At 63.1% G+C, this 42252-nt stretch carries 38 protein-coding genes, 14 tRNA genes and 2 rRNA genes (1 of these 54 cut by a window edge); 45 read left to right on the top strand and 9 right to left on the bottom strand.

Translation table 11 applies throughout. The annotated features are described in order from the left end of the window. From ACYQ0Z_RS12140 to ACYQ0Z_RS12070, 15 genes are all read left to right on the top strand, one after another. Positions 1-2954 (top strand): 23S ribosomal RNA (locus ACYQ0Z_RS12140); it begins 11 nt to the left of the window's first position. Positions 2955-3048: 94 nt separating this feature from the next. Beyond that, positions 3049-3165 (top strand): 5S ribosomal RNA (rrf, locus tag ACYQ0Z_RS12135). A 10-nt stretch (positions 3166-3175) separates the two neighbouring features. After that, positions 3176-3250, top strand: a tRNA-Asn gene (locus ACYQ0Z_RS12130). A 3-nt stretch (positions 3251-3253) separates the two neighbouring features. Further along, a tRNA-Ser gene (locus tag ACYQ0Z_RS12125) sits at positions 3254-3345 on the top strand. Between the two features lie 29 nt (positions 3346-3374). Then, positions 3375-3451: transfer RNA gene (locus ACYQ0Z_RS12120), tRNA-Met, on the top strand. 4 nt (positions 3452-3455) lie between these two features. Then, a tRNA-Asp gene (locus tag ACYQ0Z_RS12115) sits at positions 3456-3532 on the top strand. A gap of 73 nt (positions 3533-3605) precedes the next feature. After that, positions 3606-3681: transfer RNA gene (locus ACYQ0Z_RS12110), tRNA-Thr, on the top strand. Positions 3682-3736: 55 nt separating this feature from the next. Beyond that, positions 3737-3810 (top strand) — tRNA-Trp (locus ACYQ0Z_RS12105). 6 nt (positions 3811-3816) lie between these two features. Then, positions 3817-3892 (top strand) — tRNA-His (locus ACYQ0Z_RS12100). Between the two features lie 19 nt (positions 3893-3911). Continuing rightward, positions 3912-3986, top strand: a tRNA-Gln gene (locus tag ACYQ0Z_RS12095). 29 nt (positions 3987-4015) lie between these two features. Continuing rightward, positions 4016-4090 (top strand) — tRNA-Gly (locus ACYQ0Z_RS12090). A gap of 11 nt (positions 4091-4101) precedes the next feature. Continuing rightward, a tRNA-Cys gene (locus tag ACYQ0Z_RS12085) sits at positions 4102-4175 on the top strand. Positions 4176-4186: 11 nt separating this feature from the next. Next, positions 4187-4275, top strand: a tRNA-Leu gene (locus ACYQ0Z_RS12080). A 35-nt stretch (positions 4276-4310) separates the two neighbouring features. Further along, positions 4311-4387: transfer RNA gene (locus ACYQ0Z_RS12075), tRNA-Arg, on the top strand. A 9-nt stretch (positions 4388-4396) separates the two neighbouring features. After that, positions 4397-4483, top strand: a tRNA-Leu gene (locus ACYQ0Z_RS12070). Between the two features lie 124 nt (positions 4484-4607). Here ACYQ0Z_RS12070 and asnB read toward each other — a convergent pair. Further along, positions 4608-6452 (bottom strand): asparagine synthase (glutamine-hydrolyzing), encoded by a 1845-nt coding sequence (gene asnB / locus ACYQ0Z_RS12065; protein WP_459868612.1) that lies wholly within the window; start codon positions 6450-6452, stop codon positions 4608-4610. A gap of 155 nt (positions 6453-6607) precedes the next feature. Next, complete coding sequence (locus tag ACYQ0Z_RS12060) at positions 6608-6772, bottom strand: hypothetical protein (protein WP_459868609.1); 165 nt, start codon at positions 6770-6772, stop codon at positions 6608-6610. Between the two features lie 146 nt (positions 6773-6918). Between ACYQ0Z_RS12060 and ACYQ0Z_RS12055 the strand changes: the two genes are divergently transcribed. After that, positions 6919-6992 (top strand) — tRNA-Gly (locus tag ACYQ0Z_RS12055). Positions 6993-7090: 98 nt separating this feature from the next. Here the strand turns inward: ACYQ0Z_RS12055 and ACYQ0Z_RS12050 are convergent. Beyond that, entirely contained in the window at positions 7091-7477 is a 387-nt protein-coding gene (locus ACYQ0Z_RS12050; RefSeq protein WP_459868606.1) for a helix-turn-helix domain-containing protein, read from the bottom strand. 166 nt (positions 7478-7643) lie between these two features. Between ACYQ0Z_RS12050 and ACYQ0Z_RS12045 the strand changes: the two genes are divergently transcribed. Then, complete coding sequence (locus tag ACYQ0Z_RS12045) at positions 7644-7883, top strand: helix-turn-helix transcriptional regulator (protein ID WP_459868603.1); 240 nt, start codon at positions 7644-7646, stop codon at positions 7881-7883. Between the two features lie 52 nt (positions 7884-7935). Next, entirely contained in the window at positions 7936-8532 is a 597-nt protein-coding gene (locus tag ACYQ0Z_RS12040; protein ID WP_459868600.1) for a uracil-DNA glycosylase, read from the top strand. 35 nt (positions 8533-8567) lie between these two features. Here ACYQ0Z_RS12040 and ACYQ0Z_RS12035 read toward each other — a convergent pair whose 3' ends face one another. Next, on the bottom strand, positions 8568-9239 hold the full coding sequence (locus ACYQ0Z_RS12035; RefSeq protein ID WP_459868596.1) for a B3/B4 domain-containing protein: 672 nt from the start codon (positions 9237-9239) through the stop codon (positions 8568-8570). Positions 9240-9347: 108 nt separating this feature from the next. Between ACYQ0Z_RS12035 and ACYQ0Z_RS12030 the strand changes: the two genes are divergently transcribed. The 10 genes from ACYQ0Z_RS12030 (at position 9348) to ACYQ0Z_RS11985 (ending at position 20500) form a co-directional block, all read left to right on the top strand. Then, on the top strand, positions 9348-9836 hold the full coding sequence (locus ACYQ0Z_RS12030; RefSeq protein ID WP_459868593.1) for a dihydrofolate reductase: 489 nt from the start codon (positions 9348-9350) through the stop codon (positions 9834-9836). Between the two features lie 42 nt (positions 9837-9878). Continuing rightward, positions 9879-10193, top strand: a complete 315-nt coding sequence (locus ACYQ0Z_RS12025) for a hypothetical protein (protein ID WP_459868590.1) — start codon at positions 9879-9881, stop codon at positions 10191-10193. A 197-nt stretch (positions 10194-10390) separates the two neighbouring features. Continuing rightward, a complete protein-coding gene (locus ACYQ0Z_RS12020) occupies positions 10391-12124 on the top strand; it encodes an ABC-ATPase domain-containing protein (protein ID WP_459868587.1) in 1734 nt (577 codons plus the stop codon). A 73-nt stretch (positions 12125-12197) separates the two neighbouring features. Then, complete coding sequence (gene rnhA / locus ACYQ0Z_RS12015; RefSeq protein ID WP_459868584.1) at positions 12198-12635, top strand: ribonuclease HI; 438 nt, start codon at positions 12198-12200, stop codon at positions 12633-12635. A gap of 77 nt (positions 12636-12712) precedes the next feature. Further along, positions 12713-13939, top strand: a complete 1227-nt coding sequence (gene queG / locus ACYQ0Z_RS12010) for a tRNA epoxyqueuosine(34) reductase QueG (protein WP_459868581.1) — start codon at positions 12713-12715, stop codon at positions 13937-13939. Between the two features lie 26 nt (positions 13940-13965). Next, positions 13966-14499: a methylated-DNA--[protein]-cysteine S-methyltransferase gene (locus ACYQ0Z_RS12005; RefSeq protein ID WP_459868578.1), complete on the top strand. Its 534-nt coding sequence runs from the start codon at positions 13966-13968 to the stop codon at positions 14497-14499. Positions 14500-15039: 540 nt separating this feature from the next. Further along, positions 15040-18420, top strand: a complete 3381-nt coding sequence (locus ACYQ0Z_RS12000; RefSeq protein WP_459868575.1) for a hypothetical protein — start codon at positions 15040-15042, stop codon at positions 18418-18420. A 69-nt stretch (positions 18421-18489) separates the two neighbouring features. After that, complete coding sequence (locus ACYQ0Z_RS11995; protein ID WP_459868572.1) at positions 18490-18786, top strand: methylated-DNA--[protein]-cysteine S-methyltransferase; 297 nt, start codon at positions 18490-18492, stop codon at positions 18784-18786. 156 nt (positions 18787-18942) lie between these two features. Then, positions 18943-19377, top strand: a complete 435-nt coding sequence (locus tag ACYQ0Z_RS11990; protein WP_459868569.1) for an Hsp20/alpha crystallin family protein — start codon at positions 18943-18945, stop codon at positions 19375-19377. 139 nt (positions 19378-19516) lie between these two features. Then, positions 19517-20500 (top strand): amidase domain-containing protein, encoded by a 984-nt coding sequence (locus ACYQ0Z_RS11985; RefSeq protein ID WP_459868566.1) that lies wholly within the window; start codon positions 19517-19519, stop codon positions 20498-20500. Positions 20501-20611: 111 nt separating this feature from the next. Here the strand turns inward: ACYQ0Z_RS11985 and ACYQ0Z_RS11980 are convergent, their stop codons facing one another. From ACYQ0Z_RS11980 to ACYQ0Z_RS11965, 4 genes are read right to left on the bottom strand one after another with little or no spacing between them, the layout of a single operon-like run. After that, positions 20612-21271, bottom strand: coding sequence for a hypothetical protein (locus ACYQ0Z_RS11980; protein WP_459868563.1), 660 nt, complete (start codon positions 21269-21271; stop codon positions 20612-20614). Further along, positions 21268-22332 carry a hypothetical protein gene (locus ACYQ0Z_RS11975; RefSeq protein WP_459868560.1) on the bottom strand — a complete coding sequence of 355 codons (1065 nt, stop codon included), beginning with the start codon at positions 22330-22332 and terminating at the stop codon, positions 21268-21270. The genes ACYQ0Z_RS11980 and ACYQ0Z_RS11975 overlap by 4 nt, the downstream gene beginning before the upstream one ends. A 33-nt stretch (positions 22333-22365) precedes the next feature. Then, a complete protein-coding gene (locus tag ACYQ0Z_RS11970; protein WP_459868557.1) occupies positions 22366-22797 on the bottom strand; it encodes an anti-sigma factor family protein in 432 nt (143 codons plus the stop codon). Beyond that, positions 22791-23330: an RNA polymerase sigma factor gene (locus tag ACYQ0Z_RS11965; protein WP_459868945.1), complete on the bottom strand. Its 540-nt coding sequence runs from the start codon at positions 23328-23330 to the stop codon at positions 22791-22793. Before ACYQ0Z_RS11965 ends, ACYQ0Z_RS11970 begins: the two co-directional genes overlap by 7 nt. Positions 23331-23734: 404 nt before the next feature. On the opposite strand from ACYQ0Z_RS11965, the gene trmL reads away from it, so the two are divergent. Both trmL and ACYQ0Z_RS11955 read left to right on the top strand, forming a co-directional pair. After that, a complete protein-coding gene (trmL, locus tag ACYQ0Z_RS11960) occupies positions 23735-24199 on the top strand; it encodes a tRNA (uridine(34)/cytosine(34)/5-carboxymethylaminomethyluridine(34)-2'-O)-methyltransferase TrmL (RefSeq protein WP_459868554.1) in 465 nt (154 codons plus the stop codon). A gap of 81 nt (positions 24200-24280) precedes the next feature. Continuing rightward, positions 24281-25123: an MTAP family purine nucleoside phosphorylase gene (locus ACYQ0Z_RS11955; RefSeq protein WP_459868551.1), complete on the top strand. Its 843-nt coding sequence runs from the start codon at positions 24281-24283 to the stop codon at positions 25121-25123. Positions 25124-25349: 226 nt separating this feature from the next. Here ACYQ0Z_RS11955 and ACYQ0Z_RS11950 read toward each other — a convergent pair whose 3' ends face one another. Next, complete coding sequence (locus tag ACYQ0Z_RS11950; protein ID WP_459868548.1) at positions 25350-25943, bottom strand: DedA family protein; 594 nt, start codon at positions 25941-25943, stop codon at positions 25350-25352. Positions 25944-26244: 301 nt separating this feature from the next. On the opposite strand from ACYQ0Z_RS11950, the gene ACYQ0Z_RS11945 reads away from it, so the two are divergent. The 15 genes from ACYQ0Z_RS11945 to ACYQ0Z_RS11875 all read left to right on the top strand — a co-directional run bounded on the left by ACYQ0Z_RS11945 (position 26245) and on the right by ACYQ0Z_RS11875 (position 42181). After that, on the top strand, positions 26245-26934 hold the full coding sequence (locus ACYQ0Z_RS11945) for a GntR family transcriptional regulator (RefSeq protein WP_459868545.1): 690 nt from the start codon (positions 26245-26247) through the stop codon (positions 26932-26934). Positions 26935-27017: 83 nt separating this feature from the next. Continuing rightward, positions 27018-27914 carry a 2,4-dihydroxyhept-2-ene-1,7-dioic acid aldolase gene (gene hpaI, locus ACYQ0Z_RS11940; RefSeq protein ID WP_459868542.1) on the top strand — a complete coding sequence of 299 codons (897 nt, stop codon included), beginning with the start codon at positions 27018-27020 and terminating at the stop codon, positions 27912-27914. Between the two features lie 57 nt (positions 27915-27971). Beyond that, positions 27972-28739: a fumarylacetoacetate hydrolase family protein gene (locus ACYQ0Z_RS11935; RefSeq protein WP_459868539.1), complete on the top strand. Its 768-nt coding sequence runs from the start codon at positions 27972-27974 to the stop codon at positions 28737-28739. After that, the gene (gene hpaE, locus ACYQ0Z_RS11930) at positions 28736-30232 is read left to right on the top strand and encodes a 5-carboxymethyl-2-hydroxymuconate semialdehyde dehydrogenase (protein WP_459868536.1); all 1497 of its coding nucleotides are present in this window, start codon (positions 28736-28738) and stop codon (positions 30230-30232) included. The genes ACYQ0Z_RS11935 and hpaE overlap by 4 nt, the downstream gene beginning before the upstream one ends. A 14-nt stretch (positions 30233-30246) precedes the next feature. Continuing rightward, positions 30247-31722, top strand: coding sequence for a 4-hydroxyphenylacetate 3-monooxygenase, oxygenase component (gene hpaB / locus ACYQ0Z_RS11925; protein WP_459868533.1), 1476 nt, complete (start codon positions 30247-30249; stop codon positions 31720-31722). Positions 31723-31792: 70 nt separating this feature from the next. Continuing rightward, a complete protein-coding gene (hpaD, locus tag ACYQ0Z_RS11920) occupies positions 31793-32785 on the top strand; it encodes a 3,4-dihydroxyphenylacetate 2,3-dioxygenase (protein WP_459868530.1) in 993 nt (330 codons plus the stop codon). Then, positions 32764-33999, top strand: coding sequence for an ABC transporter substrate-binding protein (locus tag ACYQ0Z_RS11915; protein ID WP_459868527.1), 1236 nt, complete (start codon positions 32764-32766; stop codon positions 33997-33999). Before hpaD ends, ACYQ0Z_RS11915 begins: the two co-directional genes overlap by 22 nt. A 68-nt stretch (positions 34000-34067) precedes the next feature. Next, positions 34068-34949, top strand: a complete 882-nt coding sequence (locus ACYQ0Z_RS11910; RefSeq protein ID WP_459868524.1) for a branched-chain amino acid ABC transporter permease — start codon at positions 34068-34070, stop codon at positions 34947-34949. Between the two features lie 32 nt (positions 34950-34981). Further along, on the top strand, positions 34982-35971 hold the full coding sequence (locus ACYQ0Z_RS11905; RefSeq protein WP_459868521.1) for a branched-chain amino acid ABC transporter permease: 990 nt from the start codon (positions 34982-34984) through the stop codon (positions 35969-35971). After that, positions 35955-36722, top strand: a complete 768-nt coding sequence (locus tag ACYQ0Z_RS11900; protein ID WP_459868518.1) for an ABC transporter ATP-binding protein — start codon at positions 35955-35957, stop codon at positions 36720-36722. Before ACYQ0Z_RS11905 ends, ACYQ0Z_RS11900 begins: the two co-directional genes overlap by 17 nt. A 1-nt stretch (position 36723) precedes the next feature. Further along, positions 36724-37470, top strand: coding sequence for an ABC transporter ATP-binding protein (locus ACYQ0Z_RS11895; protein WP_459868515.1), 747 nt, complete (start codon positions 36724-36726; stop codon positions 37468-37470). A 185-nt stretch (positions 37471-37655) separates the two neighbouring features. Continuing rightward, complete coding sequence (locus ACYQ0Z_RS11890) at positions 37656-39590, top strand: DUF4350 domain-containing protein (RefSeq protein WP_459868512.1); 1935 nt, start codon at positions 37656-37658, stop codon at positions 39588-39590. Continuing rightward, entirely contained in the window at positions 39587-40513 is a 927-nt protein-coding gene (locus ACYQ0Z_RS11885) for an ABC transporter ATP-binding protein (protein ID WP_459868509.1), read from the top strand. Before ACYQ0Z_RS11890 ends, ACYQ0Z_RS11885 begins: the two co-directional genes overlap by 4 nt. Beyond that, positions 40510-41340, top strand: coding sequence for an ABC transporter permease (locus ACYQ0Z_RS11880; RefSeq protein WP_459868506.1), 831 nt, complete (start codon positions 40510-40512; stop codon positions 41338-41340). The genes ACYQ0Z_RS11885 and ACYQ0Z_RS11880 overlap by 4 nt, the downstream gene beginning before the upstream one ends. A gap of 169 nt (positions 41341-41509) precedes the next feature. Then, positions 41510-42181, top strand: coding sequence for a hypothetical protein (locus ACYQ0Z_RS11875; protein ID WP_459868503.1), 672 nt, complete (start codon positions 41510-41512; stop codon positions 42179-42181). Positions 42182-42252 lie beyond the last annotated feature (71 nt).

The raw sequence follows: 42252 nt of genomic DNA, 5'->3' as shown, positions 1-42252 counted from the left end.
AAAGGGCGCACGGTGGATGCCTCGGCGCCAGGAGCCGATGAAGGGCGCGGCAAACGGCGATACGCCCCGGGGAGCCGTAAGCAGGCGTCGATCCGGGGATTCCCGAATGGGGTAACCCACCGCCCGGAATGGGGCGGTATCCCGGAGGTGAATCCATAGCCTCCGGGAGGGCACACCGGGGGAACTGAAACATCTTAGTACCCCGAGGAAAAGAAAGCAACCGCGATTCCCTTAGTAGCGGCGAGCGAACGGGGAAGAGCCTAAACCGGAAGGCGTTGCCTTCCGGGGTCGTGGGGCGCCTCACATGGGAGTGACAAAAGGCGATGGTAGGTGAAGAGGTCTGGAAAGGCCCGCCAGAGAGCGTGACAGCCGCGTAACCGAAACCGTCGCCTCTCCCGAGGCGGACCCCGAGTACCACGGGACACGGGAAATCCCGTGGGAATCCGGGAGGACCACCTCCCAAGGCTAAATACTCCCTGGCGACCGATAGCGCACCAGTACCGTGAGGGAAAGGTGAAAAGCACCCCGGGAGGGGAGTGAAAGAGAACCTGAAACCGTGTGCCTACAAGCAGTCGGAGCGCTATGCCCGCAAGGGCAAGCGTGACGGCGTGCCTTTTGTAGAATGAACCGGCGAGTTACGGTCGCGTGCGAGGTTAAGGCTGGTGAGCCGGAGCCGTAGCGAAAGCGAGTCCGAACAGGGCGCTTCAGTACGCGGCCGTAGACCCGAAACCGGGTGATCTACCCATGCCCAGGGTGAAGTCGGGGTAATGCCCGACGGAGGCCCGAACCGGTTGGTGTTGAAAAACCATCGGATGAGGTGTGGGTAGGGGTGAAATGCCAATCGAACCCGGAGATAGCTGGTTCTCCCCGAAATAGCTTTAGGGCTAGCCTCGGGATGTGAGTGCCGGAGGTAGAGCACTGATTGGGCTAGGGGCCCTCACCGGGTTACCGAACTCAGTCAAACTCCGAATGCCGGCCACTCGAATCCCGGGAGTCAGACTACGAGCGCTAAGGTCCGTGGTCGAGAGGGGAACAGCCCAGACCGCCAGCTAAGGCCCCCAAGTGCGCGCTAAGTGGGAAAGGATGTGGCGTTGCGAAGACAACCAGGATGTTGGCTTAGAAGCAGCCATCATTTAAAGAGTGCGTAATAGCTCACTGGTCGAGTGACGCTGCGCCGAAAATGTACCGGGGCTAAGCGCGCCGCCGAAGCTGCGGGTGCCGCTCCGCACGGAGCGGCGCGGTAGGGGAGCGTTCCGCCCAGCGCCGAAGGCCGACCGTGAGGACGGCTGGAGCGGGCGGAAGTGAGAATGCCGGTGTGAGTAGCGATAAGACGGGTGAGAATCCCGTCCGCCGGAAGCCTAAGGATTCCTGAGGAAGGCTCGTCCGCTCAGGGTTAGTCGGGACCTAAGCCGAGGCCGAAAGGCGTAGGCGATGGACAACGGGTTGATATTCCCGTACCACCTCCGCTCCGCTTGAGCGATGGGGGGACGCAGGAGGGTAGGGGAGCGCGCGACTGGAAGTGCGCGTCCAAGCGGTTAGGCCGGCAGATAGGCAAATCCGTCTGCCACCAAGGCTGAGCCGTGACGGCGAGGGGAAATCCAGTACCCGAAGTCCCTGATCCCACACTGCCAAGAAAAGCCTCTAGCGATGGAGCGAGGTGCCCGTACCGCAAACCGACACAGGTAGGCAGGGAGAGAATCCTCAGGCGCGCGGAAGAACCCTCGCTAAGGAACTCGGCAAAATGGCCCCGTAACTTCGGGAGAAGGGGCGCCTCGGTAGGGTGATGAGCCCGAGGAGGCCGCAGTGAAAAGGCCCAAGCGACTGTTTATCACAAACACAGGTCTCTGCGAAGCCGTAAGGCGATGTATAGGGGCTGACGCCTGCCCGGTGCTGGAAGGTTAAGGGGAAGGGTGAGCGCCTTTCGGCGCGAAGCCCTGAACCGAAGCCCCAGTAAACGGCGGCCGTAACTATAACGGTCCTAAGGTAGCGAAATTCCTTGTCGGGTAAGTTCCGACCCGCACGAAAGGCGTAACGACTTGGGCACTGTCTCGGCGAGGGATCCGGTGAAATCGTAGTACCTGTGAAGATGCAGGTTACCCGCGACTAGACGGAAAGACCCCGTGGAGCTTTACTGCAGCCTGATATTGAATTTTGGTGCGGCCTGTACAGGATAGGTGGGAGCCTGCGAACCCAGGCCGCCAGGCCTGGCGGAGGCGCCGGTGGGATACCACCCTGGCCGTACCGAAATTCTAACCCGCGACCGTCACCCGGTCGGGGAACAGTGTCAGGCGGGCAGTTTGACTGGGGCGGTCGCCTCCTAAACGGTAACGGAGGCGCCCAAAGGTTCCCTCAGCGCGGTCGGAAATCGCGCGTCGAGTGCAAAGGCAGAAGGGAGCCTGACTGCAAGACCGACAGGTCGAGCAGGGACGAAAGTCGGGCTTAGTGATCCGGTGGTCCCGCGTGGAAGGGCCATCGCTCAACGGATAAAAGCTACCCCGGGGATAACAGGCTGATCTCCCCCAAGAGTCCACATCGACGGGGAGGTTTGGCACCTCGATGTCGGCTCGTCGCATCCTGGGGCTGAAGTCGGTCCCAAGGGTTGGGCTGTTCGCCCATTAAAGCGGCACGTGAGCTGGGTTCAGAACGTCGTGAGACAGTTCGGTCCCTATCTGTCGCGGGCGCAGGAAATCTGAGAGGAGCTGCCCCTAGTACGAGAGGACCGGGGTGGACGCACCGCTGGTGTACCAGTTGTCCCGCCAGGGGCACCGCTGGGTAGCCATGTGCGGCCGGGATAAGCGCTGAAAGCATCTAAGCGCGAAGCCCCCCTCAAGATCAGATTTCCCACCGGGTTAACCGGGTAAGACCCCTCGGAGATGACGAGGTCGATCGGCCCGAGGTGTAAGCGCGGCAACGCGTTCAGCCGACGGGTCCGAATCGGTCGAGGGCTTAACCCACTCCCCATCACCCCCGCGGTCCGGTTTTCAGGGTGCAACCGCACCCCAAACCCCTTGCGTTTCCTACCAACCTTGTGCTACAATCCATCCCGTGTCTGGTGACGATAGCGGAGGGGACACACCCGTTCCCATCCCGAACACGGAAGTTAAGCTCTCCAGCGCCGATGGTACTTGGGGCGCGAGCCCCTGGGAGAGTAGGTCGTTGCCAGGCACGGAATCATTCCGCAGTAGCTCAACGGTAGAGCGGCCGGCTGTTAACCGGTAGGTTGCAGGTTCGAATCCTGCCTGCGGAGCCACGCGGAGAGGTGGCCGAGAGGTCGAAGGCGCACGCCTGGAGAGCGTGTAGGCGGGATCACTCGCCTCGTGGGTTCGAATCCCACCCTCTCCGCCATTTTGCTCCTGCTTCTTGAGGGGAAACGACGCGGGGTGGAGCAGCCAGGTAGCTCGTCGGGCTCATAACCCGAAGGTCGCAGGTTCAAATCCTGCCCCCGCAACCAATGCGGAGCCGTGGTGAAGCTGGAGTTCACGCCGGTCTGTCACACCGGAGGTCGCGGGTTCGAGTCCCGTCGGCTCCGCCACTTCTTCCTTGTTTTCAACCTGAAATCTTGACAAATTCACGTTGGTGTGTTAAAATAATCGACGTCATCGGATGCCGGTGTAGCTCAATTGGTAGAGCAACTGACTTGTAATCAGGAGGTTGGAGGTTCGAGTCCTCTCGCCGGCACCATGTGTAGACAACCCGGTTCGATACGAACCGGTTCTTTAAAGAGAAAGAGAGATACAGGGGCGTAGTTTAATGGTAGAACGGCGGTCTCCAAAACCGCTAGTGTGGGTTCGATTCCTGCCGCCCCTGCCAAACGTGGCGACTATGGCGAAGTGGTTAACGCACCGGATTGTGGCTCCGGCATTCGTGGGTTCGAGTCCCACTAGTCGCCCCATTCCTTCGTTTCTCTCCGTTGGGGTGTAGCCAAGCGGTAAGGCAACGGACTTTGACTCCGTGATGCGTAGGTTCGAATCCTACCACCCCAGCCATTCTCCACTTTTCCTTCTTCTCTCAACATGCGGAAGTAGCTCAGTGGTAGAGCACCGCCTTGCCAAGGCGGGGGTCGCGGGTTCGAGTCCCGTCTTCCGCTCCATATCCGAGTGAGGAGGCATAGCCAAGTGGTAAGGCAAGGGACTGCAAATCCCTGATCCCCAGTTCGAATCTGGGTGCCTCCTCCACTTTTTCTTATGCCGGGGTGGCGGAATTGGCAGACGCACAGGACTTAAAATCCTGGGGTTCACATGAACCGTGCCGGTTCAAGTCCGGCCCTCGGCACCATGCGGAACGCATGACGGATGTACAAGCTGGATTGTGTGCCCGTAGCTCAGCTGGATAGAGCGTCTGACTACGAATCAGAAGGTCGGGAGTTCGAGTCTCTCCGGGCACACCATTTGTTTGTGCCGGTGTGGCGGAATTGGCAGACGCGCGCGACTCAAAATCGCGTTCCCTTGCGGGAGTGGGGGTTCGAGTCCCTTCACCGGCACCACGCTACATAGCCGAAAACCCTTAGGATCCATCGGGAAGCGGATCCTAAGGGTTTTTTGCTTTTGTCCACGAGGGTGCCGTTCGGCTATGCGCCTACCAGCGGACCAACGGCGTGCCGTCCCCGCTTATACGACCCGGACGTTGTACGTGCGCATCCAGTGGTCCACCTGCACGAGGTAGGCGAAAAATTGCGGCCGTCCCATGAGCTGGCCGAACAAAGGCACCTCCGGTGCGGATGGATCTTGCTCGGCCCATTCCCGTATCGCCGTGGCGTTGACGAAGGGGCGCAGCGGCGACGTGGGATCCTCCAGGATGGAAAGGACCAGTCGCTTCACGGTTTCCCAGTAGAGCGGGTGGTACGTTTTCGGATACGGGCTTTTCTTGCGCCACAACACGTTGGCGGGCAACACGCCCGCTAAGGCATGGCGGAGGAGTCCCTTTTCCCGCTGCTGATAGAACTTCATCGCCCAGGGGACGTTCCACAGGTACTCCACAATGCGGTGGTCGCAGAAGGGCACGCGCAGCTCCAGCCCCGCCGCCATGCTCATGCGGTCTTTGCGGTCGAGGAGCGTAGGCATCCAGCGCGTGAGATTCAGGTAAAACAGTTCGCGCACCTTGGCGTCCTGCGGCGGTTCACCGGGGAGACGCGGGACTTCGTCGAGGGCTTCCTGATAGCGGCGGTCCAGGTAGGTTTCCGGTTGGACCAGATCGACCAGTTCCCTGGAAAAGAGACGGATGCGTGCGGGGAGATTCCGCATCCACGGGAAGGTTTTGGCGCGTTGCGTCTCCTCGCGATAGAACCACGGGTATCCGCCGAATACCTCGTCGGCGCATTCGCCGGAGAGCCCCACGGTGGCTTTCTCCTTGATTGCCCGGCTGAAAAGCAAGAGCGACGCGTCGACGTCGGCCATTCCGGGCAGATCGCGGGCGACGACAGCATCCCGCAGGGCGGCAACAAGGTCGGGAGTATCGATGAAGACCGTGTGGTGAACCGTGCCCAGCGCATTGGACACGCGCGTCACCCAGGGGGCGTCGGGATTGGGTTGGAACGCGGTGGGGCGGAAATAGCGGTCGTTGTCCACGTAGTCGATGGACCAGGTATGCAAAGGACCGCGGCCATCCCGCGTGAGGGCCCCTGCGGCAAAGGCAGTGATGGTGCTGGAGTCGAGGCCGCCCGACAGCAGCGTGCAGATTGGCACGTCGGAGATCAGCTGACGCTCAACCGCGTCCTGCACCAGTTCCCGGACGCGCGCGACGGTGGTCGGGAAATCGTCCGGGTGCGGCGCGCTCTCCAATTGCCAATACGGGCGCTCAAGGACGCGGTGGCGCGAGACGATCATCTGCCAGCCGGGTTTCAATTCCCGCACGTGGCGAAATACACCGTGGCCGGGCGTCCGGGACGGCCCCATGACAAAGATTTCGGCCAGTCCTTCGGCGTCAATTTCCGGTTCGACGGCGGGGTGGGCGAGCAGGCTTTTCAATTCGGAGGCAAAGAGGAACGCCGAACCGCGCTGGGCAAAGAAAAGGGGCTTAACCCCCAGCCGGTCGCGCGCCAGAAACAGTTCCTCCTTGGCAACATCCCAGATGGCGAAGGCGAACATGCCATTCAGCCGCTCCACGCACGCCGGTCCCCACTCCAGGTACGAGAGGAGCAACGCTTCGGTGTCCGAGCGGGTGAGAAACCGATGGCCGCGGGCGGTGAGTTCATGCTGCAGCTCGGCAGTGTTGTACAACTCGCCGTTATAGACGAGGACAAAGGCCTGTTTCCCTTTCGTGCGGACCATGGGTTGGACGCCGCCTTCCGGGTCGATCACAATCAGGCGGCGGTGAACCAGCCCCGCCCGCGCCGACACCCAGGTACCTTCCGCGTCAGGCCCACGGTGCGCCAGCGCGTCGGCCATCGCGCGGAGCACCTGCTGCTGATGGCGCAGGTCGCGTTCCCAATCCACCCATCCGGCAATCCCGCACATTGGCTTACAACCCCTTCCGAGTCAGAATGCCTTGCACCGGGCGTGAGCCCAATTCTGGGATACTCTATGCAGCCGAAGGGCGCGGGGTTCGCGGTCGGCACGACAAACGCCCCCGCCGCGACGGCGAGGGCGTTGCCTCGGGGATCGTATCGAACTTATAAATCCATGAAGATCAGGGCGGCCGAGACGGCACCGACCAGCAGGCCGAGCACGGCCAACGAGTACTGGGGTTTCATGTTGTGCGTGGGGCGCGGCAGCACGCCGACAACGATCAGGATGAACGCCACTAAGGCCAGCAAGCAGCCCAGGGTAAAGAGCATGACGCTTCCCTCCTTATATTGCACGATTACTTTCTTTATTCTACCATGGCCAACGGGTGGGGGCCAGAAAGCGAGCGTTGGCGAAAATCGGCGAAGATTGCCGTTGCATGTCCGGGGTGGACTCCGTATAATAAGAAGCAGCATAAGCGGGTGTAGTTCAGTGGTAGAACACCGGCCTTCCAAGCCGGACGCGAGGGTTCGATTCCCTTCACCCGCTCCATTGGTGCGCAGGCGCAACGCGGTCTTTCGCTCCGGAGGGACGAAGGACCGCGTTTTTTGTTTTTGGCTGCGGCGAACATCTTCCTCGGAGGACGGGGGTTACGGGTTTTCCTCCTCAAACTGCAGAAAGCGCCAGTACCGCATTACCTGGCGCCGCTTCGCGGGGGGTGCCTGTAGAAACTCGTACAAAAAGGCGGCCTCTTCATTGGGCAGCGACTCGCGCATGATGCCCCACAAGGTTTCCGGGACCACCCGGCTGTCCGTTTCGGTCCGGCCGAAGAAAGCGGGGTGGTCGGTGCGGCCGAGAAGGTAATCGGTGGAGACGCCGTACAGATCGGCAAAGCGGACCAGCAGATCAAGCGGAGGGGACCGGTGACCGTTTTCGTAACCCGAAACGGTCGATTCCGCGATTCCCAAGCGCCGGCCGACTTCCTTTGCGGTCCAGCCGTGTTTTTTGCGCAGGCGGCGCAAGCGTTCCCCAATCATTTCCTCCCCTCCTTTCTGCCTTCATCATAGTTTGCAGAATGCAAAGGGTCAACCGGCCGACGCGCCGGTTGTTGATTGATTCTTTGCAAATTGAATTGACACCATGCATAATGCAGGGTATGATGAGGGCAGAAATGAAGGGTGTTCCGGATTTGGAGGAGAGCGGATGAAGAGCTTGCTTCGTCAGGCGCGTGAAGCGCGGGGCCTTACAGTGGAGGAGGTTGCGGCGAAGCTGGGCATTCCGCCGGGGTACTATTCGCAAATTGAACGGGGTGAGCGCAGCGTCAGCGCCGAGCGGGCCAAGCAGATCGCCAGCGCGCTGGGCGTTTCCGTAGAGGCCGTGTTTACGCCGCTGCGGTATGCGCGTCGGGTTGGGACGTGCTCCCGGTCTGACTCTTTGGCCTAATGCCCAATGCCCGAGTTTCCGCTACAATGAGGAGCGGAAGGGAGGCATGGGCATGCAACTTCGGCCGGTTGCAACCCTCGACGAACTGCGCGCCCAGGTCCTGGACTGTACGGCGTGCCGCCTTTGTCAGAACCGCACGCAGGTGGTATTTGGGGAAGGCAACCCGCGTTCCCCCCTCATGATCGTTGGGGAAGGACCGGGGGCAACCGAAGACGAGATGGGGCGTCCCTTTGTCGGCAAGGCCGGGCAGCTTTTGAACCGCATTCTCGAAGCAGCCGGGATCCGGCGCGAGGCCATCTACATTACGAACATTGTCAAGTGCCGGCCGCCCGGCAACCGGACGCCTGAATACGACGAGATGATGACGTGCATCGCCATCTTGCGCGAGCAGTTCAAGCTGATCCGTCCTAAGATTCTGGTGCTCCTCGGCGCCGCGCCCACCCGCGCGATTTTGGACAAGAATGCGCGCATCACCCAGGTTCGTGGCCAGTGGTGGGAGCGCAAGGGCGTGCGCATCATGCCGACATACCACCCGGCCTACCTGCTTCGGAATCCGGCCAAGAAACGCGAAGCGTGGGAAGACTGGCAAAAGGTGCGCGATGCGTACCTGGCCCTGCTGGCGCAACAAGGAGAACCGGTCGGCTTGTGACGGTGGGGCCAACACGGTGACGGGCGGATCATCGGTCATGCGATAAAGTCTTGACGGACGGCGGCGGCTCCCGTCACCTTGGCAAACAGGTCGGCCGCCTCCTCGCGGGCGCGCGCGATGTCCGCTTCGGGAAAGCCGGGGGGAAGGTAGGCCACGTGGAGAAGATGGTGGGTGCCCTCCTGCACCTTGGTTCGCTCGGCATCCACGATGGGGCTGCCAAAGGGCCCGGCGGCATCGGCGAGGACGGGTTTGCCGGCGCAGCTGTTCTCGCGGCCATTGAGGCCGAGGTAGCGTTCCTCGGCGCGACCGAGGCGCAGGACCACGTCACCAACAATGGCGTCGCGGTTGTAGATGCCGCAGGGAAGGCCATACTGGATGGACAGGAAATTGTTCAGGTCGACGGCGGCGTTGATCCACCCGAGCGGCTTGCGCTGGAGGATGCGGCGCAACAGGGCTTCGGCCGACGGGCGGTAGCGAGCCGGGTCGATGCCCAGGGCCCGAAAGGCGTCGCGCCAAGCCCGCACGCCGGCATTGCGTTCCAGTCCGCCGGTGTTTTCATAGGTGAGGCGCAGGTGCTCGTGGAACAGCTCGATGCGCCCGCGAAGCGCCGGCGGCGTGGGCGTGATGTGGGCCTCGTCCACCCAGGTGACAAGCAGGCGCAGACCGGGCAAGCGGTTCTTCAGTTCGGCATCGATGACCAGCTGCAACGGGGTCCCTCCTTGTCCATCGTTTTTTTCTTTTTATACTTTTTTATACTATAGATCGCGGCAAACCCCAAGCGTCGCGGCGCGAGGATGGGATACGGAGAGGGGAGGGTGGATGTGATCGTTCTGGTAGCGGCCATGGGGAGAAACCGCGTCATTGGCAAAGCGGGCGGCCTGCCGTGGCATCTGCCGGCCGATCTCGCCCGTTTCCGCCGCCTGACGACGGGGAAGGTCGTGCTGATGGGGCGGAAAACCTTCGAGGCCATCGGGCGCCCCCTCCCCAACCGCGTGAACGTCGTCCTCACGCGTCGGCGCAGCTGGCGGCCCGAGGGGGTTCGAGTCGTCCACTCCGTAGACGAGGCGCTGGCGCGGTTCGGTGGGGATGACCTGTATGTGATCGGGGGAGCGACGGTGTTTCGCCAGTTCCTGCCGCTGGCGGAACGGATGCACCTGACCCACATCGAGATCGATGTGGACGGCGATGCCGTTTTTCCGCCCGTCGATGCGGCGGAGTGGGCGGTGGTCGCCAGGGAGAAGGGCCCGAAGGACGCGCAAAACCCCTACGATTACTGGTTCGTGGAGTACCGGCGGCGGCACTGAGCCACACTAAAGGGGACACCACCGGGTAAGGAGGTGGGGCGCTTGAACGCCCTGGCGAAACTGGTGCTGTTCCCGCTCATTCTCCGCCTATGGGGGTTGCGCGGCCCGTTCCAGGTGGGCATGTTCCTCGCCCTCGTCGGCGTGGTGGCCGATCGCCTCATTGTCCGGCGCTACGGGAACGGCCGGGGATTGGCCATGGGTCTTCCGTTCATGTATGCGACCCTGCGCACGGCCGGACAGGGTTCCCCCCTGCGCGCGGGAGGTGCCACGTTGGTGATGGGACTGGTGGAAGGGCTGCTTCACGCCTGGTTGGTCACCGGGCGCCGCCCGTCTCGGAAGGGATCGCGGACGTGGTGAAGCGGATTCGGTGCCGGCGCGCCGGTTGAGAGCCGGTGCCGGGAGGAGCGGAATGCCGTCACGGCCACGGGCGATGTGTCCGTGGTTTTTTTGTTTCGTCGTGTCGGGCTTCGCGCCTTGATTTTGCGGGCGGCGGCATGGGAAAATAGCGGCATGGAACAAGAATCGAGAGCATCACACGCATGGAGGCGAAGGCGGTGGAACGGCTCAGGGCGATCCTAAAACGCATCGACGGACGCGGCTACAAAGCGTACAAGGAGCTGCAAGGCACCTACCGTGGCGACGGGTTCACCCTGTCTGTCGACCACGTTCAGGGGGATCCCTTCGCCCCACCGTCGCGGATCCGCGTGCGCATTCCCCTGGCGCGCACGGGGATTGCCCGCGAGACCTTCGCCACGCCGTGGCGGAAGACGGCGCTGGAAGATTTCCTGGCGCGCAGTGTGCACCGGGCCATCGGTCGCCTCGCCCAGCGGCGGGGAACGGGAAAGAGCGGCCTCATTGCCATCGATGCCCCGGGGCAGGAGGTGCTGCCGCGCACGGCGGTTGTGGTCACGGATGAGGCGGTGGAGTTGCGCCTCTCGGTGGGGCTGCCGGCCCGCGGGCGCACCGTGCTGGGGCGCGAGGCGCTGGAGATGTTTACCGAGGACATTCCGGCCCTCGTACGGCGGGGTGTGCTGGAACGGGACGAGGAGGCGCTGCGTCGCCACCTGGAGCTTTCGGACCAGCAGGCAGCCATTCGCCGGTTTTTGCGCGAACACGGCTATGTGGCCTTTGTCGCCGACGGCGCCATCCTGCCGCGGGAAAGCGGCGTCAGCGACAAGCCGATGAAAGGATCGGGAGTGATCCCCTTTGTCTCGCCGCCGTCCCTCGCCGTGGAGATTCCCGTGCCCCATCGGGACAAACCCTTGCGCGGCATGGCCATCCCCCGCGGGGTGACGCTCATCGTCGGGGGCGGTTACCACGGGAAAAGCACCCTCTTGCAGGCGCTGGAGCGCGGGGTGTACAACCACATCCCCGGTGACGGGCGGGAGTACGTCATCACCGATGAGACGGCGGTGAAGATCCGGGCCGAGGACGGCCGGAGCGTGGTCGGCGTCGACCTGTCGCCCTTCATTCACAATCTGCCCTTCGGCAAGGACACGACGAATTTCTGCACCGAGGACGCCTCGGGCAGCACTTCGCAGGCGGCGAACATCCTCGAGGCCCTAGAGGCGGGGGCGCGGGTGCTGCTCATCGACGAGGACACCAGCGCGACGAACTTCATGATCCGCGATGCGCGCATGCAGGCGCTGGTGGCCAAGGAGAAGGAGCCGATCACACCCTTTGTCGACACCGTTCGCCCGCTGTTCGACACCTGCGGGGTGTCGGCGATTTTGGTCGTCGGCGGGTCGGGCGACTACTTCGACGTGGCGGACACGGTCATTCGGATGGACGAGTACACCGCCCACGACGCGACGGAGGAGGCCAAGCGTATTGCCCGGGAAATGCGTACCGCCCGCCGCCCGGAAGGCGGCGAGCGCTTCGGCCCGCTCACGCCGCGTGTCGTCCTGCCGACGTCCTTCGACGCCCATCGCGGGAAAAAGGAAAAGGTGGAGGCCAAGGGCCTACATACGATTCTCTACGGAACGACAACGATCGACCTGTCCGCTGTCGAGCAGCTGGTCGACGCGAGCCAGACCCGCGCCATCGCCTACATTCTGCGCTGGATGGACAAGGTCGGCGCCGACGGGAGGAAAACCCTGGCCGAGCTCCTCGACGAGGTGTTTGCCCTCATCGCCGACAAGGGACTGGACGCCATCTCGCCATTCGTTGGCCAGCATCCTGGTGACCTCGCCCTGCCGCGGCGTTTCGAGGTGGCCGCCGCGGTGAATCGCTTGCGCACACTGAAGGTGAAGCAGGGGCGACCGGTGCCCTGTGGCGGAGGGCGATGACGCGACGGCCGCGCGGCGAGGAGGCCCGGCTGGGCGTTGGCCAACCGGTCGCGGGAAAGGAGACGGAGAACCGGTGAAAGAGGTGACGATCTACACCGACGGGGCCTGCTCGGGCAACCCCGGCCCGGGGGGATGGGCGGCCATTCTGCTTTATAAGGGACGGCGGAAGGAGCTGTGGGGATCCAGCGAGCACACCACCAACCAGCGTATGGAGCTGACGGCGGCCATCGAGGCGTTGCGTGTGCTCAAGGAACCGTGCAAGGTGACGCTGTACAGCGACAGCGCTTACCTGGTCAACTGCTTTCGGCAACGCTGGTTCGACCGCTGGCAGCAGAACGGGTGGAAGAACAGCAAGGGCGAGCCGGTGGAGAACCGGGACCTGTGGGAGGCCCTGCTGGCCCTTGCGCGCAAGCATGACGTCACCTTTGTGAAGGTGAAGGGCCACGCCGACGATCCGCTCAACAACCGCTGTGACGCGCTGGCTGTGGCGGCCATTCCGCGTAAGCGCTGAGGGGGTGATTTCGGCAGGCCCGCCGGCTCGCCGTCGTAACCGCGGCGGGACAAGCCCTGGCGAAAGGAGGGCGCACCATGGACTGGCAGGCGCTCAAAGCGGACGTGATCGCGTACGCCAAATCCATCGGCATCGACAAGATCGGCTTCGCGACGGCGGATCCCTTTGTCGAACTGAAGGCGCGCCTGGTCGAGCATCGGCGCAAGGGGTATGAGTCGGGCTTCGAGGAGCCCGATCTCGACAAGCGCACCGACCCGTCGCGGTCACTGCCGGGTGCCCGCTCCCTCATCGCCGTGGCCATGGCCTACCCGTCGCGGATGGAAAATCCGCCGAAATCGGCGCCGGGGGCCTACCGGGGTATCCTGTGCCGGGCGGCGTGGGGGGAGGATTACCACGTCGTGCTGCGCGAGCGGCTCGACCGGTTGGCCGGCTACATTCGCGCTCGCGTCCCCGACGCACAGTGCGTGGCCATGGTAGATACCGGGCCCCTGGTCGACCGCGCCGTTGCCGAGCGGGCAGGCCTTGGCTGGGTGGGCAAGAACACGGCCCTCATCACCCCGGAGTTCGGCTCGTGGGTGTACCTTGGCGAGTTGGTGACGAACCTGCCCTTCCCGCCTGATACGCCTGTCACCGAACAGTGCGGCGACTGCACTGCCTGCCTGGATGCCTGCCCGACCGGCGCGCTGGTGGGGCCCGGCCAGCTTAACAGCCAGGCATGCCTGGCGTATCTCACTCAGGTGAAGACGCCCATTCCCGAGGCCTTCCGCGACAAGCTGGGCAACCGCCTGTACGGCTGTGACACATGTCAGGTAGTGTGCCCGCACAACCGCAAGAAACACGCCGACCACCATCCCGAATTTCGCCCCGACCCGGAAGTGGCCAAACCGCTCTTGAAGCCGCTTCTCTCCATGGGCAAGAAGGCGTTCCAGCAGCGCTTCGGTCGCAGTTCCGCGGCCTGGCGCGGGAAGAAGCCCATCCAGCGCAACGCCATTTTGGCCCTGGCCCATTTTCGCGATGCCTCAGCCATTCCCGAGCTGCTGGCCTTGGCGGAGCGGGATGAGCGGCCGGTCATTCGTGGCGCGGCAGCATGGGCGTTGGGCAAGATCGGCGCGTCGGCCGGCGGGGTGACGCGGGATCGGTTGAAGGAAGCGCTGGCGGCGCTCGCAGCGCGGGAGCGGGACGAGGAGGTGCGCCTCGAGCTGCGACGTGCCCTTGAGCGACTGGGGGGTGTTGACTCGGGGAAAGGGCGCGGCGCCACCCGGGATGCCGCGGAAGATGGGGAACCGTGGGGAACCGCCCGGTGAGAGGATCGAAAGGGGAGGAGAAACCGATGAGCGTTCGGGTGTCTGTGGTGCAGTGGGAAAGCCCGCTCGGTCCCCTTACCGTGCTGGCCACAGCCGAGGGGGTGTGCTGGGTCGACTTTGCCGATCTCGAAACGGCAAAGGCGGCCTTTGTTCGCCATGCCAAACGGTGGATCGGCCAACCGGTGTGGACGGATGCGCCGTTTCATGCCGCGGCTATTGCACAGTTGCGCGAATATTTTGATGGATTGAGGCGGACATTTGACGTACCCCTCGTCCTGTACGGGACCACCTTTCAGCAGCGGGTGTGGCGTGAGCTGATGCGCATTCCGTACGGCCATGTCGTATCCTATCGTGAGGTCGCCTGCCGCCTGGGTCACCCGCGGGCGGTGCGGGCGGTCGGCCAAGCGGTGGGCGCAAACCCGCTCACCATTTTCGTGCCGTGCCACCGTGTGGTGGGGGCCGACGGGTCTCTGGTTGGCTATGCGTCGGGACTGGAGCGCAAGCAATGGCTCCTTGCGCGGGAAGGGGCATGGCCGCTCGACGCAGCGGCGCGGGTTTGAGGAGGGACGCACCGTCCACCCACCCTGGATAGGTGGCGCCTAACCAGACCTGGGTGCGGACGAGAGATGACCAGTTAGCTAGGGTTAAGTGTAGAATCTGTTACTCTAACTGGAGGGAGGGTAGTCATGAGTCGCTCCGGTTTGGCCACCCGAAAAGACTTACTCCTCTGGGCTGACACGGTTGAAGCCAGTTCCGAATTTCCCCGCCTGATTAGGCGGCTGATCTTGGAAACAGGTGCTGGAATCGCCCATATTATCTTTCCTGCGGGAGAGGGTGTTCGAACCGGTGGTTGGGACGGAATAGTTCGCGCTACCCGGGCCACGCCATTCATACCGGAAGGCTTGTCGTTATGGGAACTATCTGTTGAAAAGAAACCTCGGGCAAAGGCTGATCGTGATTACGAGAAACGGGTTAACACGCCAGATGGGACGCCCACTACCGAGTGCACGTATGTCGCTGTAACCCTTAGACAGTGGAACAGAAGGGAAGAGTGGGCAACCCAGCGCTCGAGCGAGGGTCGTTGGAAAGAGGTCAGGGCGTTGGATGTCAACGACATAGAAATGTGGCTTGAACAGGCGCCAGCTACCCACGTATGGCTATCAGAACATCTTGGCTTAAGACCTCACGGACTTCAGTCGGCGGAGGGGTGGTGGCAGAATTGGTCCACGGCTACGACTCCGGTTATCACTCCAGAATTCGTGCTCGCGGGCCGTGGCGATGCCGTTAAACAACTGAGAGCCCGGTTAGCCGCGAGTCCTCAGGTGACGACTATTTCTGGCGGGAGCCTTGAAGAGATCCTTGCGTTCGTTGCGGCCGTCTCACATGGCGACCCGATTTCTGGTGAGGGCTATGTGCTTCCACGTGTTCTGTTTGTTAAGGATGCGGTTGTGTGGAGGAGACTTATCGAACAACCTAACGCGTTGATCCTAGTCCCCCTCCTAGAAGAGTTGGTCCAAGAGATCCCTTCACGGAGTTTGCACCATTTCATCATTCCGGTGATCGGTGCGTCGAATGCTGACATTATCCTACCACCAATTGATCCCGACGAGGCGGCTGCAGCCCTACGTGCTGCGGGACTCCCAGAAAAGAAGGCCAACGAAGGAGGCCGTCTTGCCCGGCTCAGTCTTCTTGCCCTTCGGAGAACGTTGGCCAACAAGCGAGAGTTACTCACTCCTCCTTGGGCTCGGCCTCATGTGGATCGTATGATTCGAAGGGTTCTCCTCGCTGGCCGTTGGAGTGATTGCTCGAAAGGTGACCAAGCCGCCTTGGCAAAGCTGACAGGGCTCAACTATGAAGCCCTACGGGAAGAGTTGTTACGCCTCAAGTCCCAGGAAGATCCACTCCTAGCTCTAGTCCATGGAACTTGGTGCCTCGTTTCACCACATGACGCATGGCGGCTTCTCCGTACCCAGATTCAACCGGACGATCTTGAGCGTTTCAAAGAGGTTGTCCTTGAGGTACTCGGCGAACTGGACCCATCTCTCGAGTTTGCACCAAAGGATCGGTGGAAGGCGTCATTCCAAGGTAAGGTACGTACCTATTCGGCTGACCTCAGACAGGGTCTGGCCACATCTCTTGCGTTACTTGGTATCTACGGTGACCAGGTCGATGTCGGAGGAGGGAGTACTGGCACTGACGTGGCCTCTTTCCTCGTCAGTGAACTCCTCCACCGAGCCAACGGGGACCCTACTTGCCGGTACTGGTCCTCGTTGTCGGATGTCCTCCCGCTCTTAGCGGAGGCAGATCCAGACGCCTTTCTGGTCGAAGTCCGAGCCGGACTGCAAGGTGATCCTCCGTTGCTTGTAGGCCTTTTTTCGGATAGGGACGAGGGAGGACTGTTTGGTCCCAGTTCACCCCATACTGCTCTTCTCAGGGCTCTGGAGCGCGTCGCATGGTCACCTGATCACTTCGGGCAGGCGGTGGATCTTCTTGCACGGTTGGCCGAAATCGATCCCGGAGGGCGCCTGACCAACCGATCTATCCAAAGTCTGGTTGATATCTACTGTCCCTGGCATCCTGAGACCTCGGTAGGTTCGAAAACACGCCTCGTGGTCTTTGATGCACTACGTCAACGCCATCCCGAAATTGCTTGGCGCCTTGGTCTTGACATCCTTCCGGAAACTCACCAGTCTCATTTACCCACCGACGAACCCCGTTACCGTGACTGGAAGATGGTTGAAGCAAAAGTTACCAACCGAGAGTACTTCTCCTTCGTGTCCGAGGTAGTCTCTCGTCTAATCCAGGATGCAGGCACATCTCCAGTGAGATGGAGCGATCTTCTGGAACGGTCGGAGGACCTGCCGCCGAACGATTGGGTGCGTGTGCGTTCAGAGCTTGCCAAGCGTGTGGACACCGGCGAGCTGTCAGATCAACAACGAACTACACTTTGGGAAACGCTTAGAAGACTGATTGCACGACATCGCCGGTTCCCCGATGCCAATTGGGCACTGCCTTCTGAAGAACTTAACGAGCTTGAAAAAATTGAGCGAGCTTTGGCACCGAGGGACCCCTTCGCGCGGTATCTCTGGCTGTTCAAGGACCACTGTCCTGATCTCGGAATTCCCATCCGTAGAGATGACTACGCTTCATATGAAGCTACGGTGCAGGAACGACGGAAAGAAGCAATTGTCGAAATCGAGGCCTCCGGTGGTCTTCATGTCATTAGACGCTTAGCCGCGGAATCCGCAAATCCTTGGGTCGTTGGCGTCGCATTGGCCGAGGCTCTTAGTGAGAAGTACGAGCGCGAAGTGCTCCGAATGATTGGACCTGGTGATTCCAGCGATGTTGTCCTTGCCTTGGCTTTCGCGGCCACGCGGTTTCGAGAACACGGGTGGGCCTGGCTCGAAGGCGTGCTCAAATCCGAGTCAGATCTTAACTCCATTCAGCGTGGCCGCCTCCTTGAGGCAACCAGGGACTTCCCAAGAGCTTGGGTAGTAGCCGCCGAGCTAGGCGACGACGTAGCCCGCGCTTTCTGGCAGCACTTCAGGTACTTCGGGCTTGGTCTTCACTTCACAGAAGTCGACTACGCTGCAAACGCTCTCATGGCCGTGGGCCGTAACGCAGCTGCGCTGCAACTGATCCTGCCCTACATTGATGTTGAAGGTGACACGCACCGTTGGGGTGAGCTTATCATTCGTGTCCTCGAAGGTCTGCTCCGGGCAGGCGAAGCCGATCCCGAATTCCGGAGCTTGTCCGTTCATGATTTTCAGTATGCATTTGAGTACCTCGAGCGTCACAAGAGTGAGCTAGGTTGGGAGCGTATCGCTAGGCTGGAATGGGCATTTCTCTCGGTTCTTGGGCATAAGCCAAAGGTGGACACGCTACACCGGCTCTTGGCTACGGATCCGAGTTTCTTCGTTGAGGTGGTCTCTTTGGTATACCGTCCGAGGTCCAAGGACGAAGAAGGCCAACCCTCAGAAGAAAAGAAACGCATGGCGGAAAACGGTTACAGACTCCTCTCAAGCTGGTCAATCATGCCTGGTCTACGTAGCGATGGGCGAGTAGATGCGGAAGTACTTCGGAAATGGGTTTCGAAAGCCATTCAATTATTGACCGAAGTGGACAGGAGAGAAGTCGGTGAAGAGCACATTGGTCAGGTGTTGGCCTATGCGCCGCCGGACCCAGACGGGCACTGGCCGTGCATCGAAGTCCGAGACTTGCTCGAAATGTTGCAGAGCGAACATGTCGAACGCGGGTTGAGTATAGCAGTTCATAACAGTCGAGGTGTTACTTGGCGTACACCCGGAGAAGGAGGCAGGCAAGAACGCGAGCTTGCGAAGAAGTACAGGGAGCAAGCTGATGCTTACAAGGACCGATGGCCCCGCATTGCTGCCATCTTGCGTCAGCTTGCCGAGGATTATGAGCGTGAAGCTCGCTGGCACGATGAAGATGCGGAGCGGTTCCGAATCGGTCTCGATTAGGAAGACCTTGTTCAGCCTTGAGCCTGGACAATCAAACCATGTTGCCCTGGGAAGCGGCAAGCGTTTGATGTGCCTCTCGTGCTGCACGGGACCACCTTTCAGCAGCGGGTGTGGCGTGAGCTGATGCGCATTCCGTACGGCCATGTCGTATCCTATCGTGAGGTCGCCTGCCGCCTGGGTCACCCGCGGGCGGTGCGGACGGTCGGCCAAGCGGTGGGTGCAAACCCGCTCACCATTTTCGTACCGTGCCACCGTGTGGTGGGGGCCGACGGGTCTCTGGTCGGCTATGCGTCGGGACTGGAGCGCAAGCAATGGCTCCTCGCGCGGGAAGGGGCATGGCCGCTCGGCGCGGCGGCGCGGGCCTGAGGAGGGACGCGCTGTCCGGTGTGGCCCTTGCCTGCCGCGTGATTTCCCTCCGGATGGGATCAAGGGTCTTCCGAAGGTGTATGGACGTGGGACGCGGTGCGAAAACTAGACGTTGGCACCGGTTGCCCCAACATCACCATGCGGAGGGATCAAGCCATGGCGTTGTTGCCGTACGAACCGTTTCGGCAGATTGATGATTGGCGGCGTGGACTGGTTCGCTTGTTTGACGAAGGGTTTTGGCGGGAAATGTTTACCTCCGTTGGGCCGCGCGTCGACGTTTACGAGACGGCGGACGCGGTGGTGGTCCAGTGTGAACTCCCTGGCCTGGCGCAGCAGGACGATGTCTCCATCACGGTGGACAACAACCAGCTGACCATCGCCGGAGTGATCCGGCGCCACACCGAAACGGCCGAGGACCGCAACCTGTACCGCCAAGAGCGGTTTTACGGCCGGTTCAGCCGTACCCTCCCCTTGCCCGCGCCGGTGCAGGAGGAAAATATCCGCGCCACGTACAAGAACGGCATTTTGGAGATTCGCCTGCCCAAAGCCAAAACCGACCGCGGCCGGCGCATCCCGATTGAGTTCCAATAACCGGTTGCGTCCGGCTTTCGAGAAACGCCCGCAGCGAACCGGGCGCTTCCGCTGCCACACGGTTCCGGCGCCTCTCCCCTCTGCATAGGCTGATCCCGAGGGTCGCTGAACAGAGCGCTTGGGAAAAGGGAGGGCCGTTATGAGGCGGTGGGCAGAGGCGTGGAATGCCTATGTGCAGGCGCGCGCGGCGGCGTGGCAGACGGGTTCGGGCGCCGCGCTTGAGCCGCTGTACGCGGATCCGATCGTGTGGCAGCGCGAGCAGGCGCGATGGGAGCGGATCGCCGCCCAGCGACGGGAGCGGGATTTGGCGCCGGTTGCCGGTGGGGAATGGCCGGTACAGGTGCGCGTGCACCCTGGAGCCGGGCAAACGGTGGCGGTGACGGCGCGCCTGCTTCGCCGGCTGGTGTGGCGGGCTGGGCGAGAGGAATGGGTCGAGGAGGGTGTGGAGGAACGAGCGGTACGCCTGGCCCGCCTGGGCAGGCGGTGGGTTGTGGTTCGCGATGAGGCGGTGGACATCGAGGGACGCGGAAGGCCTACGATGCGGGCAGGAGCCCCTCCCGCGCCCGGTGCGGTGCATGCCGTGGACGACAGTGCCATGGCGGCACCTGTGGCGCTGGTGCGCCGTTCCGTGCCCACGTACGACCGCGCGGCGGCCGTGGCCTACGCCGAGCGGTGGTGGAACGGCTACAACCCGCGCTTTCGCCGTTTTGCCGACGATTGCACCAATTTCATCTCCCAGTGCCTTCTGGCCGGCGGCGCGCCGATGCACGACACGGGAAACCGCGCCACCGGCTGGTGGTACCGCTGGACCGGCGCGCACCTGTGGAGTTACAGCTGGGCCGTGTCCCACAGCTTGCGCTGGTATTTGCCCATCGGCCACCGCGGCCTGCGCGGCATCGCCGTGGAGACGCCGCGGGAGCTTTTGCCCGGCGACGTCATCTGTTACGACTTCGAGGGCGACGGGCGCTGGAACCACACGACGATCGTCGTGGCCAAAGATAGGCAGGGGATGCCCCTCGTCAATGCCCACACGACGAACAGCCGCCGTCGCTACTGGGATTATCGCGATTCCTACGCCTGGACGCCCCAATGCCAATATGCCTTCTTTCGCATTTCCGTTTGACCCGTTGGGGTGACAACGGCGCGAGCCCCCGGAGCGGTCCATGCCGGCAGCCGGGGGCTCTTTTCGTGCCGGCGAGGGTTTCCCGCCTCACCGGCGATTTTTGGTTTCGTTCTAGGTGCCGAGGGGGGGATCCACTTCCACGTTCACCTGCTGTGGAACCACAACGGTCATGCGCAAAAAGGAAGCGCGATGGACAATCCCCTGTTTTTCCGGAGGCCTTCGGATGGTGACGTACATCGTGTCGCCAACGGTTCGGACGGAGACGATTTCCTCTGCACGCACGGGGGCGGTCGCTTCCTCCGGCAACGTCTGCGTGGTGCAGGTTCCGAAGAGGTGCAGCTCGTTCGTTTTGCCTTTTTCCAGGCGGATGGCATTGTGTTCGGGATTGAGCAGGACGATCCGGGAAACGCGAGCGGGAATGTCTTTCTGTAAGGGTGTGACGTCTCGGCTGACCTCCACCAGGGTGACGGCTTGCCGGATTTCCTCCAACAATCCCGTGGAGGCGAAAAGCAGCAGGAGCGTGCCCGCGAAACCGATGATCCCCACCAGGAACAAGCTGAAGAGATCGTAGCGGATCACGGGCTGCCCGTGTTTGGAAAGAAACAGATACCCCAGGATCTCCAGCCCGAGCAAGACGAAGATGAGGGGCCACCAGAGTTGGAAGACCCGCACGATATCCTTTTCCGCAACCTGCGCAAACAGGATGAGGATGCCCACGGCCACGAACGAAAGGCCCAGGGAAAGGGTGCCGACGCGCCATCGTTCCCTCATGATGGTTCCCCCTTTTTCTGGCGAGATCCAATGAGCAACCGGATGCCGCCTCCGATCAGGAGCAAGGCGACGACCGTGATTTGGAAATGGTGTTCAAACCAATACGTCAGGTGAAGATCGGGATACCACTGCTCCAGAACAGGCAAGGCCACGCGATCAAACAGGTAAAACAGGCCGAGGGCCAGCAGGGTGATGCCGACCCATTTCTGATGGTGGGCCAGAACGTTCACGACCGGTACATCGTCCAGCACTTGCCGGCGGTATTTGCTGATTTGCTGCAGTGCGTCGAAAAAGCTGAAGAACCAAAGCAAGGGAATGAGGAACAGAAAGAGCGAGATCCGCAACGTGTCCAACAGGTAGAGGGAGCCCAAAAACGCCGCCATCAGCTGCAATCCGCGCCGCTGCTGCCCCAGGTACATGTGTCCGGCACCGGGAAACACGGCCAATAACGTGGCCACCATCCCACTTTTCCGTCCCTCTTCGCGAAACGCTTCGAGTTCCTCGAAAATGCTTTTGTCCGCCAGTGCCTCCCCGCGGCTTTTTTGGTCCAACAGCCGGACAGCGTCAAACAATCCGAACAGCCAGATCACCGTAAGCAAACACAGAAGCGCAAGAAAAACCGGATTTTTCGTCACGAGGACGAGGAAAACCACCATGGTGATCAGCCCGAAAAAACTGCCGAGCAAGGTCAGGCCGCGGTTCATCAGTCCCATCTGAAGATGGCCGAGACCGGGTATCAATGACAGGAGAAGGACGGTGCTCCGCTCTTCCGCGTCGAAAGAGCCAGGCCCTTGCTGTGCGTGTCCGTGCGCCGACGGCAGGCGGGTGAGGAGCGTGATGATCATGTCCAGCAGGTTGACGGCATACAGGACGAAAGCGGCGAGAACCCCCAGGAAGAAAAATTGGCCCATGTTGGTGGCCACGGCCAGCAAAAGGCCCGCTCCCAGCACCCCGAAAAACCCGATCCCATACAGCACGGCCCGTGCCTTCCGGTTCAGATACGCGTGGCCCACGCCGGGGATAAAGGCGAGCAAAAAGGCGATGAGACCGTTTTTCTTCAAATCCGGTAACCTCCCTTTCCGTTCGTTGCGCCGTTAGTTCACGTCCTGCACGCGGGAGAATGTCTCGAGCAGCGAGACGATTTTCGCCATCAGGGTGTCGGTCAGGGAAACCCCCGTTTCCGTCGCCGTCCATTGGGCTAACTGGGCCGAACCGTCCAACAGGTCCTGAAACACGCCGGAAGCGAGCAAAAGGAGCGTGAGGGAAGCCGCAACGGTATACCGGATGAGAACGTGGTCCCAAAACCGCGATCGGCACGGTGCAATCCGCTGCATCACGCGTTGTGTCAGTTGGTGGGGTGCAGGCAATCCGGGAAGTTCCGCTTCCCATTCTTCTACGCTGCAGATGAACTGCTCCAGACACTGTTCGCAACTATACAGGTGCCGTTCCATTTCGTCCCGCCTTGCGTCAGAAAGCTCGCCATGGACATATTCCCTCCATGCTGCAGCGGAGAAGTGCGTTACCAAAACTCTTCCTCCTTCCAATGCCGGCGTATCCACTGTTTCGCCCTGTACAAACGGGCTTCCACGCTCTTGACGGCCAGTCCCGTCTCCTCGGCGATTTCCTTGTAGGATTTCTCCTGGAAGTAGTACGCCTTGATCACATCCCGGTACGCCGCGGGGAGTTCCTCGACCCGTTTGCGGACCAGAGAGGCCTGTTCCCGCGTGGCCACGTTTTCCCCCACGGCATCCCGGACGGGCTCTCTCCCTTCCCCGAAACCGTCACGACCTTCCGCCGCGAGCTGCTCTTCCTTCCCTCGTGATCGTTTTCGCTTGTAATCCAGCGCTTTGTTTACGGCGATGCGAGCCATCCATGTTTTCAGCCCCCTGCCCTCGTAACGGGAAAGGGAGAGGAAAATTTGGACAAACGCTTCCTGCAGCACATCTTCCGCATCCTCGGGATGGCGGAGGATGGCATACACGAGTCGGTACAGTTCATCTCGGTACCGGTTGATCAACAGAGCGTACTTCTCCCGGTCGCCGTTGAGGATTGCTTGGATGAGCCGGTCCTCGCAAATGTTCTCCTCCCCCCCTCTCCACTAACCATAGACGATGGCGAATGCTGCCATCCCTGCACCGAGGCGGAAGGTTGACGCGAAATTTTTGGCCGTATCTGGGCGAAGGGATGGCTATTTATGGACGGGCTCGAACCACAATGAGCAACGATATGGCTTGATCGAAAAAACGGTGAGCGTACGCGATGCAGCATTCCTTCGCCCCTCCGAACTGAGCATGGGGATGGGGCCGGGATCCCCCCTCGTTGCCGATGCAACCGAGGGGGTTCTTTCTTGTGCACCGGTGGCCGGGACGCGCACGGGGGAGGGGAGCATTGCCCCCTGCGGTGCCGTGCTATAATGAGCAGAGGGACGTGCAACGACACTTGCATCCGGTGGAGCGAAGGACCATGCCGTTTCACATCGTGCTTGTCGAACCGGAAATCCCGTACAACACCGGCAACATTGCGCGCACCTGTGCGGTGACCGGTGCCACGCTGCACCTCGTTAAGCCGCTCGGGTTCTCTCTCGACGACCGGTACCTCCGACGTGCGGGGCTGGATTACTGGTCGGAGGTGGACGTGCACGTGCACGAATCGTTTGCCGCCCTGCAGGCCCAGTACCCGGGCGGGCGTTATTTCTTTGCCACCACCCGCGCGCGTTGCTGGTACACCGATGTCCGGTACCAACCGGGCGATTTTCTTGTCTTCGGGAAGGAGACGGCTGGTTTGCCGCAGGAGCTGCTGGACGCGAATCCCGAGTGGTGCATCCGCATTCCGATGCGTCCCTCCTTGCGTTCTCTCAACCTGTCCAATGCGGCGGCCATCGTCTTGTATGAGGCCCTGCGACAAACGGGGTTTTCCGGGCTGGTGTGACGCATGGCACCTTACCGATGCGGGCGCGTCGGGTTGGGGCGGTGAACCGCACACCGATCGGGGCGAAAGGAGGAAACGGTTATGGCACAGACGATCCCGCAGGTCCGATTTGCCATTATCGGGGGTTCGAGCACCTTTTCCATCCGCTTTCCGGAGGATCTGGGACGGGCGGATGTGGAGGTGCTGGCGGACAATCTGGTGTTTGACACGCCCTACGGGGAAAGCCCGCCGTTCAAACACGTCCGCTACCGGGATAAGGAGTTTCTGACGTGCAAGATGCACGGCTGGCGCCCGCCCCACGTGACACGCGCCGCCGCGTCCCAGCAGGTGTTTTGGGTCTTCCAGCAGGCGGGGGTGAAAAAGATCTTCGCCGAAGGCGGCGTTGGCTCGATCAACCATCTGCTGGAGCTGCGCGATTTGGTCATCCCTCACGACTACATCGACCAGTCCATGCGCAAGGACGTGGGCTTGGGCGGGCCCTACTTGCTCATCATGCGCCAGCCCATTTGCCCGACGCAGGCCGATGCCCTGTACGAGGCGGCCAAGGCGCGGGTGGCCCCGCTCGGCCGGCACGTGTTCAAGCGGGGCGTCTACGTCAACACCGACGGGCGCCATTTTGAAAGCCCCGCCGAGATTCAGGCCTTCCGCATGTGGGGGGCGGACATCGTCGGGCAAAGCATCTGCCCGGAAGTGTACCTGGCGCGGGAGATCGGGGCGTGCTATGCGGGGCTGTACATGGTGGTCAATTACGCCGAGGGGATCATCAAGGACTGGGAACACCGCGACCTAGCCGACATCTTCTACAACGAGGCCCACACCATCGGGCATATTCTGCTGGATGCCCTCGAGCGCATTGACGCCGAGCAGACGGGCTGTTCCTGTCCCGATCTGCGCAAGCCTACGTTGTTGGCGGAGGCCAAGTGAAGCGCCCAACAAAAAAGCCTTGAACGGCTTGTCCGTTCAAGGCTTTCGTTTCTTTTGCGGGTTACAGCCCCCAGGTTTTGTCTTCGTTGTAGCCTGCCGTGAAAATGGCCCACAGGAAGAGCCCCAAGACGACGATCGGGATGAGCGTCTTCATGCCGCTGTCCTCCTTTCCGCGTGAATGGCCCTGGCACCGTTTGTTCCGTTCCCATTATACCATCGGTCCGCCTCAGTCCGTACGCCGGAAGCGGAACACGGTCCAGACCAGCACTCCGACGGCCAAGAGGGCCGCGAGCACCCATGTCGTCGAGCGGTGAATCATCTCCAGCACCGCTTGCCAGTGATGGCCCAGCCAGCGTCCCAGCGTGACAAAAGTAAAGGCCCACAGAAAGGCTCCTGCATACGCGTAGAGGGCGAAGACACCGAACGGCAGGCGAGACAATCCGGCGGTGTACCCCAGTACCTGGCGGATACCGGGCAGGAAGTAGCCCAGGGGAAGCAGGAACTTGCCGAGCCGGTCAAACCAGCGTTCGGCATGGGCCAGCCGCTGCCGTGTCAGGCCGAGCTTGGCCCCAAAACGATCCAAGATGGCATATCCGGCGTAGCGGCCCAAGGTGTAGGTCAACGTCATGCCGGTGACGGTGCCCAAGAAGGCGGCAAAAACGGCCGGCCAATAGGCCAGATGGCCCTGGGAGACGAGAAATCCGGCAAAGGTGATCAGGGTTTCATCCGGCGCAGGCAGGGCAATCAGGCTGAGGGCGAGGACGAGAAACAGGGCAAGGTAACCGTAATGGCTGACCAATTCCAAGACGTTTTCCAGCATGGCCGTGCCTCGCTGTTTTTAGAATGCAGAAAAAAGCCCAACGTCATCATAGCGAAAAGTTGGACAGAAGAAAAGCCGACGGCACGAAGGGGTTCTGCATGTGGAGGAATCGCTTTGTAGACAACCCGTACGCGCACATCGGTGGTGCGGCGACGGTGTGCAGACCCTCGACGAGGATGGGGCGGACACGGACGGCGGACGCCGGCGGTGACGGGCACGTCACCACCGGAGGAGAAAAACCTATACGATTCCATATACGAATCTGGTTGACATCCTATATGAGGCCGTATATGATAAAGACATGAACGCCCAACACCCTCACTCGCACGGAAAACGCAGCAAAACCGATGCCGTATACGAAGCGTTGCGCCAGCGTATTCTGGAGCGCTCCTACGCGCCCGGTGAGCGGCTCGTCATCGACAAGATCGCCAAGGAGTTCGGTGTGAGTCCGATTCCCGTGCGCGAGGCGATTCGCCAGCTGGAGGCGGACGGCCTGATCCAGTACACGCCGAACGTTGGCGCCGTCGTGACGACGATCCGCCAGCGGGAGTACATCGAGGCCCTCACGTTGCTCGCTGTGCTGGAAGGGTATGCCACGGCTTGCGGCGTCGGGCGGTTTGCGCCGGAGGATTTTGCTCAAATGGAAGCGCTCAACGCGGCGATGGAAGAGGCGCTGGAGGCCCACGAGTATGTCCGGTTTAGCCAGCTCAACCGCCAGTTCCACGCCCTGCTGTGCCGGCACTGCGACAACGAGACCCTCCTCGACCGGATCGCGCGCGAACAGCAGCGCATCGACGCGTTCCGTCCCGTTGGATTGCCCTTTGTGGCCGGCCGCGGCTTGCGCTCGGTGGAGGAGCACCGGGCCATCGTCCGCGCCCTGGCGGAGGGACGCGACGCCGTGACGGTGGAGATGCTGGTCCGGCAGCACAAGTTGAACACCATCGAGGCCTTTCGCCGGTTGATGGAGCAGGCGGCGTTGGAACTGCGGTGAGGGCTTTTCCTTTCCGTTAAATAGTAAGAACATTTGGTCAAGAGAGAAAAATACTTCGATATAGGCAGAGGGAGGCATGGTCTATGCGTGTTGATGTCGAGCGCCTGCGCGGCTCCATCGTGCCGCTGGTGACACCCTTTGATGAACAGGGCAACATCGACGAGCCGACGTTGCGCGACCTGATCGAGTGGCAGATCGAAAGCGGAAGCCACGGCATCTCCGTTTCGGGGACGACCGGCGAGCCTGGATCGCTGTCGGTAGAGGAGCGCGAGTATCTGATTGAGGTGGCGGTGAAGGCGGCGCGCGGCCGCGTGCCGGTGGTCGTCGGGACGGGCTCCACCAACCACCAGGAGACCCTGCGCCTGACCCGTTTCGCCGAGAAGGTGGGCGCCGACGCTGCCCTCGTCATCGTTCCGTACTACATGCGGCCGAACCAGGAGGGACTGTACCGCCACTTTCGCGCCGTGGCCGAGGCGGTGTCGATTCCGATCATCATCTACAACATTCCCGGCCGCACGGCGGTCAACCTGAGCGTGTCGACGATGGCCCGCCTGCGACGGGAGTGCCCGAACATCATCGGGGTAAAGGAGGCGAACAAGGACTTCGAGCACGTCAATCTCGTGCTGCGCCACTGCGGTCGCGACTTCCTGCTCTACTCGGGCATCGAGATGCTCTGCTTCCCGATGCTGGCCATCGGCGGAGCGGGGTACATCAGCGCCACGGCCAACGTGTTGCCCAGGGAGTGTGCCGAACTGTACAACCTCGTGGCCCGCGGCGAGTGGAAAAAGGCACAGGACTTGCACTTCTACCTGCTCGATTTGAACGAGGCGCTTTTCTGGGAGACCAACCCGGGGCCGGTGAAAGCGGCGCTGGCGATGATGGGCAAGATCAAGCCGGTGATGCGCCTGCCGATGGCCCTGCCGAGCGAGGAGACGCAGCAGAGGTTGCGCGGCGTTCTGGAGCGATACGGAATCGTGTGAGGCGGCTATGGGCAGAGCGGCGACAAACGCACCACGCGAACGAAAGGGGCGAACGCATTGAAGCTGGCGCGCTTTTACAAGGACGGGCGCATCCATGTGGCCGAGGTGACGGCGGGGGGCTTGCGCGACGAAGCCGGCGCCCTCCACGCTGAAGAGACGATCGACACGTTCCTGCCGCCCGTTGTTCCGGGGAAGATCGTCGGCCTGGCCCTCAATTACGCCGATCATGCCGCGGAGCTGGGCCTGGCTTTTCCCCAGGAACCGGTCCTCTTCCTCAAGCCGGCAAGCAGCCTGATCGGCCACAAGGCGCCGGTGGTGTACCCCGACGGGGCCACCTACATGCACTACGAGAACGAGCTGGCTGTCGTGATTGGCCGCACCGGGCGGAAGATCCGGCGCGCCGAGGCCTTTGACTACGTTCTGGGCTACACCATCGCCAACGACGTGACGGTGCGCGACTTCGTCAACAACTTCTACCGTCCGCCGGTGCGGGCCAAGGGGCATGACACCTTCGGGCCCCTCGGGCCGTACCTCGTGACGAAGGACGAAATTGACGACCCCCACGCGCTCGCTGTGCGCACCTACGTCAACGGCGAGCTGCGGCAGGAAGGGAATACGCGGGATTTTCTGTTCAAAATAGACGAAATCATTGAATTTGTCAGTTCATTCATGACCCTCGAGCCGTACGACGTCATCCTTACCGGGACGCCGAAGGGCATCTCGCCAGTGGGGCCGGGCGACATCATGCGCCTGGAGATCGAAGGCCTGGGCGTCCTGGAAAACCCCATTGTCGATGGGCGAACGCAAGGAGGTCCTGACCGATGAGCGCAAACGGACGGGTAGAAGCGAAACCGGCGCTGCACTACATCGACGGCCGGTTTTGTGAAGGGGCGGAAGGGCGGCGTTTTGCCAACCTCAGCCCCTTTACCGGCGACGTGCTGAACGAGGTGGCCGAGGGAACGGCCGAGGACATCGACCGCGCGGTGCGGGCGGCGCGACGGGCCTTTGACGAGGGGCCATGGCGGACCTTCACGGTGGAGGAACGGCTCTCCTACGTCGAGCGGATCGCCGACGGCATTGCCTCGCGCGCCGAGGAGCTGGCCCGCCTGGAGTCCCTCGACACCGGGCTGCCCATCAGCCAGACGAAAAAGCAGGCCGCCCGCGCGGCGGACAACTTTCGCTTCTTTGCCGAGATGGTGCGCACGTCCCTCACCGGTGAGGCGTATCCCTTCCAAAACCGGTTTCTCAATTACACCGTGCGTCGCCCTGTCGGCGTGGCTGGCCTCATCACGCCGTGGAACGCGCCGCTCATGCTGGCGACGTGGAAGATCGCCCCGGCCCTGGCCTGCGGCAACACCGTGGTGCTGAAGCCGGCGGAATGGTCGCCCCTGACGGCGGTGAAGCTGGCCGAGATCATCGACGAGGCCGGGCTGCCGCCCGGGGTGTTCAACCTCGTGCACGGTTTTGGCGAGACGGCCGGCGCGGCGCTCGTGGCCCACCCGGATGTTCAGCTCATTTCCTTCACCGGCGAGACGACGACGGGCAAGACGATCATGCAGAACGGGGCGGCGACGCTGAAACGCGTGTCCATGGAACTCGGCGGCAAATCGCCGGTCCTGCTGTTTGCCGACGCTGACGTTGAGCGCGCCCTGGACGCCACAGTGTTCGGCATCTTCTCCTTCAACGGCGAGCGCTGCACGGCGGGGTCCCGGCTTCTTGTCGAAAAGCCTTTGTATGAGGAGGTGGTGGCGCGGCTGAAGGAGCGCGTGGGACGCATCCGTTTAGGCGATCCTCTCGATCCCCGCACCGAGGTCGGGCCGCTGATCCACCCGGATCATCGTAAGCGTGTGCTCGGGTACATCCGCCTGGCGAAGGAGGAGGGGGCCGAGGTTGTCTCTGGTGCCGTGCCCGACCACCTCTCCGGCGGAAATTTTGTGGCCCCGACGCTGCTGCTCCGCGTGACACCCCACATGCGCGCATGGCAGGAGGAGATCTTTGGCCCCGTCTTGGCGGTGATGCCTTTTGCCGATGAGGAGGAGGCGATTCGCCTTGCCAACGGTGTGCGCTACGGGCTGGCCGCCTACGTGTGGACGAACGACCTGGCGCGAGCCCACCGCGTGTCGCAGGCCCTGGAAGCGGGGATGGTGTGGGTCAATTCCCATAACGTGCGCGACCTGCGCATTCCCTTCGGCGGGATGAAGGAAAGCGGCATCGGACGCGAGGGTGGCCATTACAGTTTTGAGTTTTACACCGAGACCCAAGTCATTCATGTGGCCTACGGGCACCATCCCATTCCCACGTTTGGGAAGAGCGAGTGAACGGAGGGATGAGCATGGCCATTCGCACGGGTGCGCAGTACATTGCGGCGATCGACCGGATGAAGGTGGACATCTGGGTCGAAGGGAAGCGGGTGGAGGGAAAGATCTCCGAACACCCGGCCTTTCGCAACGTCATCCGCACGCAGGCCAAGCTGTACGACATGCAGCACGACCCGGCCAAGCCGTACATGACGTACCGCTCGCCGAGTAGCGGCGAACGCGTAAGCGCTTCCTTCCTGGCCCCGAAAACGAAAGAAGACCTCGAACAGCGGCGGCGCCTAACGTACGAGTGGGCCAAGTACACCTGCGGCATGATGGGGCGCACCCCCGACTACCTCAACGCCGCGCTGATGGCCTTTGCGTCGGCGGCCGACTACTTCGGCCAGAAGGAGCGCCGCTTTGCCGACAACGTCCGCGCCTACTACGAGTACTGCCGCGAAAATGACCTCTGCCTGACCCACACCCTGATCCACCCGCAGGTGAATCGATCCAAAAGCGCCGCGCAGCAGGCCGATCCGTACATCGCCGCGCGCATCGTGAAGAAAACCGCCGACGGCATCGTCATCCGCGGCGCGCGCCTCCTCGCCACCCAGGCGGGGATTACCGACGAGATCCTCGTCTTCCCCTCAACGCTCCTCAAGTCATCGGAAGAAGACCGGCCCTACGTCTTTGCCTTTGCCATTCCCAACGACACCCCCGGCCTGAAGTTCCTGTGCCGGGAGAGCCTCGATTACGGGAAGAGCTCCTTCGACCATCCCCTCGGCTCGCGGTTTGAAGAGATGGACGCTGTCGTCGTTTTTGAGGATGTTCTTGTGCCGTGGGAGCGCGTCTTTGCCCTCGAGGACATTGAGGTGTGCAACCACGCCTACCGCGAGACGAATGCCGTGGTGCACATGACGCACCAGGTGGTCACCAAGAACGTGGCGAAGACGGAGTTTCTCCTCGGCGTGCTCACGCATATGGCGGAGACGATCGCCGTCGATCGGTATTCGCACGTTCGCGAGCGGATCGCCGAGGTGATCATTGCCCTTGAGACGCTGAAGGCCTTCCTCGTGGCCAGCGAGGCCGAGGCAAAGGTGGACCGCTGGGGGAACCTGACGCCCAACTTTGCCCCGCTGAACGCCGCGCGCAACTGGTACCCGCGTCTCTACGGGCGGCTGATGGAAACCTTCCACCAGCTTGGGGCCAGCGGGCTGATTGCCATTCCCACCGAGGCCGACTTCCGGAACCCGCAGGTGCGGCCCCACCTTGACAAGTACCTGCAAAGCGCCAACGCCGATGCTTACGAGCGCGTGCAGCTGTTCCGCCTGGCGTGGGACATCTGCATGAGCGGTTTCGGCATGCGCCAGGTGCTGTATGAACGGTTCTTCTTCGGTGACCCCGTGCGCATGGCGGAAGCGCTCTACCTCGGCTACGACAAGCAGGTGTACGTTGACCGGGTGAAGGAGTTCCTGGCCCGCCTGCGCGAGGACGAGGAGGTGCGCGCCTGAACGGCGGACGCGCGGCAAAAGTTTATGGAATAGAATGAAAAATTCATGTATTCAGGGGAGGGACCGGGCTATGGTGGACATCGTCCGTTTGCATCACGTGGAGCTGTGCGTCACCGATTTGGAGCGGTCCAAGGCGTTCTACGTCGACCTGCTCGGGTTGTACGTGACGGAAGAAACGAAGAACCAGGTGTTCCTGCGGGCCATCGAAGACGCCAACCACCACTGTCTTGTGCTGACCCAGTCCGATACCCCCAGCGTGGGCCACATCGCGTACCGCGTGGCGCGGGAGGAGGACCTCGACGCGCTGGCCCAAACCTTTGCCGCACAGGGACTGCCCATGCGATGGGTGGCTTCCGGCGAGGAGCGCGGCCAGGGGCGGGCCCTGCGCGTGCAGGACCCGGTCGGCCTACCGGTGGAGTTTTTCTGCGCCATGGACAAAGCGGAGCGGATGCTGCAGAAATTCCATCTCCACCGTGGGGCGCGACTGCAGCGCATCGACCATATCCACTGCTTCGTGTCCGATTTGTCCAAGGCCTATGACTGGTACACCAAGACCCTCGGCTTCCGCTGTTCCGAGGCGACGGTGACACCGGACGATCCGCCGAAACTGTGGGCGGCGTGGCTGTTTCGCAAGCCCAACGTCCACGATGTGGCCCTGACGCACCGCGACGGGCCGCGTTTCCACCACGTTGCCTTCTGGGTGCCCGATCCCAAGGTAATCCTCGATTTTTGCGACATCCTCGGCGCCACCGGCCACGCTTCGCGCATTGAACGGTACCCCGGCCGGCATGGCCTGTCCAATGCCTTTTTCCTGTACCTGCGGGATCCCGACGGCATCCGCGTCGAGCTGTACACCGGCGACTACTTCACCGGCGACCCCGACTGGGAGCCGGTGGTGTGGCGGAGCGATGACCCGCAGCGGGCCACGTTCTGGGGCGTCGCGTCGCCGCGGAGCTGGTTTGAGGAACTCGTGCCGGTCCGCCACGTGGTGACCGGCGAGCGGGTGGCCGTTCAGCCAAAACGGGAAGAAGGGGTGGCGCCATGGGCCGCTTGCGCGCGCTGATGTCCACCGGTTTGTGGACCCTCCTGCTCGCGGTCCTGGTCGCCGGGTGTGCGGCACCGGCGACGAACACGGGCGGCGGTTCCGGTGGGGAGACGGGCGACCCGGAGCCGGCGCAGGGTCCGCCGTCCGGTCCGGCGTCGGGGTCCATTCCCGTCGGCGTCATCGTGTCGGTGACGGGGGCGGCGTCAACGCTGGGCAAGCCGGAGCGGGATACGCTTCTCATGGTGGCCGAGGAGATCAACGCTGCCGGCGGCATCGGCGGGAAGAAGCTGGAGCTCTTCGTGTACGATGACGAGTCGGATCCGACCAAGGCGGTGCTGGCGCTCAAGAAACTGCTCAATGAACACAAGGTGGTCACCGTCATCGGCGGAACCACGAGCACCAGCAGCCTGGCGATGATTCCCGAGATCGAGCGGGCGCAAGTTCCCTTCCTTTCCCTCGCGTCGGATATGCGCATTGCCACGCCGGTGAAGAAGTGGGTTTTCAAGGTGGCGCAGGGGGACGACCTTGTCGTGCCCAAGCTGCTCGCGTACCTGCAAAAACGGGGGATCCGCAATGTGGCGTGGATGAACTCGGCCAACGATTATGGGGAGGGCGGAAAGCGCGAATTTGAGGCCCAGGCGAAGCGGTACGGGATCACGGCGGTGGGGTTTGCCACCTTCAAGGCCGACGACAAGAGCATGGTTCCGCAGCTGACCAACCTGCGGGCGAAAAGACCGGAAGCCCTCCTCGTGTACACCACTGTGCCTTCGGGGGCCATCGTGGCACAAAACGCGCGCCAGCTTGGCTATGACATCCCCATCCTCCAGTCCAACGGCATTGCCAACAAGGCCTTTATCGAGCAGGCCAAGGAGGCGGCGGAAGGGGTCATCTTCACTGCCGGCAAGCTCCTCGTCGCCGACCAGCTCCCCGACAGCGATCCGCAGAAGCCGATTCTCTTGGCCTACCGCCAGGCCTTTGAGGCCAAGTACAACGATCCCGCCAACACCTTTGGTGGTCACGCATGGGACGCCATCCAGATGCTCGTTGCCGCCCTCAAGGCCGGGGCGACGGAGCCGGCGGCGATCCGCGACTACCTTGAGCGGAATATTCAGCAGTTTGTCGGCGTGACCGGTGTGTTCACGTTCACGCCGGAGGACCACAACGGGCTGAAGGAAGACGCCCTGGTGCTCATCGAGGTCCGCAACGGTGCATGGAAGTTGTTGGAACCCTAAGCAGGGCGGCGAGCCTCCTGTGTGGCTCGTCGGCGTTTCGGCATGATGCGCTGAAAGGGGGGAAGGCGGTGGATGCGGGCACGATGGTGCTGCAGCTGATGTTATCCGGCTTGACCGTGGGAGCGATTTACGCGCTGGTTGCCGTCGGGTTTGTACTCATCTACAACGTAACCGGCGTCCTCAACTTCGCCCAAGGCGAGTTTGCCGCCGTGGGCGCCCTTACCGGGGCGTGGCTGTCGATGCGGGGACTGCCCCTGTGGGTGTGCGTGGTGCTGGCTGTGCTCGTGGCGGCCGCCGTGGCGGCGGGGGTGGAGCGGGCGGTGGTGCATCCCGCCCGCCAGAGCCGGCCGATGACGGTGATCATGCTGACGATCGGGGCGGGGATGGCGTTGCGTGGCGCGGCGCTGCTGGTCTTCGGCACCGATCCTCTCGCCATGCCTATGTTCACCGAAGGGGAGCCGATCTCCATCGGCGGGGCGACGATCCTGTGGCAGACTGTATGGGCGCTGGTGCTCTGCTTGCTCTTTTTTGCTGCCCTGGTTTTCTTCTTCGAGAAGACCTACACGGGGAAGGCCGTGCGGGCCAACGTCATGAACCGTTTCGCCGCGCGCCTGTACGGCATCCGCCCGACCACGCTGTCCTTCTGGGTCTTTGTCGTCGGCGGGGCCGTCAGCGGTCTGGCCGGCGTGGTGGTCGCGCCGATCACCGGGGCCACCTATGACATGGGGTTGATGTTGAGCATGAAAGGATTTGTCGCCGCGGTGATCGGCGGGCTGAACAACGCCGCGGCGGCCGTTGTTGGGGCCGTGTTGCTCGGCGTCGTTGAGTCACTGGCCACGGGGTTGTTGTCGTCCGGATACGGCGACGTGATCAGCTTTGCGCTTCTCCTTGCCATGCTGCTGGTACGGCCATCGGGCTTGTGGAGCCGGGCCGAGGGCAAGCGGGTGTGAGCCTCGATAGCGGAAAGGGGGCAACAATGGCCGTGCGTGTGAAAACCCGCCGGTACATAGGGATGATCGCCGTTTCCGTCGCGGCTTTGGCGCTCCTGGCGTGGGGGGCAAGCCCCTACTGGCTCAGCGTGCTCAACGTGATCGGCCTGTACACCGTGGTGGCCGTCGGCTTGTCCCTTTTGATGGGGTACGCCGGCCAGGTGTCGCTGGGCCACGCCGGGTTTTACGGCATGGGCGCCTATGTGGCGGCGGTGTTGTCAACCCGGTTGGGATGGAACGGGTGGCTGACGCTGCCGGCGGCCGTATTGCTGACGATGGCTGTGGCCTGGGTGGTGGGGCGGCCGGCAGTGCGTCTGCGCGAACACTACCTGGCCATGGCCACGCTGGGGCTGGGGATGGTGTTTCATATTGTCATGGTGGAATGGGAGGCGGTGACCGGCGGCTCGTCGGGGATTGTCGGCATTCCGGCGCTGGCCGTCGGTCCGTGGACCGTCGAGGGGGAACGGGCATGGCTGATCCTCACGTGGGGCGCGGCGGCGATGGCGCTGGCCATGGCTTACAGCCTGGTGACGTCCCCGATTGGCCGCGCGCTGCGGGCCATTGCCGGAAGCGAAGCGGCGGCGGAAGCGCTCGGCATTCCCGCGTCACGCTACAAGCTGGCCGTCTTTGTGCTCAACGCCGGTTTCGCCGGGCTGGCCGGGGCGCTGTATGCCTTTTACGTCACGTTTGTTAGCCCGTCGTCCTTCGGCGTAATGATGTCGATCCAGTTCGTGATGATGGTCGTTGTCGGCGGGGGGCACCGCCTGTGGGGAGCGCCGGCCGGGGCGGCGACCCTTGTGCTGCTCGGTGAAGGGGTGAAGGCGTACCTGCCGGCGCTGCTGCCCGGCGCGGGCGGGGAGGTGCAGCTTGTTTTCTATGGGCTTCTCCTGATTGCAATCCTGCTGCTGAAACCCGACGGCGTCCTCACCGGGTGGGCAACGTGGCGGCGCAAAAGGAGCGGGGAGCATGCCCGGGCTGCTTGAGGTGCGCCGGCTGACAAAGCGGTTTGGCGGGGTGCAGGCCGTGGTCGATGTCTCGTTTTCGGTCCCGCCTGGCATTCTCTACGCCGTCATCGGACCAAACGGCGCCGGCAAAACGACACTGTTCAACCTCGTGTCCGGGCATTTGGCCGCCGATTCCGGTGAGGTGCGGTTCAACGGGCAGTCCATTCGGGGATGGCCGGCCCACCGCATCGCCCGCGCCGGCCTTGCGCGCACGTTCCAGAACCTCGAACTGTTTCCCGGCATGACCGTCCTGGAGAACGTGATGGTCGGCTGCGACGCGCGTGTCCGCTGCGGGTGGCTGGACGCCTTGTTCGGTACCGGCCGCCGGCGCGCCGCCAATGCCACCTCGCGCGAAGAGGCGCGGCGGCTTCTTGCGCTTTTTTCCTTGGACGGCGTGGCCGACATTCCCGCGGGTTCGCTCGCATACGGGATGCAGCGGATGGTGGAGATCGTTCGCGCCTTCGCCCTGCGGCCGAAGCTGCTTCTCCTCGATGAACCGGCGGCGGGGCTGAACCCTACCGAGCGGCAGCAGCTGGCGGCGGTGCTTCGGCAGGCGCGGGCCCAAGGCGTCACGGTGCTCCTCGTCGAACACGACGTCGATCTGGTGATGACCGTGGCGGATCGCATCCTCGTGCTTGACCAGGGCCGGGTTCTCGCCGAAGGAACCCCGGAGGAGATCCAGACCCATCCCGCCGTGGTGGCGGCGTACCTGGGGGAAGAGGTGAGCTGACATGCTGGCGGCCATCGACTTGCGCGTGTATCGCGGTCCGGCACCGGTGCTGCACGGGGTTACCCTTCAGGTGGACGAAGGGGAAATCGTCGCCGTCGTCGGGCCCAATGGCGCGGGCAAGAGCACGCTGCTCGGCGCCCTGGCCGGCTGTTTTCCGCCCGCCGCCGGCCGCGTGATGTTCGCCGGTGAGGATGTAACGGGAACGGCTCCGGAGACGCTGGTGCGCCGCGGCCTGGTGCTGGTGCCGGAGCGACGGCAGGTGTTTCCCGGTCTTACCGTGCGGGACAACCTGTTACTCGGCGCCTACCATTGGTATCGCCGGAACAAGGGTGAGGCCGCGGCGTTGTTGGACGCCGTGCTGGCCGATTTTCCGCGCCTGCGTGAGCGCATCGGCCAGCTCGCCGGCAGCCTGAGCGGTGGCGAGCAGCAGATGCTGGCCATCGGGCGGGGGATCATGGCCCGGCCCCGGGTACTTCTCCTTGACGAGCCGTCCCTCGGATTGGCTCCGAAGGTGGTAACGGACCTCTTCTCCCGTTTTCGCCAACTGTGCACCCGATACGGGACGGCCATGATTCTCGTGGAGCAAAATGTCCGCGCCGCCTTCCGTGTGGCCGACCGTACCTACGTACTCGAGCGCGGCCGGGTGGTGCGGGAAGGCCCGGTCGAGGCGCTGCGCGAGGATCCCCATGTGGTGGGGGCGTACCTTGGGAAGCGCCTGCCCGCCGCGTTGAGGGCAGATGCGCGGTAGGCGGCAAAGCGGTGCGCCCGCTTTTTTTGTTTTCCGTGTCTTCCCGACGCTGCGTCTTCCCCGCACCCGTGGGTTGTCGAGAGATTTTTCTTGGCCTTTGTGGCGCGGTGGGTTACGCTAGAGAGAAAGATATGGTCACGTTGCCCTTTCGGCGAGGCGCCAAACGGGCAAGAGGAGGAGTGGATATGGCCGACGGATGGCGGGGATGGGTGCTGGGCATGGCGCTGCTGCTGGTATGGGGGAGCTCGGGGATGGTTGGCGTGAAAGAGGTTGCGGCGTCGGCGCTGGCCGACCTGCGCGCCGAGGTAGGTATTTCCGGCTCGTACCGGGAGAGCGCATGGACGCCGGTGCGCGTCACGATGCATGGTTCGCCGGGTTGGCGCGGGGAGGTGGTTCTCGAAAGCCTGGGCCCCAGCTCCTTGGTTGGGCAGCCGCGCGCGCCGGTGACGGTGAACGGTGCGGGCGTGGGAACGGTGACGCTGTACATGCCGGGCTGGTTGCTGCAGGGCGGCGTGACGGCGGTGTTGGTGACGGAGACGGGTGCGGTTGAAGCCCGTGCACACGTGACGGGCCAACCGGTGGGCCGGGAAACGGCGGTGGTGGCGGTGGTGGGGTCTGAGGCCCAGGCCGCGTCGTTCCGCGGCCTGGGCACGGATTCGCGCCGGGTTGTCGTGGCGACCCTCGACGCGGCCGCCCTTCCCGACAAGGCCATCGGTCTCGACGGGATCGACGTGCTGGTGGTGGCCGAGTCGGCCTCCTGGGCTCCGGCCCAGGTGGAGGCCGTGCGCCAGTGGGTGCGCGACGGGGGAACGCTGGTGCTCACCGGTCCGGCCCTCGCTTCCGGGACGGAGGGCCGGTTTACGGACATGTCGCCGCTGCGCGTAACCGGCGCGGCCGTCTTGACCGGCGCGCCGATGCTCGAGCGGGCCGGTGGCATTCCGCTGACCGCCAAGGGCCATATCGTCGTGGGGCGCGCCACCCTCGTTGCCGGGTCGGTACGCGTGGCGGAAGGTGAGCAGGTCCTGATTGCCGCGCGCGACTGGGGACGGGGCGAGGTGGTGGCGGTGGCCTTTGATCCTGGCGTGCCGCCCTTTGCCGGATGGGCGGGGCTGCCCCACCTGTGGCAGCGCGTGTTGGGGGCCGAGCTGCACCCGGTTGCGGACTTCGAGCAGGAAACGTTTGTGTTGTCCATGCTGCGGGAGGGGCTGAGCCGCGTGCCGGGCATGGTCCTTCCCGACGTCAAGACGCTGGCGGCGCTGTTTGCTCTGTACATTGTCGTGGTGGGACCGGTGCTTTACGGACTTACGGCGCGGCTGGACCGGCGCGAGTGGAATTGGCTTCTTGTCCCGGCCCTGAGCCTGGTGGTGGCGGTTGGCCTGTACGCGGTGGGCACGCGGGCATGGGGCGGACAGGTGACGGCGCACGAGCTGGCCGTGATCTCGTTGCGCGGCGACGGCACGGGAGAGGTGGCCGGGGGCATCGGCCTTTTTACCCCCCACGGCGGGACGTACCGGGTGGAACCCGCCGCGGCGGAGGCGGCTTGGCCCCTGGACGCACGCGACGGCGGTGTAGGCGGCGGGGGCGTTCCCCAAGTGCAGATGGGCGGCGAGAAGGTTTCCGTGACCTTTCCCGACGTGTCCTTTCGCGGGTTTCGCCCGTTATACGCCAGCGGTACGATGACCAACGTCGGGCGCATCTCGGCCGACCTCCGCGTCGCGGGCGCGCGACTGACGGGCACGGTGACGAACGGGACCCCGTTTGCGCTTCGTGAGGTCCGTCTCGTATACGGCCGCGCGGTGATCGCTCTCGGCGACCTGGAGCCGGGTGCGACCGCGGTGGTGACCGATTCTGTATCGGAAGCATCAGGCGCAGAAGACCTGACCCCCGACGCACTGGTGCCCGCGGAGGCCCAGACCGATCCCCGGCGGCGCGAGTGGTTTCTGGCGGAATCGGCGGTGGAATGGCGACGGATGGAGGGATCGGGAGGGCCCACGGTGTTCGCCTGGACTGATGCCGATGTGCTGGAGGTTGCCGTTAACGGCAAGCGTCCGCATACGCATCGCCTAGCCCTCGTGGTGCAGCCGCTCGATGAACGTGCCGGAAAGGGGGCACGGCCATGATCCGAACGGAGAACCTCACCAAGCGTTTTGGGCCGACCGTGGCGGTCAAGGAGCTTCACCTTTCCGTCCGCGAGGGCACGATTTTTGGCCTGGTCGGGCCCAACGGCGCGGGCAAGACGACGACGCTGGCCATGTTGGCGACGCTTCTGCGTCCGAGCGCGGGCCGGGCCATCGTTGGCGGCTACGACGTGGCGACCCAGCCGGATCGGGTGCGACGCATCGTGGGCTACAGCCCCGATCATTTTGGCTTTGCCGACGACCTGAAGGTAACGGAATACTTGGACTTCTACAGCGCGTGCTACGGGATGGGCCGCGCCGAGCGTGCTCGGCGCATTCCGGACGTGCTGGAGCGGGTCGGCCTGGCCGAGAAGGCGGATGCCTATGTGGATCGTCTGTCGCGGGGCATGAAGCAGCGCCTCGGGTTGGCGCGCTGCCTCCTGCACGACCCGGCGGTGCTGATCCTGGATGAGCCGGCGTCCGGTCTCGATCCGGGTACCCGTGTCCAATTTCGCGCGCTGCTGAAGTCCTTGCGCGACGAGGGCAAGACCATCCTGATCAGCTCACACATCCTGCTCGAGCTGGCCGACCTGTGCGACGAAGTCGGCATCATGGCTGGAGGGACGCTGGTGGCGGCGGGGAGCATTGCCGAAATGCTGGCGCGCGCGTCGGGAGAGCAGCGCCTGCACATTGAGCTGTTGGAAGGGGTCACAGAGGCGGCGGCGTGGCTGGCCGCGCGCGACGGCGTGAAGCGGGTGGAGCGGGAAGGCCGAACGCTGACGGTCGCCTTTGACGGCGACGAAGCCCATCAGGCTGCCCTGCTGCAGGCGATGGTGTCCGCCGGATTCCGCGTGCTGTGCTTTCAGCCGGCTGTGCGCACCCTGGAAGAGGTTTTTTTGTCCGTCACCGGGGAGGGAAAACGATGACCAAGCTGCGGGCGCGTTTCTTGCGGGCGGTGCTGGCCGTGGAGCTGCGCCGGCGCGTGCGGTCGCGCCGTTCGGCGTGGCTCCTCAGCGGATATCTTGCTGTCATGGGTGCAGTCATGTTGGGGTATCTCTACGTGTCCACCGGGCCCAACGTGGTTTCCGCCACCAGCCGCGAGCTCTTTTACTTGCTGTCGACGTTGCAGCTCGTGATGGTGCTCTTCCTCACGCCAGCGGTGGCGGCGGGCACGATCAGCGGCGAAAGGGAACGGCAGACGCTGCACGTGCTTCTGACAACCAATCTGACGGCGGCGGAGATCGTCGTCGGCAAGCTGGTTTCCTCGTTAAGCTTTCTCGTGCTGCTCGTAGTGGCGTCCCTCCCCCTGTACGCCATCGTCTTTGTGTACGGCGGCGTGTCGCCGGCGTTGTTGACGGCCGCCTTTGCCTTTTTCCTGTTCACCATGGCCGTCGTCGGCAGCTTCAGCGTGCTCGCCTCGGCCCTTTGCCGTCGCACCAGCGCGGCTATGGTGACGTCCTATGCCGCCGTGGGGGCGATGGTGATCGGCACCGCGCTTTTGGCCCAGTTTGTCCGCTTGTGGTGGGAGCGCTTCCACCCGTCGGCACCGCCGGCCGGTGGGTTCTGGGGCGACGGGATCCTGGCATTCAACCCTGTCTGGTCGCTGTGGTCGATGTTTAGTTTTCGCGAGGAGCCGGTCGGCGGTTTGCCTCTCCCACCGGTGGCCTTGTACGTGCTTGGCTATGGGGTGTTGGCCCTCGCCGCGCTGGCGACGGCCTCTATAGCCGTCGGGCGGGCGCGTGTGGAGGGCTGACCGCACCCTTCCCCGTCGGTGGTTCATCGGGTGAGATAAAACTGTCAGCGGGTGGACATGCTAAGAATCCCTTCTGTTGTTGTGATCGACCATGGAAACGCGCTCGGAACCTCTTGTGCCCAACCGGTATAGACTGCAGCGAGCCGACCAACACCTTGAGGTGGTGCGCATGAACCGGTCTGGAATGAGCATTCGCGGGCTGTGCGACAACTTCACGGCCCCTTACGCGCCCGGTCAGGTGCAGCGGCTTCTGGCCTTGTGCCGCCGGCATGCCGCGCTGAACGTGGAACGCCACCCTTCCGATGGGGACAGCAGCGTGATCGCCATCCACTCCAAATGCGGCGCGTTTACCCTTTTCGTGCCGGGGGAGGGTGGCCATCTGCGCGGCACCCTGTACGTTACCGCACCCACCGCGCGTGAGCTGGAGGGCGATCCGCTGTGGGACGTGTTCCACCGCTCGGTGCGGCTCTTGGCGTCAACCGGCACCTTGTGGCTGTATGAGGAAGGGGTCGCGCGGGTTTCCCGCTTCCGAAACGGCAAGATTGTGCCGACACCCTTGGAGGAAACGGTTTCGCGGGGCGACGCCGACGGATGGCGCCAGGGGCGTGCGGGCGTCGATGGCCCGCCTCTACCACCCCGTTCTCGCGACGGTTGTGTTGGGGAGACGATTTCCGGTGTGTCGATCACCGACGGAGAGCTGGAACGTTTCCTGTGGACCGTGTGCGTCAACCACCTTTTGGATTGCCTTGGTAAAGCGCTCAGGCGGGGCGATGCGGTGCAGAAGGAGGTGCTGCTGGGGGCGTTGCGCGACGCGTGGCGGGCGCGGTACGCGCAACGGTAACCGAAAGGCGGTCGGGTGTTTCCGTTTACGTGGCCGCACAGTGGCGATATGCCGGTGCTTGCGACGGGGCG

It is taken from the genome of Calditerricola yamamurae, assembly GCF_054654135.1.
Note: the sequence above shows the minus strand (reverse complement) of the source record. Positions and strands in the feature narration are given on the sequence as shown.

Coding starts and splice junctions, on each gene's coding strand:
- asnB (WP_459868612.1), bottom strand. CDS start 6,452: ATGTGCGGGATTGCCGGATGGGTGGATTGGGAACGCGACCTGCGCCAT.
- ACYQ0Z_RS12060 (WP_459868609.1), bottom strand. CDS start 6,772: ATGCTCTTTACCCTGGGCTGCTTGCTGGCCTTAGTGGCGTTCATCCTG.
- ACYQ0Z_RS12050 (WP_459868606.1), bottom strand. CDS start 7,477: ATGATTGGGGAACGCTTGCGCCGCCTGCGCAAAAAACACGGCTGGACC.
- ACYQ0Z_RS12045 (WP_459868603.1), top strand. CDS start 7,644: ATGAAGAGCTTGCTTCGTCAGGCGCGTGAAGCGCGGGGCCTTACAGTG.
- ACYQ0Z_RS12040 (WP_459868600.1), top strand. CDS start 7,936: ATGCAACTTCGGCCGGTTGCAACCCTCGACGAACTGCGCGCCCAGGTC.
- queG (WP_459868581.1), top strand. CDS start 12,713: ATGGACTGGCAGGCGCTCAAAGCGGACGTGATCGCGTACGCCAAATCC.
- ACYQ0Z_RS12005 (WP_459868578.1), top strand. CDS start 13,966: ATGAGCGTTCGGGTGTCTGTGGTGCAGTGGGAAAGCCCGCTCGGTCCC.
- ACYQ0Z_RS11990 (WP_459868569.1), top strand. CDS start 18,943: ATGGCGTTGTTGCCGTACGAACCGTTTCGGCAGATTGATGATTGGCGG.
- ACYQ0Z_RS11985 (WP_459868566.1), top strand. CDS start 19,517: ATGAGGCGGTGGGCAGAGGCGTGGAATGCCTATGTGCAGGCGCGCGCG.
- ACYQ0Z_RS11980 (WP_459868563.1), bottom strand. CDS start 21,271: ATGAGGGAACGATGGCGCGTCGGCACCCTTTCCCTGGGCCTTTCGTTC.
- trmL (WP_459868554.1), top strand. CDS start 23,735: ATGCCGTTTCACATCGTGCTTGTCGAACCGGAAATCCCGTACAACACC.
- ACYQ0Z_RS11955 (WP_459868551.1), top strand. CDS start 24,281: ATGGCACAGACGATCCCGCAGGTCCGATTTGCCATTATCGGGGGTTCG.
- ACYQ0Z_RS11950 (WP_459868548.1), bottom strand. CDS start 25,943: ATGCTGGAAAACGTCTTGGAATTGGTCAGCCATTACGGTTACCTTGCC.
- ACYQ0Z_RS11945 (WP_459868545.1), top strand. CDS start 26,245: ATGAACGCCCAACACCCTCACTCGCACGGAAAACGCAGCAAAACCGAT.
- hpaI (WP_459868542.1), top strand. CDS start 27,018: ATGCGTGTTGATGTCGAGCGCCTGCGCGGCTCCATCGTGCCGCTGGTG.
- hpaE (WP_459868536.1), top strand. CDS start 28,736: ATGAGCGCAAACGGACGGGTAGAAGCGAAACCGGCGCTGCACTACATC.
- hpaB (WP_459868533.1), top strand. CDS start 30,247: ATGGCCATTCGCACGGGTGCGCAGTACATTGCGGCGATCGACCGGATG.
- hpaD (WP_459868530.1), top strand. CDS start 31,793: ATGGTGGACATCGTCCGTTTGCATCACGTGGAGCTGTGCGTCACCGAT.
- ACYQ0Z_RS11915 (WP_459868527.1), top strand. CDS start 32,764: ATGGGCCGCTTGCGCGCGCTGATGTCCACCGGTTTGTGGACCCTCCTG.
- ACYQ0Z_RS11900 (WP_459868518.1), top strand. CDS start 35,955: ATGCCCGGGCTGCTTGAGGTGCGCCGGCTGACAAAGCGGTTTGGCGGG.
- ACYQ0Z_RS11895 (WP_459868515.1), top strand. CDS start 36,724: ATGCTGGCGGCCATCGACTTGCGCGTGTATCGCGGTCCGGCACCGGTG.
- ACYQ0Z_RS11890 (WP_459868512.1), top strand. CDS start 37,656: ATGGCCGACGGATGGCGGGGATGGGTGCTGGGCATGGCGCTGCTGCTG.
- ACYQ0Z_RS11885 (WP_459868509.1), top strand. CDS start 39,587: ATGATCCGAACGGAGAACCTCACCAAGCGTTTTGGGCCGACCGTGGCG.
- ACYQ0Z_RS11880 (WP_459868506.1), top strand. CDS start 40,510: ATGACCAAGCTGCGGGCGCGTTTCTTGCGGGCGGTGCTGGCCGTGGAG.
- ACYQ0Z_RS11875 (WP_459868503.1), top strand. CDS start 41,510: ATGAACCGGTCTGGAATGAGCATTCGCGGGCTGTGCGACAACTTCACG.